This window comes from Streptomyces sp. NPDC032198 (genome assembly GCF_040636975.1).
Classification (GTDB): domain Bacteria; phylum Actinomycetota; class Actinomycetes; order Streptomycetales; family Streptomycetaceae; genus Streptomyces.
In genome coordinates this window covers 936755-994425 of sequence record NZ_JBEZVL010000001.1, presented here as the reverse complement: position 1 = coordinate 994425, position 57671 = coordinate 936755, and the positions used below count along the sequence as shown (strand labels likewise).

42 protein-coding genes and 1 pseudogene (2 of these 43 running past the window's edge) are annotated in these 57671 nt (G+C 70.9%); 27 read left to right on the top strand and 16 right to left on the bottom strand.

What is annotated here, in order from left to right:
- Nucleotides 1-6820, bottom strand: partial view of a non-ribosomal peptide synthase/polyketide synthase gene (locus AB0E78_RS04570; RefSeq protein ID WP_361828146.1) — the start only. It extends 10640 nt beyond the left edge of the window; 6820 of the gene's 17460 nt are visible here — the first part of the coding sequence; it begins with the start codon at nt 6818-6820; its stop codon lies beyond the left edge, outside the window.
- A 487-nt stretch (nt 6821-7307) separates the two neighbouring features.
- A complete protein-coding gene (gene rpsT, locus AB0E78_RS04565) occupies nt 7308-7574 on the bottom strand; it encodes a 30S ribosomal protein S20 (protein ID WP_135334171.1) in 267 nt (88 codons plus the stop codon).
- 250 nt (nt 7575-7824) lie between these two features.
- Between rpsT and lepA the strand changes: the two genes are divergently transcribed.
- A complete protein-coding gene (gene lepA, locus AB0E78_RS04560) occupies nt 7825-9696 on the top strand; it encodes a translation elongation factor 4 (RefSeq protein ID WP_361828143.1) in 1872 nt (623 codons plus the stop codon).
- Nucleotides 9697-9926: 230 nt separating this feature from the next.
- Nucleotides 9927-11816 carry an AMP-dependent synthetase/ligase gene (locus AB0E78_RS04555; protein ID WP_361828140.1) on the top strand — a complete coding sequence of 630 codons (1890 nt, stop codon included), beginning with the start codon at nt 9927-9929 and terminating at the stop codon, nt 11814-11816.
- 60 nt (nt 11817-11876) lie between these two features.
- Here AB0E78_RS04555 and AB0E78_RS04550 read toward each other — a convergent pair whose 3' ends face one another.
- Both AB0E78_RS04550 and AB0E78_RS04545 read right to left on the bottom strand, forming a co-directional pair.
- Nucleotides 11877-12464, bottom strand: coding sequence for a response regulator (locus tag AB0E78_RS04550; RefSeq protein ID WP_361828137.1), 588 nt, complete (start codon nt 12462-12464; stop codon nt 11877-11879).
- Nucleotides 12465-12476: 12 nt separating this feature from the next.
- Nucleotides 12477-16574, bottom strand: coding sequence for a HAMP domain-containing protein (locus AB0E78_RS04545; RefSeq protein ID WP_361828134.1), 4098 nt, complete (start codon nt 16572-16574; stop codon nt 12477-12479).
- Between the two features lie 270 nt (nt 16575-16844).
- On the opposite strand from AB0E78_RS04545, the gene AB0E78_RS04540 reads away from it, so the two are divergent.
- Both AB0E78_RS04540 and hemW read left to right on the top strand, forming a co-directional pair.
- Nucleotides 16845-18764, top strand: coding sequence for a SpoIIE family protein phosphatase (locus tag AB0E78_RS04540; protein ID WP_361828131.1), 1920 nt, complete (start codon nt 16845-16847; stop codon nt 18762-18764).
- A gap of 93 nt (nt 18765-18857) precedes the next feature.
- Nucleotides 18858-20090: a radical SAM family heme chaperone HemW gene (gene hemW, locus AB0E78_RS04535; protein ID WP_361828128.1), complete on the top strand. Its 1233-nt coding sequence runs from the start codon at nt 18858-18860 to the stop codon at nt 20088-20090.
- Between the two features lie 103 nt (nt 20091-20193).
- On the opposite strand, the gene AB0E78_RS04530 is transcribed toward hemW, so the two are convergent.
- On the bottom strand, nt 20194-21018 hold the full coding sequence (locus AB0E78_RS04530) for a DUF3097 domain-containing protein (protein ID WP_361828126.1): 825 nt from the start codon (nt 21016-21018) through the stop codon (nt 20194-20196).
- 35 nt (nt 21019-21053) lie between these two features.
- The gene (locus AB0E78_RS04525) at nt 21054-21791 is read right to left on the bottom strand and encodes an MBL fold metallo-hydrolase (protein WP_361828563.1); all 738 of its coding nucleotides are present in this window, start codon (nt 21789-21791) and stop codon (nt 21054-21056) included.
- 208 nt (nt 21792-21999) lie between these two features.
- Between AB0E78_RS04525 and hrcA the strand changes: the two genes are divergently transcribed.
- From hrcA to AB0E78_RS04450, 15 genes and pseudogenes are all read left to right on the top strand, one after another.
- Nucleotides 22000-23016, top strand: a complete 1017-nt coding sequence (gene hrcA / locus AB0E78_RS04520; RefSeq protein ID WP_351160429.1) for a heat-inducible transcriptional repressor HrcA — start codon at nt 22000-22002, stop codon at nt 23014-23016.
- Nucleotides 23017-24153 carry a molecular chaperone DnaJ gene (gene dnaJ, locus AB0E78_RS04515; RefSeq protein WP_361828118.1) on the top strand — a complete coding sequence of 379 codons (1137 nt, stop codon included), beginning with the start codon at nt 23017-23019 and terminating at the stop codon, nt 24151-24153.
- Between the two features lie 170 nt (nt 24154-24323).
- Nucleotides 24324-25421: a nitronate monooxygenase gene (locus AB0E78_RS04510; protein ID WP_361828115.1), complete on the top strand. Its 1098-nt coding sequence runs from the start codon at nt 24324-24326 to the stop codon at nt 25419-25421.
- Nucleotides 25418-26173 (top strand): 16S rRNA (uracil(1498)-N(3))-methyltransferase, encoded by a 756-nt coding sequence (locus AB0E78_RS04505; RefSeq protein ID WP_361828112.1) that lies wholly within the window; start codon nt 25418-25420, stop codon nt 26171-26173. Before AB0E78_RS04510 ends, AB0E78_RS04505 begins: the two co-directional genes overlap by 4 nt.
- 27 nt (nt 26174-26200) lie before the next feature.
- A pseudogene (locus AB0E78_RS04500) lies at nt 26201-26594 on the top strand (VOC family protein).
- A 114-nt stretch (nt 26595-26708) separates the two neighbouring features.
- Nucleotides 26709-27302, top strand: coding sequence for a hypothetical protein (locus AB0E78_RS04495; RefSeq protein WP_361828110.1), 594 nt, complete (start codon nt 26709-26711; stop codon nt 27300-27302).
- A gap of 51 nt (nt 27303-27353) precedes the next feature.
- Complete coding sequence (locus tag AB0E78_RS04490; protein WP_361828560.1) at nt 27354-30581, top strand: S41 family peptidase; 3228 nt, start codon at nt 27354-27356, stop codon at nt 30579-30581.
- A gap of 144 nt (nt 30582-30725) precedes the next feature.
- Nucleotides 30726-31079: a histidine triad nucleotide-binding protein gene (locus tag AB0E78_RS04485; RefSeq protein ID WP_361828107.1), complete on the top strand. Its 354-nt coding sequence runs from the start codon at nt 30726-30728 to the stop codon at nt 31077-31079.
- A 6-nt stretch (nt 31080-31085) separates the two neighbouring features.
- Nucleotides 31086-31994, top strand: a complete 909-nt coding sequence (locus AB0E78_RS04480) for a ribonuclease Z (protein WP_361828105.1) — start codon at nt 31086-31088, stop codon at nt 31992-31994.
- 13 nt (nt 31995-32007) lie between these two features.
- Nucleotides 32008-33009, top strand: coding sequence for an adenosine deaminase (locus AB0E78_RS04475; RefSeq protein WP_361828103.1), 1002 nt, complete (start codon nt 32008-32010; stop codon nt 33007-33009).
- 89 nt (nt 33010-33098) lie between these two features.
- Complete coding sequence (locus AB0E78_RS04470) at nt 33099-34202, top strand: PfkB family carbohydrate kinase (RefSeq protein ID WP_361828100.1); 1104 nt, start codon at nt 33099-33101, stop codon at nt 34200-34202.
- A 160-nt stretch (nt 34203-34362) separates the two neighbouring features.
- A complete protein-coding gene (locus AB0E78_RS04465) occupies nt 34363-35397 on the top strand; it encodes a PhoH family protein (RefSeq protein WP_361828097.1) in 1035 nt (344 codons plus the stop codon).
- A gap of 13 nt (nt 35398-35410) precedes the next feature.
- Complete coding sequence (gene ybeY / locus AB0E78_RS04460; RefSeq protein WP_361828095.1) at nt 35411-35908, top strand: rRNA maturation RNase YbeY; 498 nt, start codon at nt 35411-35413, stop codon at nt 35906-35908.
- A gap of 4 nt (nt 35909-35912) precedes the next feature.
- Nucleotides 35913-37214 (top strand): hemolysin family protein, encoded by a 1302-nt coding sequence (locus AB0E78_RS04455; protein WP_361828092.1) that lies wholly within the window; start codon nt 35913-35915, stop codon nt 37212-37214.
- The gene (locus AB0E78_RS04450; protein WP_361828089.1) at nt 37211-37567 is read left to right on the top strand and encodes an MmcQ/YjbR family DNA-binding protein; all 357 of its coding nucleotides are present in this window, start codon (nt 37211-37213) and stop codon (nt 37565-37567) included. Before AB0E78_RS04455 ends, AB0E78_RS04450 begins: the two co-directional genes overlap by 4 nt.
- An 11-nt stretch (nt 37568-37578) precedes the next feature.
- Here the strand turns inward: AB0E78_RS04450 and AB0E78_RS04445 are convergent, their stop codons facing one another.
- A complete protein-coding gene (locus AB0E78_RS04445) occupies nt 37579-39012 on the bottom strand; it encodes an MFS transporter (protein ID WP_361828086.1) in 1434 nt (477 codons plus the stop codon).
- Between the two features lie 168 nt (nt 39013-39180).
- Between AB0E78_RS04445 and AB0E78_RS04440 the strand changes: the two genes are divergently transcribed.
- Together AB0E78_RS04440 and AB0E78_RS04435 are read left to right on the top strand one after the other, a co-directional pair.
- Entirely contained in the window at nt 39181-40005 is an 825-nt protein-coding gene (locus AB0E78_RS04440; protein ID WP_361828557.1) for a helix-turn-helix transcriptional regulator, read from the top strand.
- 26 nt (nt 40006-40031) lie between these two features.
- Nucleotides 40032-40385, top strand: coding sequence for a cytidine deaminase (locus AB0E78_RS04435; RefSeq protein WP_361828084.1), 354 nt, complete (start codon nt 40032-40034; stop codon nt 40383-40385).
- A gap of 201 nt (nt 40386-40586) precedes the next feature.
- On the opposite strand, the gene AB0E78_RS04430 is transcribed toward AB0E78_RS04435, so the two are convergent.
- Nucleotides 40587-40925: a P-II family nitrogen regulator gene (locus AB0E78_RS04430; protein ID WP_361828081.1), complete on the bottom strand. Its 339-nt coding sequence runs from the start codon at nt 40923-40925 to the stop codon at nt 40587-40589.
- On the bottom strand, nt 40922-42232 hold the full coding sequence (locus tag AB0E78_RS04425; protein WP_361828079.1) for an ammonium transporter: 1311 nt from the start codon (nt 42230-42232) through the stop codon (nt 40922-40924). Before AB0E78_RS04425 ends, AB0E78_RS04430 begins: the two co-directional genes overlap by 4 nt.
- Before the next feature lie 204 nt (nt 42233-42436).
- Between AB0E78_RS04425 and era the strand changes: the two genes are divergently transcribed.
- Nucleotides 42437-43405: a GTPase Era gene (gene era / locus AB0E78_RS04420; protein WP_361828076.1), complete on the top strand. Its 969-nt coding sequence runs from the start codon at nt 42437-42439 to the stop codon at nt 43403-43405.
- Between the two features lie 43 nt (nt 43406-43448).
- Here the strand turns inward: era and AB0E78_RS04415 are convergent, their stop codons facing one another.
- The 4 genes from AB0E78_RS04415 to AB0E78_RS04400 form a co-directional block, all read right to left on the bottom strand.
- A complete protein-coding gene (locus AB0E78_RS04415) occupies nt 43449-44696 on the bottom strand; it encodes an MFS transporter (protein WP_361828073.1) in 1248 nt (415 codons plus the stop codon).
- Nucleotides 44693-46063, bottom strand: a complete 1371-nt coding sequence (locus AB0E78_RS04410; RefSeq protein ID WP_361828070.1) for a GH1 family beta-glucosidase — start codon at nt 46061-46063, stop codon at nt 44693-44695. Before AB0E78_RS04410 ends, AB0E78_RS04415 begins: the two co-directional genes overlap by 4 nt.
- A gap of 86 nt (nt 46064-46149) precedes the next feature.
- Nucleotides 46150-46416 (bottom strand): protealysin inhibitor emfourin, encoded by a 267-nt coding sequence (locus AB0E78_RS04405; RefSeq protein WP_361828067.1) that lies wholly within the window; start codon nt 46414-46416, stop codon nt 46150-46152.
- Nucleotides 46417-46478: 62 nt separating this feature from the next.
- Nucleotides 46479-47552, bottom strand: coding sequence for a M4 family metallopeptidase (locus AB0E78_RS04400; protein ID WP_361828064.1), 1074 nt, complete (start codon nt 47550-47552; stop codon nt 46479-46481).
- A 298-nt stretch (nt 47553-47850) separates the two neighbouring features.
- Here AB0E78_RS04400 and leuA point away from each other — a divergent pair, with 298 nt between their 5' ends.
- From leuA to AB0E78_RS04375, 5 genes are all read left to right on the top strand, one after another.
- Nucleotides 47851-49578, top strand: coding sequence for a 2-isopropylmalate synthase (leuA, locus tag AB0E78_RS04395; RefSeq protein ID WP_361828061.1), 1728 nt, complete (start codon nt 47851-47853; stop codon nt 49576-49578).
- Nucleotides 49579-49813: 235 nt separating this feature from the next.
- Complete coding sequence (locus AB0E78_RS04390; RefSeq protein WP_361828554.1) at nt 49814-50509, top strand: TerB family tellurite resistance protein; 696 nt, start codon at nt 49814-49816, stop codon at nt 50507-50509.
- Nucleotides 50510-50690: 181 nt separating this feature from the next.
- Complete coding sequence (locus tag AB0E78_RS04385; protein ID WP_361828058.1) at nt 50691-52769, top strand: MMPL family transporter; 2079 nt, start codon at nt 50691-50693, stop codon at nt 52767-52769.
- Nucleotides 52770-52882: 113 nt separating this feature from the next.
- Entirely contained in the window at nt 52883-54082 is a 1200-nt protein-coding gene (locus AB0E78_RS04380; protein WP_361828551.1) for a histidine kinase, read from the top strand.
- Nucleotides 54079-54756, top strand: a complete 678-nt coding sequence (locus AB0E78_RS04375; RefSeq protein ID WP_361828055.1) for a response regulator transcription factor — start codon at nt 54079-54081, stop codon at nt 54754-54756. The genes AB0E78_RS04380 and AB0E78_RS04375 overlap by 4 nt, the downstream gene beginning before the upstream one ends.
- Before the next feature lie 117 nt (nt 54757-54873).
- On the opposite strand, the gene AB0E78_RS04370 is transcribed toward AB0E78_RS04375, so the two are convergent.
- The 3 genes in view from AB0E78_RS04370 to AB0E78_RS04360 are tightly spaced (at most 35 nt apart) and all read right to left on the bottom strand, a layout consistent with a single transcriptional unit that may run on beyond the window.
- The gene (locus tag AB0E78_RS04370) at nt 54874-55818 is read right to left on the bottom strand and encodes a dihydrodipicolinate synthase family protein (protein WP_361828052.1); all 945 of its coding nucleotides are present in this window, start codon (nt 55816-55818) and stop codon (nt 54874-54876) included.
- A gap of 35 nt (nt 55819-55853) precedes the next feature.
- A complete protein-coding gene (locus AB0E78_RS04365) occupies nt 55854-56903 on the bottom strand; it encodes an ABC transporter ATP-binding protein (RefSeq protein ID WP_361828049.1) in 1050 nt (349 codons plus the stop codon).
- Nucleotides 56900-57671 carry the end of a dipeptide/oligopeptide/nickel ABC transporter permease/ATP-binding protein gene (locus AB0E78_RS04360; protein ID WP_361828046.1) on the bottom strand. 1220 nt of this gene lie beyond the right edge of the window, so only the last 772 of its 1992 coding nucleotides appear in the window; the start codon falls outside the window, past its right edge — the gene reads right to left on this strand; the stop codon is at nt 56900-56902. The genes AB0E78_RS04365 and AB0E78_RS04360 overlap by 4 nt, the downstream gene beginning before the upstream one ends.

The window sequence follows — 57671 nt, the reverse complement described above, 5'->3', positions numbered from 1 at the left end:
CGAGGCGTGCCGCGTAGGCCGTGCCGAGGTCGGCGGCCAGCGGGCCCATGGACCAGCCGTCGCCCGCGATGTGGTGCAGGACCAGCGAGAGCACGTGCTCGGTCGCGCTGAGCCTGAACAGGCTTGCGCGTACGGGGATGTGGGACGACAGGTCGAAGCCCGCCCCGGCAGCCGCGCTCAGCAGGCCCGGAAGCTCCCGCTCGTCGGTCTCGGTCACCGGCAGCGGCACCGGGACGGAGCCCAGGACGCTCTGGTGGGCTTCGCCGTCGACGTCCGGGAAGACCGTGCGCAGCGACTCGTGCCGGGCGACGACGTCGCCGAGCGCGGCCTGAAGCGCGTCGTGGTCCAGGGTTCCGGTGAGGCGCAGGGCGAGCGGCATGTTGTAGAGCGCGCCCGCGCTCTCCAGGCGGTTGAGGAACCACAGCCGCTGCTGCGAGAAGGAGAGCGGCACCGCGTCCGGACGCGACTGCCGCGTCAGCGCGGGCCGTGCCGCGTCCGCCTGTGCGGCGGCCGTGGCGAGTCCGGCGACGGTGGGGGTCTCGAAGAGTGCGCCCAGGGAGAGTTCGATGCCCAGGACGGAGCGGACGCGGCTGACCAGTCGCGTGGCCAGGAGCGAATGGCCGCCCAGGTCGAAGAAGTTGTCGTCGATGCCGACCTGCTGGACGCCGAGGACTTCGGCGAAGAGTCCGCAGAGGACTTCCTCGCGGGGGGTCCGCGGGGCACGGCCCGCCACTACCGCTCCGAAGTCGGGGGCGGGCAGCGCACGCCGGTCCAGCTTCCCGTTCGGGGTCAGCGGCAGGGCGTCCAAGGCCACGATGACGGCCGGGACCATGTACTCCGGCAGCGCCGCCGCGACCTGGGCGCGCAGCTCCGCCGCGTCCACCTCATGGCCGGGGTCCGCCGGAACGACGTACGCGACGAGCTGACCGGGGCGGTCCGCCCGCGTCATCACGACCGCCTGGGCGACCGTCGGCCGCGCCGTCAGGACGGACTCGATCTCGCCGAGCTCGATGCGGTGGCCGCGGACCTTGACCTGGTCGTCCGCACGGCCCAGGTACTCCAGTTCACCGGAGGCGTTCCAGCGCACGAGGTCACCGGAGCGGTACATGCGCTCGCCCGGCTCCCCGAACGGGCAGGCCACGAAACGCTCACCCGTCAGACCCGGACGCCCCAGATATCCGCGCGCCACACCCTCGCCCGCGAGATAGAGCTCACCCACGACACCCACCGGCACCGGCCGCAGCCGCGCGTCCAGGACGTAGGCGCGCATGTTCGTGACCGGCCGGCCGATCGGCGGCCTGGCGTCGCCGGACAGTGGCCCGCTCAGCGTCGCGCAGACGGTGATCTCCGTCGGGCCGTAGGCATTGATCATTCGGCGGCCAGGGGACCAGCGGGCCACCAGCTCGCCGGAGGACGCCTCACCGCCCACCAGGAGCGTGCGCACCGTGGGCAGGTCCGACGGCGCGAGGACGTCCAGTACCGACGGCGGAAGCAGCAGATGCGTCACCTCGTGCTCGGCGGCGAGCGCCACCAGCGGGGCGCCGGGCCGCAGCCTGTCGGGCGAGGCGAGGACCAGGGTGGCGCCGGAGAGCAGCGCCATGGACAGCTCCCAGAACGCCGCGTCGAAGCTGAGCGAGGCGAACTGGAGGACCCGGTCGCCGGGGCCGAGGTCGAGGAGGTTGCCGCGGGCGTCGAGCAGGCTCGCCACGCCCCTGTGGGTGCAGACGACTCCCTTGGGGCGGCCGCTGGATCCCGAGGTGTAGATGATGTAGGCCGCGTGGGAGAGCGTGAGCGGGCCGTGCCGCTCGGCGTCCGTCACGTTCATCTCGGACAGGACGTCGGAGTACACACCGGAGAGAACATCAGCACCGATGAGCCCGGCCGTCGCCTCCTCCGCCGCCGTCCACTCCTCGGCCGTCCAGTGCGCCGTGCCCGCGGGCAGCCCGCCCGAGAGGGCCGCCGTGGTGAGCGTCAGCCGGGGCGCTCCGTCGGTGAGCAGGTACGCGATGCGGTCGGCCGGGTATGCCGGGTCGACGGGCAGATACGCGGCACCGGACTTGAGTACGGCGAGGACCGCGACGACCAGCTCCGCCGAGCGCGGCAGCATCAGGGCCACCGTGTCCTCGGGGCCGATGCCGCGCGCGATGAGCATGCGGGCGAGCCGGTTGGCACGCCGGTTCAGCTCGCCGTACGAGAGGCTGGTGCCACCGAACGGACCACTGCCGTCGGAGGGACCCGTCCCGTCGAAGACGACGGCGGGCGCGTCCGGCGACTCGGCGGCCCGTGCCTCGAAGAGCGCGGGCACGGTCAGCCGGGGCACATCCCGCCGGGTGTCGTTGAACTCGCCCGCGAGCCGGGTGCGTTCGGCGTCCGTGAGCAGCTCGATGTCGCCGATGCCCCGCTCGGGCGAGGCGACCGCGGCGCTCAGCAGCCGCACGAGCCTGCCCACCAGCAGCTCGACACTGCCCCGGTCGAACAGGTCGGTGCTGTACTCGATGAAGCCCTCTAGCCCGGCGGGCGCGCCGGACGCGTCCCGGGTCTCGGTCAGGCTCAGCGAGAGGTCGAACTTGGACCCGCCGGGGTGGACGGCGTACCGGTCGAGGTCGATGCCGGGCAGCTCCATGCCGGCTTCCGGGGTGTTCTGCAGCGCGAGCAGGATCTGCACCAGCGGCTGCCGGCTCGCGGAACGGGTCGGGTTGAGCACCTCGACGAGCCGGTCGAACGGCAGGTCCTGATGGGCGTACGCCTCCAGATCGGCGGCCCTGACCCGGTCCACGAGGTCGCCGAAGCCGGGGTTCCCCGAGGTGTCGGTGCGCAGGACCAGGGTGTTGACGAAGAACCCGACGAGGTCGTCGAGGGCTTCGTCCGTGCGGCCCGCGACCGGGCTGCCGACGGGGATGTCGTCGCCCGCGCCCAACCGGCTGAGCAGCGCGGCGAGTCCGGCCTGGAGCACCATGTACAGCGTGGCCCCGCGGCCCGCCGCCAGGTCCGCGAGCGCCCGGTGCAGTTCCGCGCCGAGGGCCACGGGCAGCGCCGCGCCCTCGTGGCCGGTCACCGCGGGGCGTGGCCGGTCGGTGGGCAGGTCGAGTTCCTCCGGCAGGGCGGCGAGCGCCGTGCGCCAGTACGCGAGCTGCCGGTGGGCCAGGCTGTCCGGGTCGGTCTCGTCGCCGAGGAGCTCGCGCTGCCACAGGCTGTAGTCGGCGTACTGGACGGGCAGTGGCCGCCAGCCGGGCTCGCCGCCGTCGAGACGTGCCGCGTAGGCCGTGCCGAGGTCGCGTGCCAGCGGGGCCATCGACCATTCGTCGCCCGCGATGTGGTGCAGCACGAGCGCCAGCACGTGCTCCCGCTCGCCGAGCCTGAACAGGGTGGCGCGCAGCGGTATCTCGCGGGACAGGTCGAAGTCCGTGCGCGCCGCGTCGTCCAGGAGGCCGGAGAGCCGCGCCTCGTCCGTCTCCGTCACCGGGAGGGGTACGGCGGGGGAGGCGAGCACGGTCTGGCGTGCGGCGCCGTCGGTCTCCGGGAAGACGGTGCGCAGCGACTCGTGCCGGGCGACGACGTCACCCAGGGCGGCGCGCAGCGCCTCGCGGTCGAGGTCGCCGCGCAGCCGCAGGGCGAGCGGCATGTTGTACGTCGACCCGCCGCCCTCGACCTGGTGCAGGAACCACAGCCGCTGCTGGGCGAAGGAGAGCGGGACCGCTTCGGGCCTGGGCATCGGCACCAGCGCCGGGCGGACGGCGGCGCTCGCCGCGGGGTCCGCGGCGAGCGCGGCGGCGAGGCCTGCCACGGTCGGCGACTCGAAGAGGGTGCTCAGCTGGATCTCGGCGCCGAGTTCGGCCCGTACCCGCACGGCGAGGCGGGTGGCGAGCAGCGAGTGGCCGCCGAGGTCGAAGAAGTTGTCGTCGATGCCGGGCTGCTGGACACCGAGGACCTCGGCGAACAGGCCGCAGAGGATCTCCTCGTGCGCGGTACGCGGCGCACGTCCCGCCGAGGCGGCGTCGAACCGGGGCGCGGGCAGCGCACGCTGGTTGAGCTTGCCGTTCGGCGTGAGCGGCAGGGAGTCCACGGCGACCACGGCCGCGGGCACCATGTACGAGGGGACGGACTCGCCCGCGTACGAGCGCAGTTCGGACGGGTCGAAGCCGCCGTCACGCGGCACCACATAGGCGACGAGCCGCTTGTCGCCGGGGCGGTCTTCGCGCGCCACGACCGCGACCTGGGCGACCCGCGGATGGCGGGAGAGGGCGGCCTCGACCTCGCCGAGCTCGATCCGGAACCCGCGGATCTTCACCTGGTGGTCGGCGCGCCCCTCGTGGACGAGGAGGCCGTCGGACGTCCAGTGGGCCAGGTCGCCGGTGCGGTACATCCGGCTGCCCGCCGGGCCGAAGGGGCAGGCGACGAACCGGTCGGCGGTCAGCGAGGGGCGGCCGAGGTAGCCGCGGGCCAGCCCCGGACCGGCCACGTACAGCTCCCCGACGGCGCCGGGCGGCACCGGCCGCAGACCGGCGTCCAGCACATAGGCGCGCAGGTCCGGCAGGGCGGGGCCGACGGTGCTTCCGCTGTCGGCGGCGGCCGAGGCGCGGGTGAGGGCGTGCTGGGTGACGTGCACGGTGGTCTCGGTGATGCCGTACATGTTGACGAGCGTCGGCCGGTCCTCGGGGTGGCGGTCGTACCACTCGCCGAGCCTGCCCGGGACCAGTGCCTCGCCGCCGAAGATGACGTAACGCAGGGCCAGCCGGCTGTCGGGGCGCCGTTGGTCGGCCTCGATGAGCTGGTAGAACGCCGACGGGGTCTGGTTGAGCACCGTGACCCGCTCGTCGGCGAGCAGGTCGAGGAAGGCCTCGGGCGAGCGCGAGACGGTGTGCGGCACGACCACCAGACGGCCGCCGTACAGCAGCGCGCCCCACAGCTCCCACACCGAAAAGTCGAAGGCGTAGGAGTGGAAGAGCGTCCAGACGTCCCGCTCGCCGAAGCCGTATTGCTCCTCGGTGGCCGAGAGCAGCCGGGTGACGTTGCGGTGGGTGTTCACCACACCCTTCGGCTTGCCCGTCGAACCGGACGTGAAGATCACGTACGCCGGGTGATCGGCCCGCAGCGGCGCGGCCCTGTCGGCGTCGGTGGGGTCGCTCGCGGGGTGCCCCGACACGTCCCGTACGGCCTCCACGGTGTCGAGCACCAGGACGGGCCGGGCCTCGGCGAGGACGGCGTCGATCCGGGCGGCGGGCGCGTCCGGGTCGACCGGCAGATATCCGGCGCCGGACTTGAGCACGGCGAGGACGGCCACGACCAGCTCGACGGAGCGCGGCAGGACGAGCCCGACGAGCCGCTCGGGACCGGCCCCGCGGGCGATCAGCCGGTGGGCGAGCCGGTTGGCCCGCTCGTTCAGCTCGCGGTAGGTCAGCCGCTCGCCCTCGTGCACCAGGGCGGTGGCGTCGGGGGTGCGCCGGACCTGCGCCTCGAACCAGTCGGGGAGCGTCCCGGCGTCCAGATCGTGGGCGGTTCCGTTCCACTCCGTGAGCACGCGGGCGCGCTCGTCCGGCGCCATGACGTCCAGGGTGCCGATGGGCCGTGCGGGATCGGCGGTCAGCGCCCGCAGATACGCGACGAACCGCTGCCCGTGGCCGGTGATGGCCTCGGCGTCGTACGCGGCGACGTTGCCGGTGATCCGGACGCCGATGCCGTCGTCGCCGGAGCCGCCCTCGAAGATGATGACGAGGTCGTCGACGGGCCCGCTGGGCATGCCGTGCACGGAGGCCACGCAGGGCCCGAACCGCAGCCCCTCCTCCAGCGGGAGGAAGTTGATGGAGGGGCCGAACATGCGGCGGGAGAGGCCGCCGAGGCCGAGGTCCTTGCGGAGGTCCTCGCCGCGGTAGCGCTGGTGGCGCAGCAGGCCGCGCATCTCCTGGCCGACGTGGCGCTGCAGGTCGCCGAACGACATGTCGGGCCGCACGGCGATCCGCAGCGGGAGCACGTTCGAGGCCATGCCGGGGGTCTCCCGGGTGACCGGCGTGAGGCGGCCGGTCACGGGAAAGCCGAGAACGACGTCATCGGTGTGGGTGAAGTGCCGCAGATAGGCCGCGGCGGCTGCGGTCAGGGTGACCTGCCAGGTCGAGCGCGCCTCCCGGGCGAGCCGTTTGATTTCCGCGAAATAGTCGGCTTCCAGCCATGAGCCATGGCTCTTCGACTCGGCCCACAGCCCGGTGGCCCGGTCGGGCAGGTTCAGGATGTCGGGGTCGTCACCGAACTTTTCCAGCCAGTAGTCGCGGTCCCTGCCGCTGCGCTCGCCCTCGGCGTACTTCATGTCCTCGTCGAGGAACTCGGAGAGCGGGGAGAAAGGCGTCGCGGGTATCCCGTGACCGTCTTCCGTGAGCGCGGTATAACACGTCGAGACACGCTGCACGAGGAGATTGAAGGCATAGGCGTCGCACACGATGTGGTGCGTCCGCATGTACCAGAAGAATCGGTCGGGTCCGACCTTGAACAGCATTTGTTTGAACAGTGGACCATTCAGTAGATCAATGGGCTGTTCGAGGTCCGCCTGCATGGCCGCGAATGCCGTGGCGCCGGGGTCGTCGTCCGAGGTCAGGTCGGCGTGGGGGAGGGGCCAGTCGCGGTCGGACCGCAGGTACTGCCGGGGGACGCCGTCCGTCTCGCCGAACGTGACGTGCAGCGCCTCGGCCTCGTCGACCGCCTGGCGAAGGGCTTTCTCGAAGAGCGCCTCGTCGAGCGCGCCGCGAATCTCCACATAGCCGTTGACGTTGTAGAGAAGGCTGTCCGGAGCCAGCTCCTGGGCGAACCAGACGCGCTCCTGGGCTACCGACAAAGGATTGCTTGCGGACTGCGGCCCGTCGAACACTCTGAGAATCCCCCACGCGTCAGCAGGGGGCTATGCGGAATCGCCTCTGGCCCCCCGGTGTACGGGAGTTCACCCCGCCCGCACACACTTTCCAAAGTCGAACAAGATCGAATGCTAGCACCATGCGACGACATGTCAGTTTCCCGAAGGGCTTTCCGGGGGTCTTCTGTCGCCTTCATCACAAGCGGCAGTGCGACGGGGTGGAAGCGGTCTGAATTTCCCGTTACCGGAATGCAAAATTCCACGAATGCCATGCGAAAAGCCCCGCCTCGCCGTCCTGGGGAAGGACGGGAGACGGGGCTTCCGGTTCAAGCTGGGTGGATCCACACCCGCGTGGCGAACGCAGGTCGCGTGCGGATCCGGGGTGCCGGTCAGGAGCGGAAGAGAGGGCCCGCTGAGTCCTTCCCGGCGTTCAAATCAAGTGAGCGGCCGCGGACGGCGCTCGGTCAGGGGTTCAGCCCTGGAGGGTCGCAACCTTCGAAGCAAGCGCCGACTTCTTGTTGGCGGCCTGGTTCTTGTGGATGACACCCTTGGAGACGGCCTTGTCGAGCTGACGCGAAGCCTCACGCGTCGCCTCGACGGCCTTCTGGGTGTCGCCTGCGGCAACGGCCTCGCGGGCCTTGCGGATCGCGGTCTTCAGAGAAGACTTGACCGCCTTGTTGCGCTGACGCGCCTTCTCGTTGGTCTTGATCCGCTTGATCTGGGACTTGATGTTCGCCACGAAAGAGCCTTTTCAGGTTCAGGTACTGCAGAGGTACTGCAGATGAGTTTCTTTGACACGTGCCTCGGCGCCGAGAGGGCAAGGAGACACAGCGGCCCAGATTACCAGCCGCGCCCCGGGCGGCCCAATCCGGGCCCGGCCCCCCACCCTGACCGGCCCACACCGGGCCCAGTGCCTCACCCGTGGGACCATGGAACCTACGTATAGATCCGACCCGAGGCGACAGGCGCCTCAAGAGACAGGACCCTGCGTGCCCGCGATCCCTAAAAACGTGCCCGAGCCGAGCCGTACCGACCCGGCTCTGATCCGCAATTTCTGCATCATCGCGCACATCGACCACGGCAAGTCCACGCTCGCCGACCGGATGCTCCAGCTGACCGGTGTGGTCGACCAGCGACAGATGCGTGCTCAGTACCTCGACCGCATGGACATCGAGCGCGAGCGCGGCATCACGATCAAGTCCCAGGCGGTGCGTCTGCCCTGGGCCCCCTCCGAGGGCCCCGACCAGAGCAAGACCCACGTCCTCAACATGATCGACACCCCGGGGCACGTGGACTTCACGTACGAGGTGTCGCGCTCGCTGGCGGCCTGTGAGGGCACGGTCCTCCTCGTCGACGCCGCGCAGGGCATCGAGGCTCAGACTCTCGCCAACCTCTACCTGGCGATGGAGAACGACCTCAAGATCGTTCCGGTCCTCAACAAGATCGACCTGCCGGCCGCACAGCCGGAGAAGTTCTCCGAGGAACTCGCCAACCTCATCGGCTGCGACCCGGACGACGTGCTGAAGGTCTCCGCGAAGACCGGCATGGGCGTCGAGGCGCTGCTCGACAAGGTCGTCGCCGAGGTCCCGCCGCCGGTCGGCGTCGCCGACGCGCCCGCGCGAGCGATGATCTTCGACTCGGTGTACGACTCCTACCGAGGCGTGGTGACGTACGTCCGAGTCGTCGACGGCCAACTCAACAAGCGTGAGCGGATCCGGATGATGTCCACCGGCGCCACCCACGAGCTTCTTGAGATCGGCGTCTCATCCCCCGAGATGACCCCGGCCGACGGCATCGGCGTCGGCGAGGTGGGCTACATCATCACCGGCGTGAAGGACGTCCGTCAGTCCAAGGTCGGTGACACGATCACCTCCCTGAACAAGGGCGCGACCGAGGCCCTGGGCGGCTACAAGGACCCGAAGCCGATGGTCTTCTCGGGTCTCTATCCGCTGGACGGCTCGGAGTACCCCGACCTGCGTGAGGCCCTCGACAAGCTGCAGCTCAACGACGCCGCGCTGGTGTACGAGCCGGAGACCTCGGCGGCCCTCGGCTTCGGCTTCCGCGTCGGCTTCCTGGGCCTGCTGCACCTCGACGTGATCCGTGAGCGCCTGGAGCGCGAGTTCGGGCTCGACCTGATCGCCACCGCCCCCAACGTGGTCTACCGCGTGAACATGGAGGACGGCACCGAGCACACGGTCACCAACCCGAGCGAGTTCCCCGAGGGCAAGATCGACCAGGTCTTCGAGCCCGTCGTACGCGCCACGGTCCTCGCCCCGAGCGAGTTCATCGGCTCGATCATGGAGCTGTGCCAGACCCGGCGCGGCACCCTGCTCGGCATGGACTACCTCTCCGAGGACCGCGTGGAGATCCGCTACACGCTGCCGCTCGCCGAGATCGTCTTCGACTTCTTCGACCAGCTCAAGTCCAAGACGCGCGGTTACGCGTCCCTGGACTACGAGCCCACCGGCGAGCAGGCCGCCCAGCTCGTCAAGGTCGACATCCTGCTGCACGGCGACAAGGTCGACGCCTTCTCCGCCGTCACCCACAAGGACGCCGCGTACGCGTACGGCGTGCGTCTGGTGGCCAAGCTGCGCGAGCTCATCCCGCGCCAGGCCTTCGAGGTGCCCATCCAGGCGGCGATCGGCTCCCGGGTCATCTCCCGCGAGACCATCCGCGCGATCCGCAAGGACGTCCTCGCCAAGTGCTACGGCGGTGACATCTCCCGTAAGCGCAAGCTGCTCGAGAAGCAGAAGGAGGGCAAGAAGCGCATGAAGATGGTCGGCTCCGTCGAGGTGCCGCAGGAAGCCTTCATCGCGGTGCTCTCCAGCGACGACAGCGGTGCGGGCAAGGCCAAGAAGTAGCCCACACCCCGGCCGCCGCACCGTCCGGCACGGGCGTCACAGGGGCATCCCAGCGGGTCCGTCGCGCTCTTGCGCGGCGGACCCGTTCTTGTATGAAGTGACAGGCAGATGCCCCTTACGTGGCGGGCTTCAGCGCTCTACTCTGATCACTGCTCGTAGGTTACTCGCAAGTTAAACAAGACCAGCAGCCGCCAGCCAGTCGCCGCATTGTCGCGGGTCCGGAGGATGTCGTGAGCGACACACAGACCTTGATCGAGAACCGTCCGCCGTCCGTGGCCCATCTCTTCCTGGAGCGCGTGGCGGCCACGCCCGACGCGGAGGCCTACCGCTATCCGGTGCCGGCCGCATCGGGCGAGGGGCCGGACGACTGGAAGTCGCTGAGCTGGGGGCAGGCCGCCGAGAGGGTCTACGCCATCGCGGCGGGCCTGATCGAGCTCGGCCTCGCCCCCGAGGACCGGGTGGCGCTCGCCTCGTCCACGCGGGTCGAATGGATCCTCGCCGACCTCGGCATCCTCTGCGCGGGCGCGGCCACCACCACGGTGTACCCGCAGACCAACGCCGAGGAGTCCACCTACATCCTGGCCGACTCCGACAGCCGGGTCCTGATCGCCGAGAACGCCGAGCAGCTCGCCAAGGCGCGCGAGAAGCGGGCCGAGCTGCCCGAGCTGCGGCACGTCGTGGTCATCGACGCCGAGGGCGCCGGGCCCGCGGAGGGCGACCCCGAAGGCTGGGTGCTCACCCTCGCCGACCTGGAGGCGCGCGGCGCCGCCCATCTGGAGAAGAACCCGGAGGCGGTCAAGGAGCGGATCGCGGCGATCACCAAGGACCAGCTCGCCACGATCATCTACACCTCCGGCACCACGGGCCGCCCCAAGGGCGTGCGCCTGCCGCAGGACAACTGGTCGTACATGGCCAAGGCCATCGCCTCGACCGGTCTTCTCGGCCCGGACGACGTGCAGTACCTGTGGCTGCCGCTCGCGCACGTCTTCGGCAAGGTGCTGACCTCCGGGCAGATCGAGCTCGGGCACGTCACCGCCGTCGACGGCCGCGTCGACAAGATCATCGAGAACCTGCCGGTGGTGCAGCCGACGTACATGGCCGCCGTGCCGCGCATCTTCGAGAAGGTCTACAACGGGGTCGCGGCCAAGGCACGGGCCGGCGGCGGCGCCAAGTACAAGATCTTCCTGTGGGCCGCCGACGTCTCCCGCGAGTACGCGAAGGTCAGCCAGGACAACTTCCGCAGGACCGGCACCGCCTCGGTGCCCTTCGGGCTCGGCGCCAAGCACAAGGTCGCCGACGCGCTCGTCTACTCCAAGCTGCGGGAGGCCTTCGGCGGTCGGCTGCGCGCCGCCGTCTCCGGCTCGGCCGCGCTCGCTCCCGAGATCGGCTACTTCTTCGCCGGCGCGGGCATCCACATCCTGGAGGGTTACGGCCTCACCGAGTCCTCCGCGGCCTCCTTCGTCAACCCCGGCGAGGCCTACCGCACCGGCACCGTCGGCAAGCCGCTGCCCGGCACCGAGGTCCGGATCGCGGACGACGGCGAGATCCTGCTGCGCGGCCCCGGCATCATGGAGGGCTACCACGGGCTCGCCGAGAAGACGGCCGAGGTCCTGGAGTCCGACGGGTGGTTCCACACCGGGGACATCGGCGAGCTCTCCGCGGACGGCTATCTGCGGATCACCGACCGCAAGAAGGACCTGATCAAGACCTCCGGCGGCAAGTACATCGCGCCTGCCGAGGTCGAGGGCCAGTTCAAGGCAGTCTGCCCGTACGTCTCCAACATCCTGGTGCACGGCGCCGACCGGAACTTCTGCACCGCTCTGATCGCGCTCGACGAGCCGTCCATCATGGCGTGGGCCAAGGACAACGGTCTGGACGGCAAGAGCTACGCCGACGTGGTCGCGGCCCCGGCGACGGTCGCACTCGTCGAGGGCTATGTGAAGGAGCTGAACGAAGGCCTCCAGCGCTGGCAGACCGTCAAGAAGTTCAAGCTGCTGCCCCGCGACCTGGACATCGAGCACGGCGAACTGACGCCGAGCCTGAAGCTGAAGCGCCCCGTCGTCGAGCGCGAGTACCAGCACCTGATCGACGAGATGTACGCGGGTTCGCGCGAGGCCTGAGCCCGGACTCCCGTGCGCGGGCGGGGCACTGTCTGCCCGGTTCTTACTCGGGCCGGTTCCTCAGACGCCACCCCGCCCGCGCCGCATCTCTCTCACCAGCTCCTCCATGTGCGTCACGTGGTGGCGCAGTTCGAGCACGTCCTTGAGACTGCTGGCCGCCATGTGCGTCTCGATGGCCGAGAGGCGGGCCGCCAGCTCCTCGAACTGCTGCTGCTCGCGCGCCAGGATCTTCTCCAACTGCTGGTTCTTGCGGTGCAGTTCGAGGAAGACGGTGACCTTGGCGCGCAGCACCCAGGGGTCGAACGGCTTGGTCATGTAGTCCGCGGCACCCGTCGCATAGCCCCGGAAGGCGTAGCCCGCGTCGTTGTCGGTGCCCGTCAGGAAGATGATGGGCACGTCCTTGGTCTGGTCGAGTCGCTTGATGTTCGACGCGGTCTCGAAGCCGTCCATCCCCGGCATGCGTACGTCCAGGAGGATCACGGCGAAACGTTGGCGCAGAAGGGCCTTCATGGCCTCCTCGCCCGAACGGGCGCGCACCAGTGGTTCGTTGAGGGACCCCAGGACGGCTTCGAGTGCCATCAGGTTGTCCTCCATGTCATCGACAAGAAGGATGCTCGCGCGGTTGTCGGTCATGACCTCTGTGCTCATGGTGACAGTGCCTCACTCGGCCGTCGGCGGAACAGCGGCCTCCCCGGGAGTGCCTGCCGGTTCCGGTGCAACGGTCGTATCTGCTGTGGTGGGCGTGCCCGGCTCCGCGGTGTCCGCGCCGTCGGGGGACAGGAGCGCGCAGGCGACGGTGAGCAGCTGGTCCACGTCCACGGGTTTGGGTACGTAGTCGTTGGCGCCCTGTTCGATGGCCTTCTCGCGGTCGCCGGGCATCGCCTTGGCGGTCAGCGCGATGATGGGAAGGCCGGTCCAGCGCGGGGTGCGGCGGATGGCGGCGATGGTTTCGTAGCCGTCCATCTCCGGCATCATGATGTCCATCAGGATGAGGTCGGTGTCGGGGTTGCGCTCCAGGGTCTCGATGCCTTCGCGGCCGTTCTCCGCGTAGAGGACGGGCATGCCGACGCGGCTCAGTACGTGGGTGAGCGCGAAGACGTTGCGGATGTCGTCGTCCACGATCAGGACGCGTCGCCCACGCAATATGCGGCCCGCCGCACCTTCCCGGTACTCCTCCAGCTTGGTCGGTGTCGGCCAGCTGTCGTTCTGTTCGTGGAAGGTGTGCGGGGACATGGTGACCCCCTCTTCGTGCGGCTCGGGCGTCGTGAGCGACCTGGTCGCCGCGTACGCCGCCGCCGCGGGTCCGTGGCCGGGGTGCACCACGGGGACGTAGAGCGTGAAGGTGGAGCCCTGGCCCGGGTTGCTCTCCGCGGTGATGCGGCCGCCGAGGAGCCCGGCGATCTCGCGGCTGATGGAGAGGCCCAGGCCGGTGCCGCCGTACTTGCGGTTGGTGGTGCCGTCGGCCTGCTGGAACGCCTCGAAGATGGCCGGCAGCTGGTCGGGCGGGATGCCGATGCCGGTGTCCGTGACGGCGAAGCAGAGCCGGTCGCCGCCGTCGTGGAGCCGCCGGTCGCCCGTGTTCTTGACGCGGCTCACGCGCAGCTCGACCCGGCCGCTCGCGGTGAACTTGACCGCGTTCGACAGGAGGTTGCGCAGGATCTGCTGGAGCCGCTGCTCGTCCGAGAACATCTCGCGCGGCACGTCCTCGCCGACCGACACCTCGAAGGCGAGCCCGCGGTCCAGGGTGAGCGGGCGGAACGTCGCGTGGACGTAGTCGAGGACCTTGATGAGGGGGAGCTTCTTGGGACGGACGTCCATCCGGCCCGCCTCGATCTTCGACAGGTCGAGGATGTCGTTGATGAGCTGGAGCAGGTCGGACCCCGAGCGGTGGATCGTCGTCGCGAACTGCACCTCCTGGTCGGAGAGATGGCTGTCGGGGTTGTCCGAGAGCAGCCTCGCCAGGATGAGCAGGGAGTTCAGCGGCGTGCGCAGCTCGTGCGACATGTTCGCGAGGAACTCCGACTTGTACTGCGAGGAGGTGGCGAGCAGCGCCGCCTTCTCCTCCAGCTCGGCGTTCGAACGCTGCAACTCCGCCTGCTGGAGCTGCAGTTCGTCCGAGCGGTCCTGGAGCTGCGTGGCGAGCCGCTGGGACTCGCTGAGCAGTGACTCCGTACGGGAGTTGGCGATGATCGTGTTGATCGCGACGCCGATGGTGCTGACGAACTGGTCGAAGAACGCCAGGTGCACGTCCGAGAAGCGGGAGAACGTGGCCAGCTCGATGACGCCGAGCAGCTTGTCCTCGAAGAGGATCGGGATGATCACCAGGCTGGCCGGGGCGGAGTCCCCGAGCCCCGAAGTGATCTTGATGTAGTCGGGCGGCACCTCGTCCACCAGGATCCGCTTCTTCTCCAGGGCCGCCTGGCGCACCAGGCCGTGCGCGGGCATGGCACCCGTGTCGACGACCGAGCCCTGCGCGGAGCCGTACCCGGCGATGAAAGCGAGCCCCTTGACCGGGGGAGTCTGCAGCGTCGTGGTGTCCCCGGCCTCCGGGTCAGCCAGGAAGAAGGCGCCGTACTGCGCGTTCACCAGCGGGGTCAGCTCGCGCAGGATCAGGTCGGCGACCTCCATCAGATCACGGTGGCCCTGCATCAGACCCGCGAGACGGGCGAGGTTCGACTCCAGCCAGTCCTTGGCGCGGGTGGTCTCACGGAGGTTGGAGACCATGACGTTGATGTTGTTCTTGAGCTCGGAGACCTCACCGCGGGTCTCGACCGTGATAGAGCGGGTCATGTCGCCCTGGGCCACGGCCGATGCCACCTCGGCGATCGCGCGGACCTGGGTGGTGAGGTTCAGGGCGAGCTCGTTCACGTTCGTCGTCAGGCGCTTCCACGTGCCGTAGACGCCCTCGACCCGCGCCTGGCCGCCCAGTTGGCCCTCGGAGCCGACCTCGCGGGCCACGCGGGTGACCTCCGAGGAGAACGAGGACAGCGTGTCCACCATGGTGTTGATGGTGGTCTTCAGCTCCAGGATCTCGCCGCGCGCGTCCACGTCGATCTTCTTGGAGAGGTCGCCCTGCGCCACCGCCGTCGCGACCTGCGCGATGTTGCGGACCTGGCCCGTGAGGTTGTCGGCCATGTAGTTGACGTTGTCGGTGAGGTCCTTCCACACGCCCGACACACCGAGCACCTGGGCCCGCCCGCCGAGCCGGCCGTCCGTGCCGACCTCACGGGCCACCCGGGTCACCTCGTCCGCGAAGGCCCGCAGCTGCTCCACCATCGTGTTGACGGTGTCCTTCAGCTCCAGGATCTCGCCGCGCGCCGTCACCGTGATCATCTTGGACAGGTCGCCGTTGGCGACGGCCGTGGTGACCTGGGCGATGTTCCTCACCTGAGAGGTGAGGTTCAGCGCCATGAAGTTGACGTTGTCGGTGAGGTCCTTCCAGACGCCGGAGACACCGCGCACCTGGGCCTGCCCGCCGAGGTTGCCCTCCGTGCCCACCTCACGGGCCACCCGGGTGACCTCGTCGGCGAACGCGGAGAGCTGGTCCACCATCGTGTTGATGGTCGACTTCAGTTCGAGGATCTCGCCCTTCGCCTCGACCGTGATCTTCTTGCCCAGGTCGCCCTGGGCGACGGCCGTCGACACGAGGGCGATGTTCCGTACCTGGGAGGTGAGGTTGTCCGCCATGAAGTTGACGTTGTCGGTGAGGTCCTTCCACACGCCGGACACGCCGCGCACCTGAGCGCGACCGCCCAGATTTCCCTCCGTGCCGACTTCGCGCGCCACACGCGTGACTTCATCGGCGAAGGCGGACAGCTGGTCCACCATCGTGTTCACCGTCGACTTCAGCTCCAGGATCTCGCCCCGGGCGTCAACGGTGATCTTCTGGCTCAGGTCGCCGTTGGCGACGGCCGTGGTGACCTGGGCGATGTTCCGCACCTGAGAGGTGAGGTTCGATGCCATGAAGTTGACGTTGTCGGTGAGGTCCTTCCAGACGCCCGACACACCACGGGCCTGCGCCCGGCCGCCCAACTGGCCCTCCGTGCCGACCTCACGGGCGACACGGGTGACCTCGGCCGCGAACGCGGAGAGCTGGTCGACCATCGTGTTGACGGTCAGCTTCAGTTCGAGCAGTTCGCCCGTCGCCTCGACCGTGACGGTCCGGGTCAGGTCGCCCTGCGCCACCGCCGTCGTCACCAGGGCGATGTCGCGCACCTGGGCGGTGAGCCGGGAGGCCATCGTGTTGACGGCCTCCGTCACGTCACGCCAACTGCCCGACAGACCGCGCACCTTGGCGCGCCCGCCGAGCCGTCCCTCCGTGCCCACCTCGCGGGCGACCCGGGTGACCTCGCCCGTGAAGAGCGACAGCTGGTCGACCATCGTGTTCACCGCACGGCCCAGACGCCGCAGGTCTCCCCGCAGCTCGCGGGAGCCGTCGTGCAGGTCCACCCGCTGGGTGAGGTCGCCGCCCGCGACCGCGTTCAGTACACGTGTCGCGTTGGCCGCCGGGGCGACCAGCGAGTCGAGCAGGGAGTTGGCGTCCGTCACGCGCGTGGCCCAGCTGCCTTGTCCCGGGCTCGCGGTGAACCGCTCGTCGAGATGGCCGTGCCGGATGATCTCCCGGCGTACGCGCGTGAGTTCACTGTCGAAGTGCAGCGAACGGTCCAGCATCTCGTTGAACACCGCGTGCAGCTCGGCGACCAGGCCGTGGCCACTCACCGTCACCTTGGTGAAGTCACCGTCACGCGCCGCCCGCATGGCGGACAGCAGGATACGCAGATCGGAGGTCGCTTCCGGGGCGTTCTCCGCGATGTTTTCTGATGCCGCGTCCGGATCGTTCCCGGTGCACGACTGTGGTGTCGAAGCTGGTTTCGGTGCCGGAATCCGACCGTAACCGAGCGCGGGCATAGCACTGTTCTCACTCATAGCGGCCCACTTCAGTAACTCGGTGCTTATGGGCGTGGCCAGTCTGTCACTCTGTCCGTGTCGCCTGAGGCGTATTCGACCGAACTGCTCAGGAGCCGAAACGTGGGGTCCATTCCGATGCAACGGGAGACCACTTTCCGTGCGTCCGCCCAGCCGGGGTACCAGCCCGGCCCGCCGGCGGTGGTGTGCACATCGCTGCCCGGAAACCCGTTGGCGCCCGCCGCCGCACGCAGGTTCGTGCGCGCCGCGCTCGCCGACTGGGTCGAGCTCGCCGTGCCCGCGGCCGCGGGTGTCACCGACCGCCTGGCGGACGATGCCGTGCTGCTGGTCAGCGAACTGGTCACGAACGCCGTCGTGCACGCGGGCACCACGGTCGAGCTGTTGTGCCGGCTCGACGAGGCGGGCCTGGGGGAGAGCACCGACACCCTGGTCATCGAGGTCTCCGACCATCACCCCGCCCGCGCGGTCCGCAGCGAGCCCACGCCCCAGCCGCCCGGCACGCCCGAGTACGGCCGCGGCCTCCAGCTCGTCGCGACCCTCTCCGACTCCTGGGGCATCACCTACCGCACCGGCACCAAGGCTGTCTGGGCTCGCCTCCCGGTCGGCGGCGTGCAGGCAGGCCAGGAGATCGAGTCGTACGCGAGTGAACAGGCGATGCAGCGAGGGCTGCGCACCGCCGAGATCCTCGCCCCGCTGCCGAGACGGATCACGCACGACACGGAGTGGGTCAACCGCGGCGCGCTCACCTTCCTCGCCGAGGCGTCCGACCTGCTCGCCGGGCAGTTCGACGAGGACCTGGTGGCCGCACTCGCCGGTCAGCTGCTCGTGCCGCGGCTCGCGGACTGGTGCGCGGTATGGCTCGACGACGAGTCGGAGGCCGCGCCGCGCGGCGCCGTGAGCGGCGGCCCCGGCTCCCGGCTCGCCCGCGTCTGGCACACCAGCGAGCAGCGCATGGAGGAACTGCGGCGCAGCCTGGAGAAGGACCCGCCCCTGCTGCCCGAATCGGCCGGCTCCGGCGCCGTCCCCGTGAAGTGGCCCGGCGAGGCCCTGGCCGACGAGGGCGGCACGGCCCTGGCGTACCGCCTCACGGCGGGCGGTCGCGCGCTGGGCACGCTCATCATCGGGCGGGCCGGGATGATGCGCTTCGCCGACGAGGTCACCGGCCTCATCGAGGACTTCAGCCGACGGGTCGCCCTGGCCATCAGCGCGGCGCGGCGCTATCAGCGCCAGGCCACCATCAGCCAGGTCCTGCAGCGCGGACTCCTTCCGAGCTCCGTCGCGGACATCCCCGGCGTGCAGAGCGGCGTCGTGTACGAGCCGCGGGACAAGGGCGGGCCCGGCGGCGACTTCTACGACGTGTTCCAGGCGGGCAAGGGCCGCTGGTGCTTCGCCCTCGGCGACGTTCAGGGCAAGGGCGTCGAGGCGGCCGTCGTGATCGGCCTCGCCCGGCCGTGGCTGCGCCTGCTCGCCCGCGAGGGGTACGAGGTCGCGGAGGTGCTCGACCGCCTCAACCAGCTCCTCCTCGACGACGCGACGGAGGCGGCGGACGCGGCGGCGGCGGTGGTCGCGGCGGCGGGCGGCCAGATCGTGCCGCCGGACGGGGCCACCTCCCGCTTCCTCTCCCTCCTCTACGGCGAGCTGGTCCCCATGGACGACGGCGGCGTCCGCTGCACGGTGGCCAGCGCGGGACACCCGCTGCCGCTGCTGCTCTCCCCGGACGGCACGGTCCGGGCTGCGGCCTCGCCCCAGCTGCTGCTCGGGGTCATCGACGACGCGACGTACGCGAGCGAGAGCTTCGACCTGCGCACGGGGGACACGCTGCTCTGCGTCACCGACGGGGTGACCGAGCGCCGCACCGGGCAGCTGATGTTCGACGACGGCGACGGTCTCGCGAAGGCCCTCGCGAGCTGCGCGGGCCTCGACGCGTCGCTGATCGCGGAGCGGATCAAGAGGATGGTGCACGAATTCTCGGAGCGGCCGCCGGACGACGACATGGCGGTCCTGGTCCTTCAGGCGCAGTAGGCGGGCGGATCCGGTGCGCGGTGCGGGGTTTCTCCGCGGTGCCGGGTTCCTCCGCGGTGCGGGGTTTCTCCGAGGTGCGGGACAATCGAAGGTATGCCTTCCGCACTGCCCGATGGTGAGCCCATGCCCGAGGACGGGTCCCTGCCCGCGTCCGCCCTCGCGGGTGCGGGGACACGTCCGCTCGGCTTCTACCTCCACGTCCCGTATTGCGCCACGCGCTGCGGCTACTGCGACTTCAACACGTACACCGCGACCGAGCTGCGCGGCTCCGGCGGCGTGCTCGCCTCGCGCGACAATTACGCGGACACCCTGATCGACGAGGTACGGCTCGCGCGCAAGACCCTGGGCGACGACCCGCGCCCGGTGCAGACGGTCTTCGTCGGGGGCGGTACGCCGACGCTCCTGGCCGCAGCCGACCTCGTGCGCATGCTGGGAGCGGTCCGGGAGGAGTTCGGGCTCGCGGACGACGCGGAGATCACCACCGAGGCGAACCCGGAGTCCGTCGATCCGGCCTACCTGAGCGAACTGCGGGCCGGTGGCTTCAACCGCGTCTCCTTCGGGATGCAGAGCGCGAAGCAGCACGTACTGAAGGTGCTGGACCGTACGCACACCCCCGGCCGGCCCGAGGCATGCGTGGCCGAGGCGCGGGCGGCGGGCTTCGACCACGTCAACCTGGACCTCATCTACGGCACGCCGGGCGAGACGGACGACGACTGGCGGGCCACCCTCGACGCGGCGATCGGCGCCGGGCCCGACCACGTCAGCGCCTACGCCCTGATCGTTGAGGAGGGCACGCAGCTCGCGCGCAGGATCCGGCGCGGCGAGGTGCCGATGACGGACGACGACGTGCACGCCGACCGGTATCTGATCGCCGACGAGGTGCTCGGGGGCGCGGGATTCTCCTGGTACGAGGTGTCGAACTGGGCCACGTCCGATGCCGGGCGGTGCCTGCACAACGAGTTGTACTGGCGCGGGGCCGACTGGTGGGGGGCCGGGCCGGGGGCCCACAGCCACGTGGGGGGCGTGCGGTGGTGGAACGTCAAGCATCCCGGGGCGTACGCGGGCGCCCTCGCCGCCGGCCGGTCGCCCGGGGCCGGGCGGGAGGTTCTCGCCGCGGAGGACCGGCGGGTGGAACGGATCCTGCTGGAGCTGCGGCTCCTCGAGGGGTGCCCGTTGTCCCTGCTCCACCCCGCGGGCCTCGCGGCTTCCCGCCGGGCGCTCGCCGATGGGCTTCTTGAGGCGGGGCCCTACGAGGAGGGGCGTGCCGTGCTGACCCTGCGGGGGCGGTTGCTGGCGGATGCGGTGGTGCGGGACCTGGTGGACTGACCGCAGAATCACCGGCTCCGCCGAGTTCGTCCTCAAACGCCGGACGGGCTGACATAGCCGCGCAGCGGCGGCGCAGTCCGGCCCCGCAGGCGTCGGCGGCGGTCTAGGACTCGGTCCCCGTGACGAAGTCGATCAACTCCTCCACGCGGCCCAGAAGCGCCGGTTCAAGATCGCGGTAGCTGCGCACCGAGCCCAGGATCCGCTGCCAGGCCGCGCCAGTGTTGGGCGGCCAGCCCAGGGCCTCGCAGACGCCCGTCTTCCAGTCGAGCCCCCGCGGCACGCGCGGCCACGCGGCGATCCCCACCGAGGACGGCTTCACCGCCTCCCACACGTCGATGTAGGGGTGCCCCACCACCAGCGCCGACGAAGAACTCACCTGCGCCGCGATCCTCGACTCCTTCGAACCGGGCACCAGGTGGTCCACCAGGACGCCGAGTCGCGCGTCGGGGCCGGGGGAGAACTCCTCGACGATCGCCGGGAGGTCGTCGATGCCCTCCAGGTACTCGACGACCACGCCCTCGATCCGCAGGTCGTCGCCCCACACCCGCTCGACGAGCTCCGCGTCGTGGCGGCCCTCCACGTAGATCCGCCCCGCGCGGGCGACCCGGGCCCGCGCACCCGGCACGGCCACCGAGCCGGAAGCGGTGCGCGAAGGACGTACCGGCGAGGAGGCGGCGGACGGGCGGACCAGCGTCACCGTCCGGCCCTCCAGGGCGAAGGCACCCGGAGTCATCGGGAAGACGCGGTGCTTGCCGAAGCGGTCCTCCAGGGTCACCGTCGGACCCTCCGCCGTCTTCTCGCAGCGAATCACCGCCCCGCAGAAGCCGGTGCTCAGCTCCTCCACCACGAGGTCCGCCTCCGCGGCGACCTCCGGGACGGGCTTCGGCTTCTTCCAGGGCGGGGTCAGGTCCGCGGAGTACTGGCGCATTTTCCCGACGATAGGAAGAAGTGGGGGGAGGCTCGCTACGACACGCCGAAGCGGGCCGCCAGTGTGGCCCGTTGCGCACGGACAAATGCCGCATCGACCACCGCACCGTGCCCCGGCACGTACAGCGCGTCCTCCCCGCCCAGGTCGAGCAGCCGGTCGAGCGCGGCAGGCCACCGCTTCGGGACCGCGTCATCACCGGCCTGCGGTTCACCCGACTCCTCGACCAGGTCGCCGCAGAAGACGATCTCCGGGGAGTCCGCCGTGCCGGGGACCAGGACCGCCAGGTCGTGGCCCGTGTGTCCCGGGCCGACGTTCGCGAGCAGCACCTGCACGCCGCCGCCCAGGTCGAGCGTCCACTCCCCGCACACCGTGTGGTGCGGGTGGACGAGCAGGTCGGCGGCCTCCGCCGCCGCGTCCGGCGCGACCCCGTGCCGCACCGCGGACTCGCGCAGCTCGTCGCGGCCCTTCGCGAGCAGCGCGTCGAGGCCCACCGCGCCGTACACCTCCACGCCCGCGAACGCCGCGGCGCCGAGCACATGGTCGAAGTGCGGGTGCGTCAGGGCGAGATGAGTGACCCGGCGGCCCCCGCCGAGGATGCCGCGCGCCTGGGTGCGCAGCTCCGCCCCCTCGCGCAGCGTCGCCCCCGCCTCGATCATCAGCGCCGATTCACCGCCGACGACAAGCCCCGCCGTACAGTCCCAGACCGGGAGGCGCCGCCGTCCCACATGCGGCGCGAGCCGCTCCCACCCTGCCTCGTCCCAAGCCGGCGTCACGTTCATAAGGCGACGCTAGCGCTGTGCGGGCGGCTCGGCAGCCGCCCGCTCACCCGCCGGACCGAGACCGGGGGTCCGGCCCTTGCCGGGGCCGTACCTCGCGGCCGTACACTGGGCGCGGTGCAAGGCTGGCACTCACCCGCGGGGAGTGCCAGGCGGACCACGGGGCAGACAGGTTTCAGGGCGAAAAGGTGGAGGTGTTGCGCGGATGCTCAGTGAACGCAGGCTCGAGGTGCTGCGCGCCATCGTCCATGACTACGTCGGCACCGAGGAGCCCGTCGGCTCCAAGGCGCTCACCGAGCGGCACAGTCTCGGTGTCTCACCGGCCACGGTCCGCAACGACATGGCGGCGCTGGAGGAGGAAGGGTTCATCGCCCAGCCTCATACGAGTGCCGGGCGCATCCCGACCGACAAGGGGTACCGCCTCTTCGTCGACCGGCTCGCGGGCGTCAAGCCGATGGCGGCGCCGGAGCGCAGGGCCATCCAGAACTTCCTCGACGGCGCCGTCGACCTCGACGACGTCGTGGCGCGCACGGTGCGGCTGCTCGCGCAGCTGACCCGGCAGGTCGCGGTCGTGCAGTATCCGTCGCTCACGCGGTCGACGGTGCGGCACGTGGAGCTGCTCTCACTGGCTCCGGCCCGTCTGATGCTCGTCCTGATCACGGACACGGGCCGGGTCGAGCAGCGCATGATCGACTGCCCCGCCCCGTTCGGCGAGACCTCGCTCGCGGATCTGCGGGCGCGGCTCAACAGCAGGGTCGCGGGCCGCCGCTTCGCGGACGTGCCGCAGCTCGTGCAGGACATGACGGAGTCCTTCGACGCGGAGGACCGGGGCACCGTGGCGACGGTGCTCTCCACACTCCTCGAAACCTTGGTCGAGGAGACCGAGGAGCGGCTGATGATCGGCGGAACGGCCAATCTCACCCGCTTCGGACATGACTTTCCCCTCACCATCAGGCCCGTCCTGGAGGCTCTTGAGGAGCAGGTCGTCCTGCTCAAGTTGCTTGGCGAGGCGACGGATTCGGGCATGACCGTACGGATCGGTCACGAGAACGCCCATGAGGGACTCAGCTCTACGTCCGTGGTCTCCGTCGGCTACGGTTCGGGCAGCGAGGCAGTAGCCAAACTCGGCGTGGTCGGCCCGACCCGCATGGACTATCCGGGAACGATGGGAGCAGTACGCGCAGTGGCACGTTACGTCGGACAGATCCTGGCGGAGTCGTAAGTGGCCACGGACTACTACGCCGTACTAGGCGTGCGCCGCGACGCTTCCCAGGACGAAATCAAGAAGGCCTTCCGGAGGCTTGCGCGAGAGCTTCACCCGGACGTGAATCCGGATCCGAAGACTCAGGAGCGCTTCAAGGAGATCAACGCCGCGTACGAGGTGTTGTCGGACCCGCAGAAGAAGCAGGTCTACGACCTCGGCGGTGACCCGCTGTCCCAGGCGGGCGGCGGCGGTGCGGGCGGTTTCGGGGCCGGTGGCTTCGGCAACTTCTCGGACATCATGGACGCGTTCTTCGGGACGGCGTCGCAGCGTGGCCCCCGGTCGCGCACGCGCCGTGGCCAGGACGCCATGATCCGGCTCGAGATCGACCTGGACGAGGCGGCCTTCGGGACCACCAAGGACATACAGGTCGACACGGCGGTCGTATGTACGACCTGCAGCGGTGAAGGTGCCGCGCCGGGGACATCCGCTCAAACGTGTGACATGTGCCGCGGTCGCGGCGAGGTGTCGCAGGTCACGCGGTCGTTCCTCGGCCAGGTCATGACTTCGCGGCCGTGCCCGCAGTGTCAGGGCTTCGGCACGGTCGTGCCCACCCCCTGCCCCGAGTGCGCCGGCGACGGCCGCATCCGGTCGCGGCGGACGCTCACCGTGAAGATCCCCGCCGGTGTCGACAACGGCACGCGGATCCAGCTCGCGGGCGAGGGCGAGGTCGGCCCCGGCGGCGGCCCCGCGGGCGACCTGTACGTGGAGATCCACGAGCTGCCGCACGCCGTGTTCCAGCGGCGCGGGGACGACCTGCACTGCACGGTCACCATCCCCATGACGGCCGCGGCTCTGGGCACCAAGGTGCCCCTGGAGACGCTGGACGGCCTGGAGGAGGTCGACATCCGGCCGGGCACGCAGTCCGGCCAGTCGGTGCCGCTGCACGGCAGGGGCATCACGCACCTGCGGGGCGGCGGTCGCGGTGACCTCATCGTGCACGTCGAGGTCCTCACGCCGAGCAAGCTGGACGCGGAGCAGGAGCGGGTCCTCCGGGAGCTCGCGGTGCTGCGCGGCGAGGAGCGGCCCACCGGGCAGTTCCAGCCGGGGCAGCAGGGTCTGTTCTCGCGCCTGAAGGACGCGTTCAACGGTCGCTGAGATTCCGGTGCTCCGGTGCCGGAGGGTTTGCCCTCCGGCACCGGAGCATTGTCGATTTCTGCGGGGTGTCGGGTGGGTGGGCGGGAAAGTCTGTAGCCCGCGGCAGGCGCCCGCGGGCCCGCTGTGAGGCGCGATTCGGCCCCCCGGCCAGGTCATGGCACGATGCGTTCATGTCCTCCGCACTGACCGATCTCTGCCGCCTTCCGATCGTGCAGGCCCCCATGGCGGGCGGCGCTTCGTGCCCTCAGCTCGCCGCGGCCGTCTGCGAGGCCGGGGGGCTCGGATTCCTCGCCGCCGGGTACAAAACGGCCGACGGGATGTACCAGGAGATCAAACAGCTGCGGGGGCTCACGAGCCGGCCGTTCGGCGTGAACCTCTTCATGCCGCAGCCCGAGTACGCCGATGCCGCCGCCGTCGACGTCTACCGCAACCAGCTCGCCGGAGAGGCCGCCTGGTACGAGACGCAGCTCGGCGACCCGGACAGCGGCCGCGACGACGGCTACGACGCCAAGCTCGCGATCCTCGTCGAGGACCCGGTGCCGCTGGTGTCGTTCACCTTCGGCTGCCCCACCCGTGACGTCTTCGACGCCTTCGCACGGGTCGGCACGATCACCGTCGCCACCGTCACCTCGCCCGAAGAGGCGCAGACCGCCCAGTGGTCGGGCGCCGACGCCGTGTGCGTGCAGGGCATCGAGGCGGGCGGCCACCAGGGCACCCACCGCGACAACCCCGAGACGGACGGCGCCGGGCTCGGCCTCCTCTCGCTCATCGCGCAGGTGCGCGACACCGTGCAGATCCCGGTCGTCGCGGCCGGAGGCCTGATGCGCGGCTCGCAGATCGCCGCGGTGCTCGCGGCCGGCGCGGACGCCGCGCAGCTCGGCACGGCCTTCCTGGTCTGCCCCGAGTCGGGCGCCAACGTCCTGCACAAGCAGGCCATGACCAACCCGCTGTTCACCCGCACCGAACTGACCCGGGCCTTCTCGGGACGCCCCGCGCGGGGCCTGGTCAACCGCTTCATGCGCGAGCACGGGCCGTACGCCCCCGCCGCCTACCCCCAGATCCACCACCTCACCAGCGGCCTGCGCAAGGCCGCCGCCAAGGCCGGTGACGCGCAGGGCATGGCGCTGTGGGCGGGCCAGGGCCACCGCATGGCGCGGGAACTGCCCGCCGGGCAGCTCGTGGAGGTCCTCGCGGCCGAACTGGCCGAGGCGAAGGACGCGTTGGCGGCCGGCGGGCAGCAGGGGACCCAGCCCGGGAGCCAGGCGTGACCGCGCCCGTTTTCGTTGTCGAGACCTTCGGGACCTTCGAGAACACTGCCGCGGGCGGCGGACGCTTCGTGCTCGACGGTCCCGAAGGGCGCCACGCCGTCTCCGTGAAGCGGCTGCACGCCGGTGAGGACATCGTCCTGACCGACGGGGCCGGACGCTGGGCCGACTGCGTGGTCCTTGACACCGAGGGCAAGGACCGGCTGATCCTGCGGATGGACTCCGTACGGGAAGAGGCGCCGCAGGAGCCCCGGATCACCGTCGTACAGGCGCTGCCCAAGGGCGACCGCGGTGAACTCGCCGTCGAGACCATGACGGAGACCGGCGTCGACGCGATCGTGCCCTGGTCCGCGTCGCGCTGCATCACGCAGTGGAAGGGCGAGCGCGGGCTCAAGGCGCTCGGCAAGTGGCGTGCCACGGCGCGCGAGGCGGGCAAGCAGTCCCGCCGGGTGCGCTTCCCCGAGGTCGCGGACGCCCTGTCCACCAAGCAGGTGGCGGCGCTGCTGGGCACCGCCGACCTCGCCGCGGTCCTGCACGAGGAAGGCAGCGAACCGCTGGCCACGGCGGACCTTCCGGCGGCCGGGCACATCGTCCTGGTGGTCGGCCCCGAGGGCGGCGTCTCCCCGGACGAGCTCGCGGCGTTCGCGGACGCGGGCGCGAAACCGTACCGCCTGGGGCGTAGCGTGTTGCGTACGTCGACCGCGGGGACGGCGGCGGCCGCACTGCTCCTGGGGCGCACGGGCCGCTGGTCCTGAACCCCCGCTCCGGGTGAGGGAGATGCCGTGGAACTGGCCCAAGTACGACTGCTCGTAACGGACTTCCGTGCCTGCTACCACTTCTACGCCGACATCCTCGGCCTCAAGCCGCAGTCGGGGGCGGTGGACGGACCGTACGAGAAGTTCAGCCCGGCGGCCGGTTCCGCGGGCATCGCGCTCCAGGACCGCTCCATGATGGCCCAGCTCCTCGACGAGCTGGAGGAGCCGGCGACCGGACACCGCTCACTGGTGGTGCTGCGGGTCGACGACCTCGACGCCCACTGCCGCCGGATCGCCGAACGCGGTGGCACCATCGCCCAGGGCCCCGCCCCCCCTCACGGACCGCATGCGAGTCGCCCACCTCAAGGACCCGGAGGGCAACTTGGTGGAGTTGCAGGAGTGGCTGCTGCTGCGCCCCTGAAGGCACCGTCCCGAAGGGGCCTTGGGAGTTGGACGCAAAGATGCCTGTCGTCAGGCGGCGCGCGATGGCACTCTGCCGCCCATGGGGGCATTGAGGCGCTTACGTGATCGTGCGGTGGACGTACGCGGACGGCGGCGGGTGCTGTGCGCCGTCGGCTTCGCGGGGGCGGCGGTGATCGGGGTCGCCGCGTGCGATCCGGCCGACGGAGGCATGAACACCGCGGTCATCTCGATCACTACCGACGAGATGGCGACCAAGGAACTGGAGCGGCAGCACCTCGACGTGCTGTGGATCAGCTGTACCGCCCGCTACAAGGACAAGGTCACCCCGTCCAGTGAATCCCCGGACCGCGATGCCGTCGCCACCGTCGACTGCCAGGGACAGGCCAAGAAGGACAAGGGCTCGAACGGCACCAGCACCATCAGCGTCAAGGGCACGGTGTGGTCCGTCGTCGACGGACACTGCGTACGCGGGAACCTGACCGCCGATGTCGACGGCAAGCAGTGGTTCCGGGTGGACGTCCTCGGCGACTGCGCCGGCGGTGACGACGGAAGCGACAACGGTGGTGACAACGGCGGTGACGACGGCGGAGACCACGGCGGCGATCAGCCGGACCAGCCGCCCACGGCGACCGTGACGGTGACCGTCACGCCCGACCCGCCGCCCCAGCAGCCCGCTCCCACGTGCTCGTGCTTCAAGGGCAAGTGATCCAAAACGCTGTCCGGTTCCGCCGAGGCTGCCTAGGCTGGCCGGGTGACACTGACTGGGCACCCTGCGTATCTCCGGTTTCCGCATCTGCGCGGCGAGTTGGTCGCCTTCACCGCCGAGGACGACGTCTGGGTCGCTCCTCTCGAAGGTGGCCGGGCATGGCGCGTCAGCGCCGACAACATGCCGGTGAACCACCCCCGCATCTCCCCGGACGGAACGACCGTCGCCTGGACGTCCACGCGTGACGGCGCCCCCGAGGTGCACGTCGCCCCGGTCGACGGCGGCTCCTCCAAGCGCCTGACGTACTGGGGCAGTTCCCGCACGTCGGTGCGGGGCTGGACCCCGGACGGACAGGTCCTCGCCATCAGCACGTCCGGCCAGGCCTCGCTGCGCCGCAGCTGGGCGCGGGCCGTTCCGCTGGACGGCGGGCCCGCGGACACGCTGCCGTACGGGATCGTGGGGGACGTGGCGCACGGCCCGCGCGACGGCCAGGTCCTGCTGCTCTCCGCGCCGATGGGGCGCGAGGCCGCCTGGTGGAAGCGGTACCGCGGTGGCACGGCCGGCAAGCTCTGGATCCGGCGCGGCGACACGGACGACGAAGGCGGCGACGCCCGCTTCGTACGCGTCCACGAAGAGCTCGACGGCAACATCGAGTACCCGCTGTGGGTGGGTGAGCGCATCGCCTTCCTCTCCGACCACGAAGGCGTCGGCGCCGTCTACTCCTCGCTGCCCGACGGCTCCGATCTGCGCCGGCACACCAGTGTCGAGGGTTTCTATGCCCGGCACGCCGCCACCGACGGCACCCGCGTCGTGTACGCGTCGGCGGGTGAACTCTGGCTCCTGGACGACCTGGTGGACGCCGAGCCGCGCCGTATCGACGTCCGCCTCGGCGGCCAGCGCACCGACCTCCAGCCGTACCCCGTCACCGCCGCACGCTGGTTCGGCGCCGCCACCCCCGACCACACGGGACGGGGCAGCGCCGTCTCCGTGCGCGGCGGCGTGCACTGGGTGACCCACCGCGAGGGGCCCGCCCGCGCGCTCGCCGCCGAGCACGGGGTGCGCGCACGGCTGCCGCGCACGTTCCGCGTCGACGGCGAGGAACACGTCGTGTGGGTGACGGACGCGGAGGGCGACGACGCGCTCCAGTTCGCACCGGCCACGGGGCTCGCGCCCGGAGCCACACCGCGCAGGATCGCCGCCGGGCAGCTCGGCCGGGTGCTCGGGCTCGCCATGGCGCCCGACGGCAGCCGCGCCGCCGTCGCCTCGCACGACGGGCGGGTGCTCCTGGTGGAGCGGGAGAGCGGCGAGGTGCGCGAGGTCGACCGCGGGGAGCACGGGGATGCCACCGGGCTCGTCTTCTCGCCGGACTCGGCCTGGCTCGCGTGGTCGCATCCGGGGCCGAGTCCGCTGCGGCAGCTCAAGCTGGCGAACACCGCCGATCTCTCGGTGTCCGAGGCGACGCCGCTGCGGTTCCGTGACTACGCGCCCGCGTTCACCCTGGACGGCAAGCATCTGGCGTTCCTGTCCGCGCGCGCCTTCGACCCCGTCTACGACGAGCACGTCTTCGACCTCGCCTTCGTCGGGGGTTCGCGGCCCCACCTGATCACGCTGGCCGCCACGACTCCCTCGCCCTTCGGGCCGCAGCGGCACGGGCGCCCCTTCGAGGCGCCCGACAAGGACGAGACCCCGGACAGCGAGGGCTCGCCCGTCACCCGCATCGACCTCGACGGTCTCGCCGACCGCATCGTGCCCTTCCCGGTCGAGGCCGCCCGCTACTCGACGCTGCGGGCCGCCAAGGACGGCGTCCTGTGGCTGCGGCATCCCGTGCGAGGCGTCCTGGGCGCGTCCCGGGCCACCCCGTCCGATCCCGACCCGCAGACCGAGCTCGAACGCTACGACCTCGTACAGCAGCGCATCGAGGAACTGGCATCCGACGCCGATCACTTCGCCGTCAGCGGCGACGGCAAGCGGGTCCTGCTGTGGGCCGACGGAAAGCTGAAGGTCGTGCCGAGCGACCGGCGGGCATCCGGTGACGACAGTTCCGACTCGAACATCACCGTCGACCTCACGCGGGTCAGACAGACCGTCGATCCCGCCGCCGAATGGCGCCAGATGTACGACGAGGCCGGGCGTCTCATGCGGGACAACTTCTGGCGGCCCGATCTGGGCGGGGTCGACTGGGACGGCGTACTCGACCGGTACCGCCCGGTCCTGGACCGGGTCGCCACGCACGACGACCTCGTGGACCTCCTGTGGGAGGTGGCCGGTGAGCTCGGCACCTCGCACGCGTACGTCATGGGGGGCGGGGCCTGGGGGAGTGCGGCGGTGCGGCAGGGGCTGCTCGGCGCGGATCTCTCGCGGGGCGCGGACGGGGCGTGGCGGATCGACCGCATCCTGCCGTCCGAGACGTCGGACCCCGCCGCCCGGTCGCCGCTCGCCGCGCCCGGGGTCGCGGTGCGGGCCGGGGACGTGCTCCTCGCCGTCGCGGGGCGTCCGGTCGATCCGGTGACGGGTCCTGGACCGCTCCTAGTGGGTACGGCGGGGAAGCCGGTGGAGCTGACGATCTCGCCCTCGGGCGGCGGCGATCCGCGGCACGCCGTGGTCATCCCCGTCGACGACGAGGAGCCGTTGCGGTACCACGCCTGGGTCGTGGACCGGCGTGCGTACGTCCATGAGCGGTCAGGGGGGCGGCTCGGGTATCTGCACGTGCCGGACATGCAGGCTCCCGGCTGGGCGCAGATCCACCGGGACCTGCGGGTGGAGGTGGCCAGGGACGGCCTGGTCGTGGACGTACGGGAGAACCGTGGCGGGCACACGTCCCAGCTCGTGGTGGAGAAGCTGGCCCGGAAGATCGTGGGCTGGGACCTGCCGCGGGGCACACAGCCGTACAGCTACCCGGCGGACGCGCCGCGGGGCCCCGTCGTCGTGGTCGCCAACGAATTCTCCGGTTCCGACGGGGACATCGTGAACGCGGCGATCAAGGCGCTGGGGATCGGGCCCGTGGTGGGCACGCGGACGTGGGGCGGGGTCATCGGGATCGACAGCCGGTACCGGCTTGTGGACGGGACGCTGGTGACGCAGCCGAAGTACGCGTTCTGGCTGGAGGGGTACGGGTGGGGCGTCGAGAACTACGGGGTGGACCCGGACGTGGAGGTGGTGACGACGCCGGAGGACTACGCGTCGGGCCGCGACCCACAACTGGACGAGGCCATCCGCCTGGCCCTCACGTCCCTGGACACAACCCCTCCCAAGACGGCCCCGGAGCTGCCGGGGGGCTGAGGCGGGGCGGACATACGGCCGCGTTGGTGCTGCGGGGCGTTCGGGCAGGGAGGGCGCCGCGGGGTGAGGGAGGGGCCAGGCCAGGGCGCGGCCCGGATAGCATGCGGGGGGCCACAGTGAACCAGCTAGGACCGGAGGCGCCCCATGGCGGGAGAACCGCAGGCTGACTGCCTGTTCTGCAAGATCGTCGCAGGGGACGTACCCGCGACCCTCGTCAGGGAGACGGACACGACCGTCGCCTTCCGGGACATCAACCCGCAGGCCCCCACCCACATCCTGATCATCCCGAAGGCGCACTACCCGGACGCCGCCTCCCTCGCCGCCGCCGAACCGGCCGTCGCCGCCGACGTCCTGCGCGAGGCAGGAGAGGTCGCCGCCGAGGAGAAGGCGGACAGCTACCGCATCGTCTTCAACACCGGCTCCGGCGCGGGCCAGACCGTCTTCCACGCGCACGCCCACGTCCTGGGCGGACGCGGCCTGCAGTGGCCCCCCGGATAACTCGCCTTGTCCGTACGCGAACTGGTGGTCCTCGGCACCGCGAGCCAGGTCCCCACCCGGCACCGCAACCACAACGGGTACGTCCTGCTCTGGGACGGCCACGGCATCCTCTTCGACCCCGGCGAGGGCACGCAGCGGCAGATGCTGCGTGCCGGGGTCGCCGCGCACGACCTGCACCGGATCTGCGTCACGCACTTCCACGGCGATCACTCGCTGGGACTGCCGGGCGTCATCCAGCGGATCAACCTGGACCGCGTCCCGCACGACGTGACGGTGCACTTCCCGCGCTCGGGGCAGCACTTCTTCGACCGGCTGCGGTACGCCACCGCCTATCGCGAGACCGTCTCCCTCGTGCAGCAACCCGTCGCGGATGACGGGCAGTTGGCCGCCACCCCCTCCTTCACGCTGGACGCCCGCAGGCTCTCGCACCCCGTCGAGTCCTTCGGCTACCGCATCACGGAGCCCGACGGCCGGCGGATACTCCCGGAGCTGCTCGCCGAGCACGGCATCGCGGGACCCGACGTGGGACGCCTGCAGCGGGAGGGCGAGCTGCGGGGCGTCACGCTCGACGACGTGAGCACGGTGCGGCGGGGGCAGAAGTTCGCCTTCGTGATGGACACCCGGCTCTGCGACGGCGTCCACGCCCTCGCCGAGGGCTGCGACATGCTCGTCATCGAGTCCACCTTCCTCGACGAGGACGAGCGGCTCGCCACCGACCACGGTCACCTGACCGTGGGGCAGGCCGCCCGGGTCGCCGTGGACTCCGGCGTCCGGCATCTCGTGCTGACCCACTTCAGCCAGCGCTACCCCGACCCCGGCGTTTTCGAGCAGCAGGCCCGGGAAGCGGGATTCGACGGTGAACTCACCGTCGCACAAGACCTGTTGCGTGTACCTATGCCCAAACGAACCACCTGAGTGAGCCGCCGCCATGCCCCTTCCCAAAGCCGAACTCCACCTCCACATCGAGGGCACCCTCGAACCCGAGCTGGCTTTCTCCCTCGCCGCCCGCAACGGCGTCACCCTCCCGTACGCCGACACCGAAGAGCTCCGCAAGGCCTACCTCTTCGACGACCTGCAGTCCTTCCTCGACCTCTACTACGGGCTGATGGCCGTCCTGCGGACCGAGGAGGACTTCGAGGAGCTCGCCGACGCGTATCTGGCCCGGGCCGCCCGGCAGGGCGTGCGGCACGCCGAGATCTTCTTCGACCCGCAGGCGCACATGGTGCGCGGCGTCCCCATCGGCACGGTGATCGAAGGGCTCGGGCGCGCCCTCGACCGCAGCGTCGAGCGGCACGGCATCTCCACCCGGCTCATCATGTGCTTCCTGCGTGACGAGTCCGCCGAGTCGGCCCTGGAGACGCTGGAGGCCGCCAAGCCCCATCTGCACCGGATCATCGGCGTCGGCCTCGACTCCGCCGAGGTCGGCCACCCGCCCGCCAAGTTCCGTGAGGTGTACGAGGCGGCGGCGGCGCTCGGCCTGCGCCGGGTCGCGCACGCGGGCGAGGAGGGGCCGCCCGCGTACATCACGGAGGCCCTGGACGTCCTGGGTGTCGAGCGCATCGACCACGGGCTGCGCTGCGTGGAGGACCCGGAGCTCGTGGAGCGCCTCGTGCGGGAGCGGATTCCGCTCACCCTCTGCCCGCTGTCCAACGTCCGGCTGCGCGCCATCGACGTACTCGAGGAGCATCCCCTCGCGTCGATGATGGACGCCGGGCTGCTGTGCACGGTCAACTCCGACGACCCCGCCTACTTCGGCGGCTATGTCGACGACACCTTCCACGCCGTACGGGAAGCCCTCGCGCTCGACCAGGAGCGGCTGCGGGAGCTCGCCCGGAACTCCTTCGAGGCGTCCTTCCTCGACGGCGGCGCGGAGGAAGAGGCGCTGCGGGCGCGCTACCTCGCCGAGGTCGCGGACTATTCGTTCGACTGACCGCGGAGGGCCGCGGCAGGGGCGCCGGCCCCCGGACGCCGGACGGGCCGCAGCGGGCCCGTCCGGCGTCCGTCCGTTACGGTCCCTGCATGGTCGTACCTCTCAAACCCAGCATCGACCCGCTCAAGGGAGCCCGCAGGGCAGGCGATCCGCCCTGCGACGTCTTCCTCACCGGCACGGTCTTCCTCGACATCATCTTCACGGGACTCGACTCCGCGCCCGTACGCGGCACGGAGTCCTGGGCGCGGGGCATGGGATCGAGCCCCGGTGGCGTCGCCAACATGGCGACCGCGCTGGCCCGGCTCGGCCTGCGCACCTCCCTCGCCGCGGCGTTCGGGGACGACCACTACGGGGAGTACTGCTGGGACGCCCTCGAACAGGGCGAGGGCATCGACCTGGCGACCTCACGCACCGTGCCCGGCTGGCACTCACCGGTGACCGTCTCGATGGCGTACGAGGGCGAGCGGACCATGGTCAGCCACGGGCACGAGCCGCCGCCCGACGCCGATTCCCCGGACGGCGGCGCCCCGGCCTGCCCGCCCCGCGCGCGTGCCGCCGTCGCCTCCCTGACGCCGGGCACCCGTGCCCCGTGGATCGCCGAGGCCGCCCGCTCGGGCACGCGGATCTTCGCCGACGTCGGCTGGGACGACACCGGGCGCTGGGATCTGGCGGGGCTCGCGGATCTGGCGCACTGCGAGGCGTTCCTGCCGAACGCGGAAGAGGCCATGCGGTACACCCGTACGCAGTGCCCGCGGGCCGCCGCGCGGGCGCTGACCGAGCACGTGCCGCTCGCCGTGGTGACGCTGGGGGCGGAAGGGGCGTACGCGGTGGACGGGCGGACCGGCGAGACCGCCGAGGTTCCGGCCATCGCGGTGGAGGCCCTCGATCCCACGGGGGCCGGTGACGTCTTCGTGGCGGGCTTCGTGACCGGCACGCTCGCCGGGTGGCCGCTCGCGGACCGGCTCGCCTTCGCGGGGCTCACGGCGGCCCTTTCCGTACAGGAATTCGGGGGGTCCCTCTCGGCGCCCGGCTGGGCGGAGGTCGCCACGTGGTGGCGCACCGTGCGGGAGGTCGACGACCAGGACCCGGTGGCGCTGCGCCGGTACGGGTTCCTGGAGGGGCTGCTTCCGGAGGCCACCCGGCCGTGGCCGCTGCGGCGCGCCGTGCCCACGATCGGGTTCCGGTCCGCGTAGCCGGCTCCCCGAGCCGCCCGGCAGTCGCACATTCGTGCGTGACCGGAGTGGAAAAGCCCTACAGCCGTGACAGTGGTGCGTCGTACTCTTGGCAGTGCAAGGCTGTCGAGCGGCCACCAAGCCCCGCATGAGGAGGATGAGCAGGCCTGAGTGCCGGCCCATGACTCAATCACCCACAGCTCGTACCCCTGCCCAGGGTCAGGCCCGAGCCCACTTCACCGTCCCGGCGAACCATCCGATGGTGACGGTGCTCGGCTCCGGAGACGCCCTGTTGCGCGTGATCGAGAAGGCCTTCCCGGCGGCCGACATCCATGTCCGGGGCAATGAGATCAGCGCTGTCGGTGACGCCCATGAAGTCGCCCTCATCCAGCGTCTGTTCGACGAGATGATGCTGGTGCTCCGCACCGGTCAGCCGATGACGGAGGACGCAGTGGAACGCTCGATCGCCATGCTCAGGGCGGACGGGGCAGGAGAGGGCGACGGACCGGAGACCCCGGCCGAGGTCCTCACGCAGAACATCCTCTCGTCCCGGGGCCGCACGATCCGCCCCAAGACGCTCAACCAGAAGCGCTATGTCGACGCCATCGACAAGAACACCATCGTCTTCGGCATCGGCCCCGCGGGCACCGGCAAGACCTACCTCGCCATGGCCAAGGCCGTGCAGGCGCTCCAGGCCAAGCAGGTCAACCGCATCATCCTGACCCGCCCCGCCGTCGAGGCCGGCGAGCGGCTCGGCTTCCTGCCGGGCACGCTCTACGAGAAGATCGACCCGTATCTGCGTCCGCTGTACGACGCGCTGCACGACATGCTCGACCCGGACTCGATCCCCCGCCTGATGGCGGCGGGCACGATCGAGGTCGCCCCGCTCGCGTACATGCGAGGCCGCACGCTGAACGACGCGTTCATCATTCTCGACGAGGCGCAGAACACCAGCGTCGAGCAGATGAAGATGTTCCTCACGCGCCTCGGCTTCGAGTCGAAGATCGTGATCACGGGCGACGTCACCCAGGTCGACCTGCCGAACGGCACCAAGTCCGGGCTGCGCCAGGTCCAGGACATCCTGGAGGGCATCGACGAGGTGCACTTCTCGCGGCTCACCTCGCACGATGTCGTACGGCACAAGCTCGTCGGCCGTATCGTCGACGCGTACGAGAAGTACGACGACAGCCAGCAGAACAAGAAAAACGGGAAGTAGCGGAAACCGCACCATGTCGATCGACGTCAACAACGAATCCGGGACCGAGGTCGACGAGCAGGCGATCCTCGACATCGCCCGCTACGCCCTCGCGCGGATGCGCATCCACCCGCTCTCCGAGCTCTCGGTGATCGTCGTGGACGAGGACGCCATGGAGCAGCTCCACATCCAGTGGATGGACCTGCCGGGACCGACGGACGTCATGTCCTTCCCGATGGACGAACTGCGTCCGCCGGCCAAGGACGAGGAGGAGGCCCCCCAGGGCCTCCTCGGCGACATCGTGCTCTGCCCCGAGGTCGCCATCAAGCAGGGCAAGGAAGCACCCACGGAGCACTCCATGGACGAGGAGCTCCAGCTGCTCACCGTCCATGGGGTGCTGCACCTGCTCGGGTACGACCATGAGGAGCCGGACGAGAAGGCCGAGATGTTCGGCCTTCAGGCGGCCATCGTCGACGGCTGGCGCGCCGAGAACGGCCTGACCGGGCCCTCTCCCGCGCCCACCGTCTCGTAGGGCCATGAGTTTCCAGCTGATCGCGGGCGCCGTCGCCCTGGTCGTCGTCGCCTGGCTCGCGGCCTGCGCCGAGGCGGGCATCGCCCGTGTCTCCAGCTTCCGCGCGGAGGAGGCGGTCCGCTCCGGGCGGCGCGGCAGCGCCAAGCTCGCGCAGGTCGCCGCCGACCCCACCCGCTATCTCAACGTGGCACTCCTCGTGCGCGTGGCGTGCGAGATGGCGGCGGCGTCCCTGGTGACGTACGCCTGCCTGAACGAATTCGACGAGACCTGGCAGGCGCTGGCCGTCGCCATCGCGGTGATGGTCCTCGTCTCGTACGTCGCCGTGGGCGTCTCGCCGCGCACCATCGGCCGCCAGCACCCGCTCAACACGGCGACGGCCGCAGCGTACGTCCTGCTGCCGCTGGCCCGCGTCATGGGCCCGATCCCGCCGCTCCTGATCCTCATCGGCAACGCGCTCACGCCCGGCAAGGGCTTCCGGCGCGGTCCGTTCGCCTCCGAGGCCGAGCTGCGCGCGATGGTCGACCTCGCCGAGAAGGAATCCCTCATCGAGGACGACGAGCGCCGCATGGTGCACTCCGTCTTCGAGCTCGGCGACACCCTCGTACGCGAAGTCATGGTGCCCCGCACGGACTTGGTCGCCATCGAGCGCTTCAAGACCATCCGGCAGGCGCTCACCCTCGCCCTGCGCTCCGGCTTCTCCCGCATCCCGGTGACCGGGGAGAGCGAGGACGACGTCGTCGGCATGGTCTATCTCAAGGACCTGGCCCGCAAGACGCACATCAACCGCGACAGCGAGGCGGACCTGGTGTCGACGGCGATGCGCCCGGCGACGTTCGTGCCCGACACGAAGAACGCGGGCGACCTGCTGCGCGAGATGCAGCAGGAGCGCAACCACGTCGCCGTCGTCATCGACGAGTACGGCGGCACGGCCGGCATCGTCACCATCGAGGACATCCTCGAAGAGATCGTCGGCGAGATCACCGACGAGTACGACCGTGAACTGCCGCCCGTCGAGGAGCTCGCGGACGGCTGCTACCGCGTCACCGCGCGCCTGGACATCGGCGACCTCGGCGAGCTCTTCGGACTCGACGAGTTCGACGACGAGGACGTCGAGACGGTCGGCGGCCTGCTCGCCAAGGCCCTCGGCCGGGTGCCGATCGCCGACGCGTCCGCGGTCGTGCCGCTGCCGGACGGACGGGACCTGCGGCTCACCGCGGAATCCGCCGCCGGACGCCGGAACAAGATCGTGACGGTGCTCGTGGAGCCGGTCGCGCCCGTGGGCGCGGAGAAGGAGACGTCGGCGTGAATCCGCAGGAACTGCGCGCGTTCTGCTTGTCCTTCAACGACGTGGTCGAGGAGTTCCCGTTCGGCCCCGGGGCCTCGGTGTTCAAGGTCGCGGGGAAGATGTTCGCGCTGACCTCGCTGGACGCCTCGCCGCTGACCGTGAACCTGAAGTGCGACCCCGAGATCGCGGTCCAGTTGCGGGCCGCGCATCCGGAGATCGTGCCGGGGTGGCACATGAACAAGCGCCACTGGAACACCGTGACGGTCGACGCGAAGCTCCCGGACCAGCAGGTCCGGGAGCTCGTCGAGGACTCGTACGACCTGGTGGTCGCGGGTCTCCCGAAGGCAGAGCGACTCCGGCTCGACCGGCCCTAAGGCCTTTCGCGTCAGGCGTCGCGCCGGGTGCGCAGGCCCACCGCGACCAGGGCCGCCGCCACGAGCACCACGGCCGCGTCGATCAGGAGCACCGTCCGCGCCCCGGCCAGGAGATCCGTGCTCGTGGTCGCCAGGACCCCCAGGAGCGGGATGCCGATCGTGATGCCCACCTGCTGGGTGGACGTCACCAGGCCGGTGGCCAGGCCCTGCTCCTCGTCCGGGACACCCGACGTGACCGTCACGCCGTACGAGATGATCGCGCCCAGGTGGAACATGCTCGCCAGCGAGACGCCCGCCGTGGCCAGCCAGACCGACCCCATGCCCTCGTCGATACCGAGCAGCGTCGCGATGAGCAGGCCCTGGCCCAGGAGCGAGACGACCAGGGTGCGGCGCGCCCCGAAGCGGCTGATGACCTTCGGCGCGTAGATCCCGGCGACCACCGAGAGCACGCCCTGCACGCCGAAGACCAGACCCGTCTGGAAAGCCGAGAGCTTCAGGACCTCCTGCAGGTACAGGGTGAGGACGAAGACGACCACCGACATCATCGAGAAGGTGACGAGACCGCCCAGGTTGCCCCACGCCACCGTCCGCCGCCGCAGCATCGGCAGCGAGACGAGGGGGGACGCGGCACGCGACTCGATGTACCCGAAGGCGGCGAGCAGCAGGACGCCGGTGATCAGCGTGACGATGACGTCCATGCCGCCGAAGCCGCGTTCGGCGGCCGTGGAGAGCGCGTAGATCAGGGCGAGCAGACCGCCGGTGACGGTGACCGCGCCGGGGATGTCGAGGCGGGGGCGGTCCGGGGTGCGGGACTCCGGCAGCAGGCCCGGCGCGAGCGGCAGCACGATCAGCGCGAAGAGGGTCAGCAGGCCCATCGTGGAGCGCCAGCCGAGCGTGTCGGTGAGGACGCCGCCGAGAACCATGCCGACCGTGAAGCCGAGCGAGAGCAGCGTGCCGGATATCCCGAGCGCCCGGTCGCGCTGCGGCCCTTCGGGGAACGTCGTGGTGAGCAGCGACATGCCGGTCGGCACGATGGCCGCCGCGCCGACGCCCTGCAGCGCGCGCCCGGCGAGGAAGGACGCCGGGTCCCAGGCGAAGGTGGCGAGCAGCGAGGCGAGGCCGAAGAGGGCGAGGCCGCCGAGGAACAGCTTGCGCCGGCCGAAGAGGTCGCCGGTGCGGCCGAAGAGCAGCAGGAAGCCGCCGGAGGGCAGCGCGAACGCGGTCACCGCCCACTGCAGCGCGGACTGGCTCATGCCCAGGTCGGCGCCGAGCACCGGGAGCGCCACGTTCAGCACGGAGAAGTCCAGCGCGACCATGAACTGGGCGGCGCAGAGCACGAAGAGGACGAGCTTGTCGCGCGAGGAGAGCTTGGGGGCCGCGGGCTCGGCCGGGGGCTGCGGTGCGAGGGCCGCGGGAGACGGGGGAGTGGTGGTGTCGATCGCCATGGAACGAGCTTCGGGCGTCCGGAACAGCCGTGGGGAGCGGGAACTTATGCTGGTGGTCGGAACACCAGGCAGGGGGGAGCTGCGATGGCAGGGACGAGTGAGGCGGCGGCGGTACGGCCGCGGGACGAGGCCAAGGCACGGCGGCTCGGTGAGCTGCGCGAGTTCCTGATGAGCCGCCGGGCCCGGGTCAGCCCCGCGGAGGCAGGCCTTCCGGACGGTGGCGCGCGGCGGCGTACGCCGGGGCTGCGCCGCGAGGAGGTCGCCGTGCTCGCCGGGGTGGGCGCCTCCTGGTACCAGTGGCTTGAGCAGGGCCGTGACATCTCGGTGTCGCCGCAGGTCCTGGACTCCGTGGGCCGCGTCCTGAAGCTGTCGAGCGCCGAGCGGCGGCACCTGTACGTGCTGGCAGGGCTCAACCCGCCCGCGCCCGAGGTCGAGCAGGCCGACCGGGGCATGAGCGACGGGATGCAGCGCCTGATCGACACGTGGATGCCGTATCCGGCGCACATCATGGACCGCTACTACAACTGCGTCATGTACAACGACGCGGCCGGAATGGTCTTCGGGATGCGTCCCGAGATCACCCAGAACTGCCTCGTGGACTTCTTCACCGACCCCATCTACCGCTCCCGGAGCGTGAGTTGGCGGACGAACGCGGAGTCGGTCGTCGCGCAGTTCCGGGCCTCGTGCTCGGAGACCCCGGACGACGAGGGGTTCCAGACGGTCCTCGCCGAGGTACGGGAGGCGGCGGGCGAGGAGTTCACCGAACTGTGGGAGCGGCGGGACGTGCGGCCCGCGGGCCAGGTCCACAAGGAGCTCATCCACCCCCTGGTGGGGGCGCTGCACGTCGAGTCGACGGCGTTGCGGGTGCCGGCGCGGCCCGATCTGACGATCGTGCTGCATACGCCGCTTCCGGAGGCGGAGACCGCGGCGAAACTGGAGTGGCTCGCCTCGCCTGAGGGGCGGCGGGGGTCGATGTACCCGGTGGCCATGTAGTGCCCTGACCTCCGTATGCTCGGCTCATGACCGAGAGTGCTGCGCTTGACGCTGAGGACCGGAAGATCGTTGTGCTGGCTCGTTCGGCGCGGGCGCGGAACGGGGTGGCCGAGGGGGCCGCTGTGCGGGACGAGACGGGGCGGACCTATGTCGCCGGGACCGTCGCGCTTCCCTCCCTTCAGCTCTCCGCTTTGCGTACCGCCGTTGCCATGGCAGTGGCGTCCGGCGCGGAGTCCCTTGAGGCGGCGGCCGTCGTCTCCGGCGCGTCGGAGCTCTCCGCCGAGGATCTTGCCGCTGTGCGGGACCTTGGCGGGGCCGGTACGCCGGTGTTCTTGGCGGGGCCGGATGGTGAGGTTGGGGTGCGGGTCGAGGCGAACTGACCTTTTCCCCAACCCCGCCCCTTCCCGAAAACCCGCTCTGGCGCGGGGGCCTTGGTTGCCGCCGTCACCGGCTTCGCCGAGTTCGTCCTCAAACGCCGGACGGCTGAAAGACTTCCCCGGACCGGCGGAATTCTCAGCCCGTCCGGCGTTTGAGGACGCCCCGGCGCAGCCGGTTCTCGGGAAGGGGCGGGGTAGGGGAAATCACACCGCGTCCGGGCCCCGCTCACCCGTTCGTACCCGCACCACCGTCTCCACCGGCACCGCCCACACCTTTCCGTCACCGATCTTGCCGGTGGACGCCGCGCGGACGATCGCGTCGATCACTGGGTCGGCGTCCGCGTCGTCCACGACGACCTCCAGGCGCACCTTCGGCACCAGGTCCACCTGGTACTCCGCGCCCCGGTACACCTCCGTGTGCCCCCGCTGGCGTCCGTACCCGCTCGCCTCGGTGACGGTGAGGCCGAGGACGCCCAGTTCCTGCAGTGCCGTCTTCACCTCGTCCAGGCGGAACGGCTTGATGACCGCGGTAACGAGCTTCATCGGACGGTGCTCCCCTTCATCGGGCTGACCAGGACGCCGTGATCGTAGGCCGTCTCCGCGTGGTGCGTCTGGTCCAGGCCCGTCATCTCGTCGTCGGCGGACGCGCGGAAGCCCATCAGCTTGTCGATCGCCTTGCCGATGCCGAACGTCACGGCGAACGTGTACGCCGCCACGACGAGCACCGCCACCGTCTGCTTGCCCAACTGGGCGAGCCCGCCCCCGTAGAAGAGGCCCTCCGCGCCGTCCGTCATCGTGGCCGTCGCGAACAGGCCGATCAGGAGCGTGCCGACGATGCCGCCCACCAGGTGCACGCCCACCACGTCGAGCGAGTCGTCGTAGTCGAAGCGGAACTTCCATGCCACGGCGTACGAGCAGACCACGCCCGCCGCGAGACCGACCACCGCAGCGCCGAGCACCCCGACGACCCCGCACGCGGGGGTGATGGCGACGAGACCCGCCACCGCGCCGGACGCCGCACCGAAGGTCGTGGGGTGGCCGTCGCGCTGCTGCTCGACGAAGAGCCAGCCGAGCAGGCCCGTGCAGCCGGCCAGGAGGGTGTTCAGGAGGGAGGCGGCCGCGAGGCCGTTCGCGCCGAGCGCCGAGCCGCCGTTGAAGCCGAGCCAGCCGAACCAGAGCAGGCCCGCGCCCATCAGGACCATCGGCAGGTTGTGCGGACGCATCGCGTCCTTCTTGAAGCCGATGCGCGGGCCCAGGACCAGGACGAGCGCCAGACCGGAGGCGCCGGAGGCGATCTCGACGACCAGGCCGCCCGCGAAGTCCAGCGCGCCGAGTGACGAGGAGATCCAGCCGTCCGGGCCCCAGACCCAGTGCGCCACGGGAACGTATACGAGCAGCGCCCAGACCGGCACGAAGACCAGCCACGCCGTGAACTTCGTGCGGTCCGCGATCGCGCCGCTGATCAGTGCCGTGGTGAGGATCGCGAAAGTGAGCTGGAAGGTGGTGAAGAGGAGCGTGGGGACCGTGCCCGTGAGGGTGCTCGGGCCGATGCCCGCCATCCCGAGGTGATCGACGCCGCCGATCAGGCCCGCGAACGCGTCGTCGCCGAACGCGAGCGAGTATCCGGCCAGCAGCCACACCACGGTGACCAGGGCGATCGACACGAAACTCATGAGCAGCATGTTGAGGACGCTCTTCGTGCGGACCATGCCGCCGTAGAAGAGCGCGAGGCCCGGCGTCATCAGCAGGACGAGGGCGGTGGCCGCGAGCAGCCAGGCGGTGTCGCCGGTGTCGGGGCCCTTGGCGGCGGCCAGGGTCGTGAGGGAGGCCGGGGAGTACAGGGTCTGCACGGGGAATCTCTCCTCCGGGTGGGGGCGCAGAGGGAGAGCGTCACCGCCCCGCGTTTCCGATCGGGCACCCAGGTGTTTCCGCCGTGTTTCGTGTTGCGCGGCGGTTTCCGTGAGCTCACCGATGCCTCGCCGATGCCTTGTCCGTGCCCTTTCAGAGCCCGATCGGCGCCTCAGGGTGCTGCGGCCCTCCGGCGATCAGGGAGAATGGGCGCCATGAGCGTTCGTACCGAGTCATCCGAGCCGTCCGAATCGTCGGGGGCACCCCACCGCGCCGGCTTCGCCTGCTTCGTGGGCCGCCCCAACGCGGGCAAGTCCACCCTCACGAATGCTCTGGTCGGCCAGAAGGTGGCGATCACCGCGAACCAGCCGCAGACCACGCGGCACACGGTCCGCGGCATCGTGCACCGGCCGGACGCCCAGCTGATCCTGGTGGACACCCCCGGGCTCCACAAGCCGCGCACGCTGCTCGGCGAGCGCCTCAACGACGTGGTGCGGACCACTTGGGCCGAGGTCGACGTCATCGGCTTCTGCCTGCCCGCGAACGAGAAGCTCGGCCCCGGCGACCGGTTCATCGCCAAGGAACTGGCCGGCATCAAGAAGACCCCCAAGATCGCGGTCGTCACGAAGACCGACCTCGTCGACAGCAAGACCCTCGCCGAGCAGCTCATCGCCATCGACCAGCTCGGCAAGGAGCTCGGCTTCGAGTGGGCGCAGATCGTGCCGGTGTCGGCGGTCGGCGACAAGCAGGTCAAGCTGCTCGCCGACCTGATCGTCCCGATGCTCCCCGAGAGCCCGCCGCTCTACCCCGAGGGCGACCTCACGGACGAGCCCGAGCAGGTCATGGTCGCCGAGCTGATCCGCGAGGCCGCGCTGGAAGGCGTACGGGACGAGCTGCCGCACTCCATCGCCGTCGTGGTGGAGGAGATGCTGCCGCGCGAGGACCGGCCCGCGGACAAGCCGATGCTCGACATCCACGCGAACGTCTACATCGAGCGCCCCAGCCAGAAGGGCATCATCATCGGCCCGAAGGGCAAGCGCCTCAAGGAGGTCGGGATCAAGTCCCGCCAGCAGATCGAGGCGCTCCTGGGCACGCCGGTCTTCCTGGACCTGCACGTGAAGGTCGCCAAGGACTGGCAGCGCGACCCCAAGCAGCTCCGCAAGCTGGGCTTCTGAGGGCCGCGCCCCGTTACTCCACGCCCCGTTACTCCGAGCCCCGTTACTCCACGCCCCTGATCCGCGTCACAAGGAGCGCCCCCGCCAGCCCGATCGCGGCCGCCACCAGGTACAGCACCCGGTAGCCGCCCAGGTGCGTCACGATCGGGGCCGCGAGGACCGGGGCCGCGACCTGCGGCAGGGAGTTGGCGATGTTGATCACGCCCATGTCCTTGCCGCGGTCCATGGCCTTCGGGAGCACGTCCGTCATCAGCGCGAAGTCCACCGACATGAAGACGCCGAAGCCCACCCCGAGCACGGCCGCCGCGACGATCGCGCCCGGCCAGGTCTGCCAGCCGGACAGCAGCGCCGTGGCCACCGCGATCAGCACGCCGGACCAGAGCACGAACGGCTTGCGGCGGCCCACGCGGTCCGACCAGACGCCGCCCACGACCACCGTCGCGAGCAGCGTCAGGCCGTTCACCGCGGTGAGGATCAGGACGCCCTCGCCCGGGTCCGGGTAGTCCAGGCGGTCCCGCAGGTAGTAGAGGAGATAGAGCAGGACCAGGGCGTTGCTGAGGTTGATCAGGAAGCGGGTCAGCCAGGCCCAGCCCAGGTCGGGGTAGCGGCGCGGGCTCAGCCAGAAGGCGGACAGGAATGAGCGCCACGCGAACGGCGGCCTGTCCTGCGGGGCCAGGCGCAGGTCCCGGTGGCGCAGGACGTACGGGAGCACTCCCGCCACGGTGAACACCGCGCACGCCGCGTATCCCGCGCCCACACCCCCGGCGACCGTCGCCAGGCCCGTCCCCACCACGACGCCCAGGATCTGCGCCGCCCCGAGCCAGCCGCCCACCGCGCCCCGCTGGAGCCTCGGCACCCGGTCCGGCACGGCCGCCGTCACCGCGGCGAACGCGGCGTTCAGGGTGAGCTGGACCAGGCACCAGCCCGCCGCCATCCACCACACCGACCCGGCGGCCGACAGCAGCAGGAGCGCCGCCGCGCCGCCCGTCGTGCCCGCCACGATCCACGGCGTGCGCCGCCCGAAGCGCGACACCGTCCGGTCCGAGAGCGCGCCGAAGAGCGGGTTCGAGGCGAGGGAGACCACGGCTCCCGCGCCCGCCACCCACGCCAGGACCGTCTCCTTCGACGTGCCGGCCGGCGCGAGGTCCTCCGCCTGGAGGGCGAGGAGGATCTGCAGCGGGCCGTACCAGCCGACCCAGATCGCCCCGTTGGCGAGCGAGAGCGCGCCCGTCCAGCTCCGCCCGACCCGTTCGGCCGGTTCCCTGAGCGCCTCGGCCGGCTGCGCGGTCATGCCTGTGGCGCCTGGTGGGCCCGCTGCGCCCTGAGTGCTTCGCGCAGCCATGCGTACGACGCCTTCGGGGTGCGCGCGAGGGTGGTGTAGTCGACGTGGACGAGGCCGAAGCGCTGCTTGTAGCCCTCCGCCCACTCGAAGTTGTCCAGCAGGGACCAGACGAAGTAGCCGCGTACGTCGACGCCTGCCTCCAGCGCCCGGTGCAGGGCCCGGAGATGGCCGTCGAGGTAGTCGATCCGCCGCTGGTCGTCGATTCCCTCGTACGAGCAGCCGTTCTCGGTGATCACCAGGGGCGGGAGACGGTCGCCGTACCGGTCGCGGAAGCCGGTGAGGAGCTCGGTGAGCGACTCCGGGACCACCGGCCAGCCGAAGTCCGTCACTGGATACCCATCCAACTCGCGTGGCGCGAAAGGGAGTTCCGGAGGCAGTGTCAGGCCCGAGAATTCCGTCGACGTCGCCGCCGGGAGCGGGGCTCCCACCTTGGTCGGCTGGTAGAAGTTGATCCCGTACCAGTCGAGCGGTTCCGCGATGACCTTCAGGTCCGCCTCGATGTCGTCGCCCGGCATCAGCTCCCCGATGCCGTCCGGGTACCGGCCCAGGATGAGCGGGTCCGCGAACAGGCGGTTGAGGAGCACGTCGTAGAAGTCCGCCGCCTCCGTGTCCTCGGCGGAGGAGGACGCCGGCCAGGTGGGGCCGTGCGAGTTGGCGATGCCGATGTCCGTGACGCCCGCGGCGCGCAGCGCCCGTACGGCGAGGCCGTGGGCGAGGAGTTGGTGGTGCGCCACCGGCAGCGCGTCGAACATGAGCTGCTCACCGGGCGCGTGCTGGCCGAGCGCGTGACCGAGGAGGGTGTGCTCGGCGGGTTCGTTGAGGGTGATCCACTTCTTGGCGCGGTCGCCGATGCGGGCTGCCACCACGGCCGCGTACTCGGCGAACCGCTCGGCCGTGTCCCGCCGCGGCCAGCCGCCCTCATCGGCGAGCGCGAGCGGGGTGTCCCAGTGGAAGAGCGTGGGGACGGGGCTCACGCCCGCCGCGCACAGCTCGTCGACGAGCCGGTCGTAGAAGTCGAGGCCCGCGGCGCTCACCTCGCCCGCGCCGCTCGGCAGGACGCGCGGCCACGACACCGAGAAGCGGTAGGCGCCCACCCCCAGGTCCCGGATGAGCGCGACGTCCTCGCGGTAGCGGTGGTAGTGGTCGCAGGCGACGGCGGCCGTGGTGCCGTCCTTGACGTGGCCGGGGACGGCGGTGAACGCGTCCCACACCGAGGCGCCGCGCTCGTCGACGGCGCCCTCGATCTGGTGGGCCGATGTGGACACGCCCCACAGGAAGTCGTGGGGGAACGGGGGTATCGCCGCACTCGCTGCCATGGGCGGGATCTTCCGTACCGTCGAGTACGGAAGTCAATGGGCGTGCGGAAGAAAGATGAACAACGCTCAGTTTTTCCCGTTCTTCGCTAGGCGCCCTCCTTCAGCACGCGCGAGATCAGCTTGCGTTGCGGCTCCGTCAGCCGCGGGTCCGAGCAGTACACCGTCTGCCCGTCCACCGTCAGCTGGTAGCCGAAGCCGTCCGGCACCCCTATCGGCGGGGTGCTCCGGCCCTCGGCCACGGCCTCCTCGGCCAGGGCGTGCCATTCCGGGGCATCGGCCAGCTCCGAGGTGTCCACCTCGGCATGCCGGTCGATGCCCGCGAATCCTCCGGTCCGCTTCACCTGGATACGCATGGGTCCTGTCTACTCCACCGAGTGGGCGGCCGGTAGCGCGTCCGCCGGCCGATGGCCGTCCGTCAGTCGGTGGCGGGAACCTTGACCGTGGACCACGCGTCGATGACCGCCTTGTGCTCGTCGCCGTCGCCGTACTTCGCGCGCGCCGCGGCCACCGTCAGCTTCGCGAAGTCCGTGAACGACGCGTCCTGCGCCAGCTCGCCGCCGGTCAGGACGGCGTACCAGATCTGCCCCGCCCGCTCCCACGCGTTGCCGCCGAGGGCGTCGGCGACCAGGTAGAAGGCGCGGTTGGGGATGCCGGAGTTGATGTGCACGCCGCCGTTGTCGCGGCCCGTGCGGACGTAGTGGTCCATGTCGGCGGGCTGCGGGTCCTTGCCCAGCACGTCGTCGTCGTAGGCCGTGCCGGGCTCCTTCATGGAGCGCAGCGCCTTGCCCGTGACGCGCGGGGCGAGCAGCCCGGCGCCGATCAGCCAGTCGGCCTCGGAGGCGCTCTGGCCGAGCGTGTACTGCTTGATCAGCGAGCCGAAAACGTCCGAAAGGGACTCGTTCAGGGCGCCCGGCTGGCCGAAGTACGTGAGGTTCGCCGTGTACTGCGTGACGCCGTGCGTCAGCTCGTGGCCGATGACGTCCACGGGGATGGTGAAGTCGAGGAAGATCTCGCCGTCACCGTCGCCGAACACCATCTGCTCGCCGTTCCAGAACGCGTTGTTGTACTCCTCGGAGTAGTGCACGGTCGCGTTCAGCGGCAGCCCGCTGCCGTCGATGGAGTTGCGCTGGTACGTCTTCAGGTACAGCTCGAAGGTCGCGCCGAGGCCCGCGTACGCGCGGTTGACGGTCGCGTCCTTGCCGGGCTTCTCGCCCTCGCCGCGGACCTTGCGGCCCGGCAGGTCGGTCTTGTGCCGCGCGTCGTAGATCGTGCGGTGCGGCTTGTTCGCCGCCGCTTCCTTGGGCAGCGAGACGGACGGGGCGCCGATGACCGTGGTCAGACGGCGGTGGGTGCGCTCGATGGAGTCCCGTTCCAGGGTGCGGCGGGCGGGGCCCGCGAGCGCGGCGTCGTCACTCTGGGCCAGAGTGTCGAGCACGTGGGGCGGAATGATGCTGCAGAAGACAGGCTCGAAGCCTGGATTGACGGTCATGGCGGCAAATGTGGCACTGGGTCATGCCGGTGTCACTACCTGCAACCATGATTAGTGAAATAGAGGTATTGATCACCCCTTGGCCGTTACCTGACGGCGATCCCGCATACTGATACGCAACCGCGCACACAGCGCGGCTCGGCTAGGCTGCGGAGCATCATGCGTTACGGGCTGCTTCTCCTTAGCTGCCGCGGCGAGGGCCTGTAGTCGAGGCCGACCCCCTCCCCGCGGAGTTCGGTGTTGCTCGCGAAGCGACCGTCGGCCGTCCTTAAGGACACTCCCGAGGAGCCCCCGCATCATGGCCATCAAGCCGAATCTGCAGCGCGCCACGTCCATGCCGATCCACAAGTACGGCCAGTACGACCAGGTCGACATCCCGGACCGCACGTGGCCGCAGAACCGCATCACGGTCGCTCCCCGCTGGCTCTCCACGGACCTGCGTGACGGCAACCAGGCGCTGATCGACCCGATGTCCCCCGCGCGCAAGCGCGAGATGTTCGACCTGCTGGTCCGCATGGGCTACAAGGAGATCGAGGTCGGCTTCCCCTCCTCGGGCCAGACCGACTTCGACTTCGTACGGTCGATCATCGAGGACGGCGCGATCCCGGACGACGTGACGATCTCCGTCCTGACCCAGGCCCGCGAGGAACTCATCGCCCGCACGGTCGAGTCGCTGGTCGGCGCCAAGCGCGCCACCGTCCACCTGTACAACGCGACCGCGCCCGTCTGGCGCGAGGTCGTCTTCCGCGGCTCGAAGGACGCGGTCAAGCAGATCGCCGTCGACGGCACCCGCCTGGTCATGGAGTACGCGGAGAAGCTGCTGGGCCCCGAGACGGTCTTCGGCTACCAGTACAGCCCCGAGATCTTCACGGACACCGAGCTGGACTTCGCCCTGGAGGTCTGTGAGGCCGTCTGTGACGTGTGGCAGCCCGCCGAGGGCCGCGAGATCATCCTCAACCTGCCCGCCACCGTGGAGCGTTCGACGCCCTCCACCCACGCGGACCGCTTCGAGTGGATGTCCCGGAACCTGTCGCGCCGCGAGCACGTCTGCCTGTCGGTTCACCCGCACAACGACCGCGGCACCGCCGTCGCCGCCGCCGAGCTGGCCATCATGGCCGGCGCCGACCGCATCGAGGGCTGCCTGTTCGGGCAGGGCGAGCGCACCGGCAACGTCGACCTGGTCACCCTGGGCATGAACCTGTTCTCGCAGGGCGTCGACCCGCAGATCGACTTCTCCGACATCGACGAGATCCGCCGCACCGCCGAGTACTGCAACCAGATGGAGGTCCACCCGCGCCACCCGTACGCCGGTGACCTCGTCTACACCGCCTTCTCCGGCTCCCACCAGGACGCCATCAAGAAGGGCTTCGAGGCGATGGGCGTCCGGGCCGAGCAGCAGGGCAAGACGGTCGACGAAATCGAGTGGGCCGTCCCGTACCTGCCCATCGACCCGAAGGACGTCGGCCGTTCGTACGAGGCCGTCATCCGCGTCAACTCGCAGTCCGGCAAGGGCGGCATCGCCTACGTCCTGCAGAGCGACCACAACCTGGACCTGCCGCGCCGCATGCAGGTCGAGTTCTCGAAGATCATCCAGACGAAGACCGACACCGACGGCGGCGAGGTCACGCCGGACGCGATCTGGGGCATCTTCCAGGACGAGTACCTGCCCAACCCCGAGAATCCGTGGGGACGCATCCAGGTCAAGAACGGCCAGACCACCACCGACAAGGACGGCACGGACACGCTGACCGTCGAGGCGACGGTCGACGGCGCCGACACGGTCCTGACCGGCACCGGCAACGGCCCGATCTCGGCCTTCTTCAACGCACTGCAGGGCATCGGCATCGACGTACGCCTCCTGGACTACCAGGAGCACACGATGAGCGAGGGAGCCTCCGCGCAGGCCGCCTCGTACATCGAGTGCGCGATCGGCGACAAGGTTCTGTGGGGCATCGGCATCGACGCGAACACGACACGTGCCTCGCTGAAGGCCGCGGTTTCCGCGGTGAACCGCGCGGCCCGCTGACCTGCGCCTCGCGCCTCAAGCACGACGTCCGCAAGCGCCGGACGGGCTCGAATGGGTCCGTTCGGCGCTTTTGCGTGCGACCGTGTCCAGGTCGTCTACCGGCCATCTCTCGTACAGGGTGCTGACGCCACATCAACAATGTGGCTAACATCACGCCCAACGCGGCAATGTTGCCGGGGCGTTACGGAGGTGCGCGGTGCTGCCAGAGCGGGGACGAAACGGCCGGGAATCCCGCATCTTCGCCACGCCCGTTTCACGCGGGCGGGTCCTGCGCCGGCGCGTGATCGGCGTGCATACGGCCTGGACCACCGTCGGGGACGGCGAGTTCTTCTGCCCCGGCTGCGGCGGTGACCGCAACTTCCAGCGCCGCACCGGCCGTCGCCGCTTCGTCCTGCTCGGTGTCCCGGTCCTGCCGCGAGGCACCGCGGGACCCATCGTCGAGTGCGCCGCCTGCGGCGACCACTTCGGAACGGACGTTCTCGGCCATCCCACGACCACCCGGCTCTCGGCCATGGTCCGCGACGCCGTGCACACCGTCGTCCTGGCGATCCTCGCCGCGGGCGGCACCTCGTCGCGCTCCACGCTCGACGCGGCCGTCGGCGCGCTGCGCGGCGCGGGATTCGACGACTGCCGCGAGGAACAGCTCGTCGCGCTCGTCGACGCGCTCGCCGCCGACACCGGCCGCGCGACTGTCCCGGACTGCGGGCCCGGTCTGGCCATAGAACTCCACGAGGCGCTCGGCCCGTTGGCCCCGCACCTCGCCCCGGCCGGACGTGAGGCGCTGCTGCTCCAGGGCGCGCGGATCGCGCTCGCCGACGGCCCGTACACCCCCGCCGAGCGCGAGGTCCTCGCCACGGTCGGCGGTGCGCTGACCATCGGCGCCGATGAGGTCACCCGGCTGATGGTGGCGGCCAGGACGACCCACTTCTGACCGACGCACGGCCGGCGCCCGGCCCCGGATGAGCCGGCCCGCCGTACTCCCGGGGGAGTAGCGCGGCCCCGCCGCCTCCCTGCGCCGTACGCCCCAACTCGCCCTCGCGCCCGACGGATCGCACGGCCCCCTCCGGAAGGGTTGGCAACGAACCTGCCAACCTGCCGGAAGGAGGCCCGTCATGCGGGCCGAACAGACCACCTCACGACGGCGCCGCGCCGTGCCCTGGCTGTTCCTGGGGCTGTGGATCGCCGTCATCGCGCTCGCCGGGCCCTTCGCGTCGAAGCTGGCCGACACCCAGCAGGACCGCGTCGTCGACTACCTCCCCGCCAGCGCCGACTCCACCCACGTCGCCAAGCTCCAGGCACAGCTGCCCGGCGGCGAGGCCACCGAACTCGTGCTCGTCTACCACCGCGACGGAGGCCTGACCGCCGCCGACCGCAAGGCCGCCGCCTCCCACATCGACGAGATCGGCAAGGCCCACAAGCTGACCGCCACACCACGCGCCGTACCGTCCAAGGACGGCACCACGCTGATGTACCCGGTGGCGAGCAACGAGCCCGGGCAGGACGAGAAGGCCAGGGACGCGCTCGTCGACGACGTGCGCGAAATCGCCCACGACAAAGGCGGGTTGAACGTCGACGTCGGCGGCCCCGGAGCCCTCACCACCGACGCGGGCAAGGTCTACAACTCGCTCGGCGGGCCGCTGCTCTACACCACCGCAGGCGTGGTCGCGCTGCTCCTGATCCTCATCTACCGCAGCCCGTTCCTGTGGCTCGTGCCGCTCGCCGTGGCGGGCATGGCCGACTACCTGGCGATGGGCATCGCGTACGGCCTGCACGAAGGCTTCGGGACGTCCGTCACCGGCCAGAGCAGCGGCGTGATGACGATCCTCGTGTTCGGCGCGGGCACCGACTACGCCCTGCTCATCGTCTCCCGCTACCGCGAGGAACTGCGCAGGATCGAACGGCCCTACGACGCGATGGCCGCCGCGCTCAAGGGCTGCGGACCCGCCGTGCTCGCCTCGTCCGGCACGGTCGCGCTCGGGCTGTTCTGCCTGCTCGCCGCCGACCTCAACAGCAGCCGCGGCATGGGACCGCTCGGCACGGTCGGCGTGCTGTGCGCGCTCTTCGCGATGCTGACGCTGCTGCCCGCGCTCCTGGTCCTGCTCGGACGGCGCGTGTTCTGGCCGCTCGTGCCCGCCTTCGGCAGCGAGCCCAAGCAGCGCCGCAGCCTCTTCTCCATGATGGGCAGTTCGGCGGGCCGCAGGCCCCTCACCGTGCTCGCGGGCGGCGCCGTGCTGCTCGGCGCGCTCGCCCTGGGGGCGCTGAACCTGCCGGGCGCCCTGAAGCAGGAGGACTCCTTCACCAAGACCCCCGACTCCGTCACCGCGATGGAGACCCTCGCCAAGGCCTACCCCGAACGCGGCACCCGGCCCATCACCGTGATGACGCCCACCGACCGGGCCACCGATGCCCTCGCCGACATCAAGGGCACCAAGGGCGTGGACAGTGCCGCCAAGGGACGTACGGGCAAGGGCTGGACGGAGTTCTCCGTCATCGCGACGTCCGCGCCAGAGTCGGCGGGTGAGACGGCGACGATCAAGGCACTGCGGTCGGACCTCGACGGCTCGTACGTCGGCGGGGCGAGCGCCCAGCAACTCGACCTCAAGGACACGAACGACCGTGACCGCCTGATCATCGTGCCGCTGGTCCTCGTGGCGGTCCTGCTGATCCTGGTGGTGCTGCTGAGGTCCCTCGTCGCGCCGTTGCTGCTCCTCGCCGCCGTGGTCGCCGTCTGGGGAGCCTCGCTCGGCATCGCGGGCCTCGTCTTCGAGCCGCTCTTCGGCTTCGAGGGCACGGACCCCGGGCTCGGCCTGCTGTCCTTCGTCTTCCTCGTCGCCCTGGGCGTCGACTACGGCATCTTCCTGATGCACCGCATGCGCGAGGAGTCCCTCGCCGGAGCGGAACCGGGGGAGGCGGCGCTGACCGCACTGCGGACCACGGGCGGCGTCATCGCGTCGGCGGGTCTCGTGCTCGCGGCGACCTTCGCGGTGCTCACCAGCATGCCGCTGGTGCAGCTCGTCGAGCTGGGCTTCGTGATCGCGGTCGGGGTGCTCCTCGACACGTTCCTGGTGCGGACGTATCTGGTCACGAGCGCGAGCGTGGCGCTCGGGCGGAAGGTGTGGTGGCCGGGCAACCTCTCACGCCCGGCGCCCGCCGGAGCGGCCAAGGAGCCCCAACGGGCCACCGTGTCCTGAACGTCGACCGCCTCAGGGTGCCCCTTTCCCGCCGGAGGGGCACCCTCGTACGGGAGGATGCAACTGTGGGGGACATACCGCGGGTTCACGAGAGGTCGTCCGCGCCGCGTGGCCTGCTCGCCTTCACGGGGGCCGTGCCCGGCAGCCGGCGCGCCCTGCGCGACGACGCGCTGTTCGCCGCGGGGCTCGCGGTGCTGTCCGGCCTCCTCGCCGCGTTCGTCGACGACGGCCGCAGGCCCGGCCTCCTCGGGTGGAGCCTGCTGCTCTGCGCGCACGTGCCGCTGGCGTGGCGACGCGGCCACCCCCTGCTCGTGCTCCTCGCGGTGGTCGCCTGCGTCGCCCCGTACCACGCCGTGGACTACACGCACATGGCCGCCGTCCCGGTCGGCATGGTCGCGCTCTACACCGTCGCCGTGTCCGGCCGCCCACGCCGGGCCCTGATCACCGGCCTCCTCGTCGTCGGCATCACGCTGACCGTCAACGCGAGCGTCGCCCCGCACCAGGTGGCCGACGTGCTCAGGATCTCCGGCTGGGTCGTCTCCGTGCTGCTGCTCGGCGTCTATGTGCGCATCCACCGCCAGTACGTCACCTCCGTACTGGAACGTGCCGAGCGGGCGGAGCGTACGCGCGAGGAGGAGGCGCGGCGGCGGGTCGCCGAGGAGAGGCTGCGCGTCGCCCGCGATCTGCACGATCTGCTCGCGCACAGCATCACCCTGGTCGGCGTCCAGACCTCCGTGGCGGCGCATGTCCTGGCCGCCGACCCGGAGCGGCTCGACCGGGCGGCGGTGGCCAAGGCGCTCGACGACATCGCCGACACCTGCCGCTCCGCGCGGGGCGAACTCAGGGCCACGCTGCACGTGTTGCGGGCGGGCACCGCCGATGAGCCGCGCGGCCCGCTGCCGGGGCTCGACGGCCTCGCCGATCTGGCGGAGGCGGCGCGGACGTCAGGCGCCGAGGTCGAGCTGGCGGTACGGGAGGCGCAGGCGCCGCCCGCCGTCGGCGCCGCGGCCTACCGGATCGTGCAGGAGGCCCTGACGAACGCGGTGCGGCACGGCGGGCCCGGGCTCACCGTCCAGGTGCGGATCCACGCGTCGGACGCGGCGCTGCGGGTGACCGTCACGGACGACGGGACGGCGGCCGTCGCCCCGTCCCACACGCCCGGGTTCGGCCTCGTCGGGATGCGGGAACGGGCCCGGAGCGTGGGCGGCACCCTGGAGGCCGGGCCCAGGGAGGGCGGCGGGTTCACGGTGTCGGCCGTGCTGCCGCTGGCCTCTGTAGGGTCTGCAGGGTTTGCCGGGGGAGGGCTTCAATGACGATCCGTGTACTGCTTGCCGATGATCAGACGCTGGTGCGGGCGGCGTTCGCGATGCTGGTCGAGTCCGCGCCGGACATGGAGGTGGTGGGGCAGGCGGGCACGGGGCGCTCGGCGGTCGACCTCGCCCGGTCGGAGCGCGCCGATCTCATCGTCATGGACATCCGGATGCCCGACCTCGACGGGATCGAGGCGACGCGGCTCCTCGCCCAGGACGAGGACCTGGCCGGTGTGAAGGTGCTGATGCTGACGACCTACGACACGGACGAGCATGTCCTCGACGCGCTGCGGGCCGGGGCGTCCGGCTTCCTGGTCAAGGACACGAAGCCGGCGGAGCTCCTGGAGGCGATCCGTACGGTGGCGGCGGGGGAGTCGCTCCTCTCGCCGGGCCCGACGTCCCGGCTGATCGCACGGGCCCTGCGGGCACCGGCCGAGGTGTCCCTGCCGGAGGTGCTCTCCGGGCAGCTGAGCGAGCGGGAGTGCCAGGTGCTCGCCCTGGTGGCGCGCGGCCTGAACAACACGGAGATCGCGGAGTCGCTGGGGCTGAGCCCGCTGACCGCGAAGACGCATGTCAGCCGGATCATGGGCAAGCTGGGGGCGAGGGACCGGGCGCAGCTGGTGATCGTGGCGTACGAGTCGGGGCTGGTGCGGCCGGGAGTGACGGGGACGGGCTGATTCCGCGGCCTCAGCCCGCCCGGGGAGAATTCCAGCCCGTCCGGCGTTCGAGGACGAACTCGGCGAAGCCGGTGACAGACGGCACGCGACGCCCCCCCCGGAGAGGGACGTCGGGGGCTACAACAACCCGGCCCCGGCCAGGAACTTCCCCACCCGCTCAACCTCTCCGGAGGAGAGCGGCACCTGCGGCTCAGCGGTGGCCGCACACGCGATCACGCCCCGCAGATGCAGCGCCGCCTTGAACGCCCCGAGCGCGGACGAGCTGCCGCCCATCCGCCCGGCATCCCCGACCCGCACCATCCCGAACAGACCGCACAGCCGCTCCTGTTCGGCCCGCGCCCGCACCCAGTCACCCTCCCGGCAGGAGCGGTACAGCCGCGCGTACCCCTCCGGGTCCACGTTCCCCAGGCCCGGCACCACCCCGTCCGCGCCCATCGCGAGCGCCGTGTCCACCGTCGTCTCCGAACCCGTCAGCACACTGAAGCCCGAGAGGTCCGCCCGGCCCCGCGCCCCGAGCACCACCTCGCGGAAGTTCCCCTCGTCCCCGCTGGAGTCCTTGAGACCGGCGAGCACGCCGTCCGCCGCCAGTTCAAGGACGAGCTCCGCGGCCAGTTTCGTGTGGACGCCCACCGGGAGGTCGTACGCGAAGACCGGTACCGGTGATCCCGCCGCCACCAGCCGGAAGTGGCGTGCCACCTCCACCGGGTGGGTGCGCGTGTAGAAGGGGGCCGTCACCACCACTCCGTCCGCCCCCGCGTCCGTCACCGAGTGGACGTGGTCGAGGACCCGTGGCGTCGCCATGTCGATCGCCCCTGCCAGGACCGGGAGTTGGCCCCCCACGTGACCGGCCACCGTCTCGACGACCAGCCTGCGCTGGCGGTCCGTCAGATACGCCGCCTCCGACGACGAGCCGAGGACGAACAGCCCGTCGACCCCGCCCGACACCAGGTGGTCGACCAGCCTGACGAGCGATGCCGTGTCCACCTCGCGGTCCGGTGTCAGGGGGGTGCAGACGGGCGGTACGACACCGGTGAGCGGGGATTCGGAAGGCGCGAAGCGCATCCTTGGAGGGGTGGTGGCTGGCGACGGGTGGGCGGTCATGGATTCTCCCTGGGGCTCGTGTCCGTGGCGGCGGACTGGATCACTAGCTCGTGCGTGGACTGGCCGTCCCGTACGGGGTGGTGGCAGCGGTAGCGGTGCCCGGACCCCTCCGTCGACGCGAAGTCCGGCATGGTGGCGGCGCAGGCGTCGTCCGCCTTCCAGCACCGCGTACGGAACGGGCAGCCGCTCGGCGGCCGGGTGGCCGACGGGACCGGGCCGACGAGCGGGATCGGGTCGATGGGGTCGAGGAGGCCGGGCGTCGCCGAGAAGAGCGCCCGGGTGTACGGGTGTCGCGCCCGGTCCAGGATCTCCTGGGCCGGTGACTCCTCCACGATCCTGCCCAGATACATGGTGATGACCCGGTCACTCATCCTTCGCACCGTCTGGATGTCGTGCGACACGAAGACCAGGGCCAGACCGAGCCGCTCCTTCAGGTCCAGGAGGAGGTTGAGGATCTGCGCGCGCACCGAGACGTCGAGGGCGCTCGTCGGTTCGTCCGCCACCACGAGATCCGGTTCCAGCGCCAGTGCGCGCGCGATCGCCACGCGCTGCCGCTGCCCGCCGGAGAGCTGCCCCGGCAGCCCGTCCGCAAGGACCTTGGGCAGCCCGACGAGCGCCATCAACTCCCGCACGCGTACGTCGCGTTGAGCGGCCGTGCCCACCTTGTGCACGTCCAGCGGATCCCGGAGGATCTGGCGCACCGTGAGCCTGCGGTTCAGTGCCGTCGACGGGTCCTGGAAGATCATGGCGGTGTGCCGGCCGATCGTGGCCCGCCGCTCGGCGGGCGGCATCGTCCACAGGTCGCTCCCCCGGAAGGACACCGTGCCCGCCGTGGGCCGCTGCACTCCCACGAGCACCTTCGCGAGTGTCGACTTGCCGCACCCCGACTCGCCCACGACGCCCACCGTCTCGCCGGGCGCGATGGTCAGATCGGCGCCGGTCAGGGCGTACACACGGTCACGCGAGAACAGCCCGCCCGAGCGCGCCCGGTGCACGACGTGCGCGTCGGAGAGGGTGATCAGGTCTTCGGAATCCTGGGTCGTCATTTGAGGGCCTCGCTTCCCCTGGGGTCCGGCACCCGCGGCGGCTGCTGCGCCGGATGGTGGCAGGCGATGGAGTGCCGTGCCCCGCCGACGAGTTGGGGCGCCGTCGTGCGGCACACCTCGCTCGCGAGGGGGCACCGGTCCGCGAACCGGCAGCCCGCGGGGAAGTCGGCGGGCGAGGGCACGACGCCCTTGATCTGGGTGAGGCGTTCGGCCGTCGATTCGAGCGAGAGCACCGAGCCGAGCAGGCCGCGCGTGTAGTGGTGCGAGGGTGCCTCGACGAGGTCCGCCGTCACGCCCGTCTCGACGATCTGCCCGCCGTACATCACGACCACCCGGTCGGTGACGTCCGCGACCAGGGCCAGGTCGTGCGAGACGAGGATCAGCGCGAAGCCCAGCTCCTCGCGCAGGCGCAGCAGCAGCTGGATGACCTGGGCCTGCACGGTGACGTCCAGGGCGGTCGTCGGCTCGTCCGCGACGATCAGCTTCGGGTCGCGGGAGAGCGCCATCGCGATCAGGACGCGCTGACGCTGCCCGCCGGAGAGCTCGTGCGGATAGCTGCGCAGGGTGCGGTCCGGGTCGAGGCCGACGAGTTCGAGGAGCTCGACCGCCGTGCGGCGCCCTCCCCGCCGTACGACCTGTTTGAGCTGGGCCCGGACCGTCATCGCGGGGTTGAGGGAGGACAGGGCGTCCTGGTAGATCATCGCCATGTCGTGGCCGAGCAGCCGCCTGCGGGTGCGCATCGGCATCCCGGTCAACTGCGCGCCGTCG

What these genes read in the sequence shown, in the direction of transcription:
- AB0E78_RS04550 (WP_361828137.1), bottom strand. Translation starts at nt 12,464, where the DNA reads ATGAGCACAGAGGTCATGACCGACAACCGCGCGAGCATCCTTCTTGTC.
- AB0E78_RS04545 (WP_361828134.1), bottom strand. Translation starts at nt 16,574, where the DNA reads ATGCGGGCGGCGCGTGACGGTGACTTCACCAAGGTGACGGTGAGTGGC.
- hemW (WP_361828128.1), top strand. Translation starts at nt 18,858, where the DNA reads ATGCCTTCCGCACTGCCCGATGGTGAGCCCATGCCCGAGGACGGGTCC.
- AB0E78_RS04530 (WP_361828126.1), bottom strand. Translation starts at nt 21,018, where the DNA reads ATGCGCCAGTACTCCGCGGACCTGACCCCGCCCTGGAAGAAGCCGAAG.
- hrcA (WP_351160429.1), top strand. Translation starts at nt 22,000, where the DNA reads ATGCTCAGTGAACGCAGGCTCGAGGTGCTGCGCGCCATCGTCCATGAC.
- AB0E78_RS04510 (WP_361828115.1), top strand. Translation starts at nt 24,324, where the DNA reads ATGTCCTCCGCACTGACCGATCTCTGCCGCCTTCCGATCGTGCAGGCC.
- AB0E78_RS04485 (WP_361828107.1), top strand. Translation starts at nt 30,726, where the DNA reads ATGGCGGGAGAACCGCAGGCTGACTGCCTGTTCTGCAAGATCGTCGCA.
- AB0E78_RS04475 (WP_361828103.1), top strand. Translation starts at nt 32,008, where the DNA reads ATGCCCCTTCCCAAAGCCGAACTCCACCTCCACATCGAGGGCACCCTC.
- AB0E78_RS04470 (WP_361828100.1), top strand. Translation starts at nt 33,099, where the DNA reads ATGGTCGTACCTCTCAAACCCAGCATCGACCCGCTCAAGGGAGCCCGC.
- AB0E78_RS04465 (WP_361828097.1), top strand. Translation starts at nt 34,363, where the DNA reads ATGACTCAATCACCCACAGCTCGTACCCCTGCCCAGGGTCAGGCCCGA.
- ybeY (WP_361828095.1), top strand. Translation starts at nt 35,411, where the DNA reads ATGTCGATCGACGTCAACAACGAATCCGGGACCGAGGTCGACGAGCAG.
- AB0E78_RS04455 (WP_361828092.1), top strand. Translation starts at nt 35,913, where the DNA reads ATGAGTTTCCAGCTGATCGCGGGCGCCGTCGCCCTGGTCGTCGTCGCC.
- AB0E78_RS04445 (WP_361828086.1), bottom strand. Translation starts at nt 39,012, where the DNA reads ATGGCGATCGACACCACCACTCCCCCGTCTCCCGCGGCCCTCGCACCG.
- AB0E78_RS04440 (WP_361828557.1), top strand. Translation starts at nt 39,181, where the DNA reads ATGAGCCGCCGGGCCCGGGTCAGCCCCGCGGAGGCAGGCCTTCCGGAC.
- AB0E78_RS04435 (WP_361828084.1), top strand. Translation starts at nt 40,032, where the DNA reads ATGACCGAGAGTGCTGCGCTTGACGCTGAGGACCGGAAGATCGTTGTG.
- AB0E78_RS04430 (WP_361828081.1), bottom strand. Translation starts at nt 40,925, where the DNA reads ATGAAGCTCGTTACCGCGGTCATCAAGCCGTTCCGCCTGGACGAGGTG.
- era (WP_361828076.1), top strand. Translation starts at nt 42,437, where the DNA reads ATGGGCGCCATGAGCGTTCGTACCGAGTCATCCGAGCCGTCCGAATCG.
- AB0E78_RS04415 (WP_361828073.1), bottom strand. Translation starts at nt 44,696, where the DNA reads ATGACCGCGCAGCCGGCCGAGGCGCTCAGGGAACCGGCCGAACGGGTC.
- AB0E78_RS04410 (WP_361828070.1), bottom strand. Translation starts at nt 46,063, where the DNA reads ATGGCAGCGAGTGCGGCGATACCCCCGTTCCCCCACGACTTCCTGTGG.
- AB0E78_RS04405 (WP_361828067.1), bottom strand. Translation starts at nt 46,416, where the DNA reads ATGCGTATCCAGGTGAAGCGGACCGGAGGATTCGCGGGCATCGACCGG.
- AB0E78_RS04400 (WP_361828064.1), bottom strand. Translation starts at nt 47,552, where the DNA reads ATGACCGTCAATCCAGGCTTCGAGCCTGTCTTCTGCAGCATCATTCCG.
- leuA (WP_361828061.1), top strand. Translation starts at nt 47,851, where the DNA reads ATGGCCATCAAGCCGAATCTGCAGCGCGCCACGTCCATGCCGATCCAC.
- AB0E78_RS04385 (WP_361828058.1), top strand. Translation starts at nt 50,691, where the DNA reads ATGCGGGCCGAACAGACCACCTCACGACGGCGCCGCGCCGTGCCCTGG.
- AB0E78_RS04375 (WP_361828055.1), top strand. Translation starts at nt 54,079, where the DNA reads ATGACGATCCGTGTACTGCTTGCCGATGATCAGACGCTGGTGCGGGCG.
- AB0E78_RS04370 (WP_361828052.1), bottom strand. Translation starts at nt 55,818, where the DNA reads ATGCGCTTCGCGCCTTCCGAATCCCCGCTCACCGGTGTCGTACCGCCC.
- AB0E78_RS04365 (WP_361828049.1), bottom strand. Translation starts at nt 56,903, where the DNA reads ATGACGACCCAGGATTCCGAAGACCTGATCACCCTCTCCGACGCGCAC.